The organism is Paenibacillus shirakamiensis (assembly GCF_017874255.1).
GTDB classification, from domain to species: domain Bacteria; phylum Bacillota; class Bacilli; order Paenibacillales; family Paenibacillaceae; genus Fontibacillus; species Fontibacillus shirakamiensis.
On sequence record NZ_JAGGLD010000012.1, the window covers coordinates 1 to 52,203 of the forward strand.

Sequence of the window (52,203 nt, forward strand, 5' to 3'; positions counted from 1 at the left end):
TCTTCTCCAAAGGAGAAGGCGTTTTAATCAGGTGTTTGAGTTGCTCATTTTGAAACTGACGAGAATTGCTTCTCTTAAAATGAATGTCGATCCGATCGAAATCGTCTCTCGTTCATATGTTTTACTCACTCGTTGTTCAGTTTTCAAAGATCAATTTCATCTTGATTTGTCGTTTGCTTGTCTCAGCAGCGACCCTTATAATATATCACAACTCGTATTTAGCAGTCAAGCATTTTTTTCAACTCATATTTCATTATGTTGTCCAAATGACTTGTCCCGCTTGAGAAGCGACTTATAATGTAACACACATTTTAAATCGCCGTCAACTGTTATATTAAACTTAATTTGATTCCCAATAATAAAGCAACCCCAGGAAGACCCAACAACACTACAGTGCTCATAGTGACGGGGTTTAACGGTATATAGGTATCTGTAAAAACACCTGAGTAATTAACTAAGTATAAACCCAATCCAGCTATTACAATATGCAACCCTAATCGGGTGATCCAAGCCAAGCCAAGTCTTCGACTAATCCATATATACAGCAGCAAACATGTAGCTATTATTAATACACCAAGTAGTAAGTATCTCATCCTATCCCTCCTTAACTAATTAAATGTTATTAAAAATTGGGATGCTGTTGTTTTTTTGATTCCTGCTGATCCATCAATCCCCATAGGTATCCATGTCTCTTCGCCTCTTTGAGGTGGATCTGATATCTTCTCTCAGCAGCTTCTAGAGTGTAAATAGCAAAATCTATCTCATCCATGCCTCTAGCTTCTTGGAATGCATGCGTAGCCCTCTCCCATTCCGCTCTCGCATCCTCGACTTCTTCGCTTAATTTGTGTCTTCTACTCATGTTCTCCTCTGCAATCTGCTTTCGATGACCTCGCTCAGTCCAACTTCCCCATTTAAGATTCATTGTCCCTTGTCCCCTCTCGCGAAAAAGAGTCTTCCATGTCTATGGCGACTCCTAGATTAAAAATACTATATAGATCATTCATATCGAGATAGGGACAATCTTAGAACTAAAAAAAGAGAAGGCCTAGAGGGCCTTCTCTTAGAAAATGCTTCAGATAAACAGATGCATAATATAGATATTGTAATTTTAGTTAATTTCACGTCGTCCTTCTAAAGCTTTGGAAAGCGTGACTTCATCTGCATACTCCAAATCCCCACCGACTGGCAATCCATGCGCAATACGTGTGACGCGGATACCAAAAGGTTTGATTAGACGAGAGATGTACATCGCTGTCGCCTCTCCCTCTATGTTGGGATTAGTAGCTAAAATTAATTCTTTAACCCTTTCATCCCCTAAGCGATTCAAAAGCTCCTTTAGACGAATCTCTTCGGGACCAATGCCCTCCATGGGTGAAATTGCACCTTGAAGAACGTGATAATATCCGTCGAACTCTTTGGTTCTTTCCATAGCTACAAGATCTCTCGACTCTTGCACTACACAAATGGTGGATGGGTCACGTGACTTGTCCTGACAGATGCGACATGGATCTGTATCAGTAATATTACAACAGATGGAACAATAGTGAAGATTACGCTTTACGCTGACAAGTGCCTTAGCAAAATCCACCACATCATCGTCCTTCATACGCAACACATGGAATGCTAACCTAGCAGCAGTCTTCGGACCGATCCCGGGCAGATGGGTAAAGGCATCAATCAGCTTGGCAATCGGTTCAGGATAATACAAAGTAAGCGTGCTCCTTCAATATCAGTTTAGAACAAGCCCGGGATTTTCATACCGCCCGTGAATTTGCCCATATCTTTGTTCGCCAGTTCTTCCGCTTGAGTTAATGCATCATTAACAGCAGCAATGACAAGGTCTTGCAACATTTCAACATCATCAGGATCAACAGCTTCGGGTTTGATTACAACGGAAAGAACTTTTTTGTGGCCATTCACCTTAACGCTAACTACACCACCGCCTGAAGTCCCCTCGATTTCTTTGTCTGCTAGCTCCTCTTGAGCTTTAAGCATTTGTTCCTGCATTTTTTTCACTTGTTTCATCATACTGTTCATATTGTTCATGTCTGACATCTCCTTAAAGGTAATTGTTGTTTTTGTAGGAATCGGTCAATCTTTTATAACTACTAAGTCATCTCCAAATAATTGAAGCGCCTCATCAACCCATGGTTCCTTGCTATTCTCTTCAGGGCTACTGTCTAAATCAAGGGGTATGGGCTCTGAAATTCCCGCACCTTCTACAGCATCGTTCCAATCCTTCTGCATCATACTAACTAGTCTATGAGGGCTACCTAGCTGCTGCTCTAAGATTCGTTCAATGACCTGCTTATTAGCTGGTTTCTCCGTAGTTTCTCGGTGGATATCATTCTTAAATGCCACTAAAATAGCATCTTGATACACCGAAACAGGTTCTCCATTCATAAACCAAGCATGGACTGTGACCTTTTCTTCCTTAACCCGCTGAAGAACTTGGTTCCACTTGTTCTGTACCACTGTAAATTCGGGCGAGTTCCTCTGACTAATATAGCTTTCAATTTGACTTGGTACTTTAGCCAGAAAAGAGATTCTAGGAGTCGGCGCTCGATTTGCTTGAGATTTCATAGCTCCTGCAGGTACATTGTTCCCACCTGTAGACAACCCCTGGCTTACAGCTTGATCTAATTTTTTCTCTAGGGCAGCTAACTGACGTTTAAGCTGATCTACTTCCGAACTAGAAACGGACGTCTTATCTAATGCAGTGGATGACGTCGCCTGAATAGAAATAATCTCTTGCTGCTCAGCACCACTGCATAATTTAAGTAAAGCCACTTCAAACAACATTTGAGGCTGAGCTGCGTATTTCATCTCAGTCTGATAATGATTCAACGTGTCGATAATACCGAAGAGCTGGCGCTTTGTAAAGGTTTTTGCTACCTCTCCGAAATCTGTAGGATCCAAGATTCGTTCAGTCATTCCCTCTGCATTAGGAACCATTGTAATCATCAATAGATCCCTAAAATAATACAAAAGGTTTTCCATACATTTATCCGCGCTTTTCCCTTCCTGCATTAGACGCTCAATTATTTGAAGGGTAATTCCTATGTCCCCTTGGGAAATCGCTTTAGCAAGTTCAGCAAACTGAGCAGAAGCCATTCCCCCAGTCATAGACAGAACATGTTCAAGCGTGACTTTCCCATCTGTAAAAGAAGAAGTCTGATCCAGAATACTTACGGCATCACGCATTCCACCATCGGACAGGCGAGCAATATATTGAACGGCGTCTGTATCCGCCTCTATGCCTTCTTGCTTACAGATCCACATTAGTCGCTCACTTTGTTCTTCGAGAGATACCCTTCGGAAGTCAAACCGTTGGCAGCGGGATATTACAGTCGCCGGCAATCGGTGTGGTTCCGTAGTAGCTAATATGAACATGACATGGGGGGGTGGTTCTTCCAGGGTCTTCAATAGAGCATTGAAAGCCTCCGTAGTCAACATGTGTACTTCATCTATAATATAAACCTTGTGCCGGACCTCAGTTGGGGCATACTTTACTTTTTCACGCAGGTCTCGAATTTCTTCAACCCCACGATTGGAAGCCGCATCAATCTCGAGCACATCCATGACGGCTCCAGCTGTAATCCTCCTGCAGGACTCACACTCATTACAAGGTTCAATTGCGGGCCCCTTTTCACAATTCACAGCCTTAGCCAGAATCTTAGCAGCACTGGTCTTCCCCGTCCCTCTAGGTCCGTTAAATAAATAGGCATGAGATAGCTTATTCTCTCGGATCGCATTCTGAAGGGTACGAATAATATGCTGCTGACCCACCATATCTTGAAATGACTGCGGCCGCCAGGCACGATACAAAGCAATGTGTTCCATTTGCGGCACCTTCCTTTTACATTCCCAGTATTAACTTTGTAAACATACTTTGATTATACTATACTCCTCGGACGAGCAAAACTTCTACTTATCTGGGCATACAAAAAAACATCTTCACCTGAGAGGCAAACATGTTGGTTTGTTCTAATCATTATACCGCGCACCTGATATTGATCATTGCGATCCAAGCGGCTCCCTTGCAGAACAACTCGGGTTAGGCCACCCTCCGGCACAAGAGTGGGACTGCTTATGGCTGCTTCCTTCCGGACCTGACCAGGTTCACAGTTACTCATTGCGGAGGACCCAGCCGTCAACATTGACTGCAAGGACCAAACCTCACATCGACAAGACCTCTATCAGGAATTCAACCTCGCTACAGCGGATTGCGAGTTACAGGGCACCGCTACCTCCCCGTCTAGCGCAGCGAACATAAGTATATCTCAAGGTTGTACAAAATGCAAACCAACGGAAGCCTGCATCCGATTACCATTCCTAATTTTGTAATTTACTAGAATTGTCTGTTATAATTTAGTAGATTTATAGAAATAGAAAGGTGGATAACTGTCTAATGTCTTTTAAATCCAAGGCAACAAGAGTACTGCTCGCCTCTATGTTAAGCATTGCTACATTGAGTAGCGCATCCTTAACCCCAGACCATGTAAATGCTGCAAATGAACAAGTAAAGATCATGTTAGACGGCTATAATCTACCATTTCCCACGGAGCCAACTATTATTAAAGGAACTACACTAGTCCCCTTTCGGGCGATTTCAGAAGCACTGGGTATCCAAGTTAACTGGGAATCTAAGACTAAACAAATTGTTGCCGTGAAGAATCTAGAACAAGGCTCCTCAAAAGTAGTTCTTACACTCGGGAGCAAAACGGCTTCTGTTAATGGCCAATCTGCACCACTTGCCATTGCTCCGCAGACTCTCCATGGAACTACCATGATTCCATTAAGTTTTTTCAGTCAACAATTCGGAGCTAAAGTAAATTGGGACGGTGCAACCCATACGGTATCGATTACCTCACCTCAGAAAAAAATATATGTATCTGCATTCTATGCCATAGACTCTTATAAAGAAGTCTCTTTACTTCCTAAATTAAATAGTGTTGCCTTTGGCTGGAGCCGAATTGATAATCAAAGTAATTACACCACAACAGGAACGGATTATAGATGGCCAAAACCAGATGGCGACGTAACTCCTGAAAGCTTAGTTACCCGTGCTTCTTCTACTGGAACCGCACCTTATCTGATGGTCTTCTCTGGAGATACTAAACTTGAATTAACCAAGATTCTAGAGAATAAGACCCTTCGTCAGTCGGTAATTGCACAGGTCGTAGATACTGCCACTAGTAAGCAATTCAAAGGAATTAACCTTGATCTTGAGGGTCTAGGATTAACAGGTGATGCAAAAAAAGTACAAGCGGACTATAATATTGTAGTTAAAGAATTTGCAGATGCAGCTCATGCACAGGGACTCTTACTTTCCGTAGAATTGCCACCACTCAACGGGGCTTATCACGGTTACGATTACAAGCGCATTGGTCAACTAGCTGACGAGGTCGTCGTTATGGCCTATGCATACATCAAAGAGACACTACCCCAACCCGATGCTAAAGTAGATCAAGCTATTCAACTAGCTCTAAAGGCTATTCCTAAGGAAAAAGTAGTTTTAGGCATCAATTTATTTAGCGAAAATGCAAACACGTTACTTACGAAAATCGGCTTAGCCAAGCGCTATGATCTAAAAGGCGTTGCTTTCTGGCGATTAGGATTAGGCAGTCAAAATATATGGTCTGCTGTTCAGGAATCCATTGTATTTACTCCATAATGAATTCAAAAAAAATGAATTCAAAAAATCCCCTTGTGTCTATTGTAGACAGAAGGGGATTTTGCTTAGCAGACTCATAATTCATTTTTATGCTCTTATATTAGTAAAAAAACGAAAAATTCCCCCGACAATGTCGAGGGAAGGTGTATAAGACGCTAAGCTGCTACGCAGCATGTCGTATTAGATACCGTATTTCTTCTTAAATTTATCAACGCGACCGCCGGCATCCAAGAATTTCTGTTTGCCAGTATAGAACGGATGACAAGCGGAACAAATTTCTACGCGAAGATCTTCTTTCAAAGAACCCGTTTCGAACGTATTACCGCAAGCGCAAGTAACGTTAGTTATGTGATATTTCGGTTGAATAGCTTGGTTCATATCATTCACCTCTTCTCTGCCCTGAGACTCATGCGGACCCAGAGTTATATGACGCACTATTAGATTATAGCATAGCAATATGCGAATTGCAAATTCTACTATAGGTTGTGAACAGAGCGTTTTTGCCGTTGCAGTTGTGCCGGTGGAACATGAGAATACGATCCCATGACTACATCTGGTAACTCTTCTTGGAAAATTTCAATGGCTTGTTTCATCCCAAGAATGTCGCCTTGCGCCTTCGGAATGAGATTTAGATAACTCTCTGGGTCAATGTTCAAATTACGCCACTGAATCAAACGAAGCTTCGTTCGACGAGCAAATTCAATCATGGCTTCAATCTCTTCTTCTCGATCTGTAACACCCGGGAATATGAGATAGTTAATGGAAGTATAGACTCCTTGTTCCGAGGCATATCGCAATGATTTTTCTACGTTCGCTAAAGTGTAGCCTCTTGGCTTGTAGTAAGCATTATAATGATCATCTAATGCACTAATTGTACTAACTCGCATGAGATCCAGTCCTGCATCTACAATTCCACGAATATGATCAGAGAGTCCAGCATTCGTATTTATGTTGATAAAACCCATATCCGTAGTCTGGCGAACTTCTCGCATAGCCTCAATAATAATTTTAGCTTGCGTAGATGGCTCTCCTTCACAACCTTGTCCAAAACTTATAATGGATTCCGGCGTCTTCAAATGCTCAAGCATGACCTGGACCAATTCATCCACTCGCGGCCTAAAATTCATACGCGTCTGTGGCGATACGAACCCACTATCATCCGGTTGCTCCGAAATACATCCAAAGCATCCCGCATTACATGAATAGGAAACGGGAACAGCCCCTTCCCACCGATTCAAAAATGTATTGGATGCGGTCAGACATTCATAACCTAATGCACAATTAGATAAATGTTCGTATAGTCGATTGTCTGGATATTGTTCTCTATATTTTTTAACTTGGCCCTTAAGCTCAAATGGATCACAATTTAATGGATTCCATTTCTCTGGGTCATCGGTCAATTTAGCCGTTACATAGAAGTTGCCTTTGTTCCAGACTACAGCCGAATAGCCAAACAGAGGTAATTTATAATCTTTATCGGTCTTCATATATCCCGGTAAGCATAGACGCGTAAACCCTTGAGGCAGCAAAGCCCCCACAGCTTGAACATTTCCGGGTAGTGGCTTCATCTCTCCCGTGTGAGGGTCCATTCCTATGGGACGAGTACTAGGTAAACCAACAAGTGTGGCTCCATCTGGAAGAGGAATTAATTCATCTTCCAGAATCTCCACTATCATATCTCCGCTACGGGCTAATCCTTGTAATGTAGGATGATCAAACACATTTCCTTTTTCATCAGCGTATACCAAATACATAGTATTCTCCTCATACTCTAAATGGCCATACAACTTATGCGGCCTGAATTCAGAGCCTTTCTATTAAGTGTTCAAAGTGGACGAGGTTTGGCGTGCAGGCCTTCTTGTTGTATTACTTCCTGGGGAAGGTGTAGGCGTGTTCCCTGCGACATCAAAAGAAGCCAGGAATTCCGCATTCGTTTTTGAATCACGTAGTTTTTTGAGGAAGCCTTCCACAAAATCGTAGCTATCATTCATATTTTTACGAATTGACCAGATGGTATCCAACTCTTCTTTACTTAAAAGCACTTCCTCACGGCGTGTTCCCGAACGGCGTATATCTATCGCTGGGAAAATACGGCGCTCTGCTAATTTGCGATCTAGATGAAGCTCCATATTCCCTGTTCCCTTAAATTCTTCATAAATAATATCGTCCATTCTGGAACCTGTATCCACTAGGGCCGTAGCCAAAATTGTCAAACTTCCGCCCTCTTCAACATTCCGTGCCGAGCCAAAGAAACGTTTGGGACGATGGAAAGCTGCTGGATCAATACCCCCACTTAGCGTTCGTCCTGAGGGAGGAACTACCAAGTTGTAAGCTCGCGCCAAACGGGTAATGCTATCCATTAGAATTACAACGTCTTTTTTATGTTCCACCAATCGAAGGGCGCGCTGTAGAACAAGTTCTGCTACTTTGATGTGATTCTCTGGAAGTTCATCGAATGTGGAAGCGACCACTTCTCCTTTCACAGAGCGCTGCATATCTGTCACTTCTTCCGGTCGTTCATCAATTAAGAGAACAAACAGCGAAATTTCCGGATTGTTCGTAGAGATACTATTGGCGATTTCTTTTAAAAGTAATGTTTTACCTGCCTTGGGTGGTGCTACGATAAGCCCCCGTTGTCCTAAACCCACTGGTGCTAATAAATCCATAATTCGTGCGGATAGACTCGTTGAAGACGTCTCCAAAGGGAGTTTGGTCTGAGGATATAAGGGTGTAAGTGCAGGGAAATGCAGACGTTCTGCAGCAAGTCCCGGATTCTCACCATTTACTGCATTCACTTGAAGGAGACCAAAGTAACGCTCATTCTCCTTTGGAGTACGGCATTTACCTGATACCAAATCACCCGTTCTAAGATCGAACTTTCGAATCTGGGAAGCTGAAATATAAATATCTTCAGTACTCGGTAAATAGTTAATAGGACGCAGGAATCCATACCCTTCAGGTAAAATTTCCAATACGCCTTCCATAAACATCAGACCACTTTGCTCCGCTTGAGCACGCAAAATAGCAAAAATGAGTTCTTTTTTCTTAAGCTGCCCATAATAAGGAATCTGATACTGTTTGGCCAGCTTGTACAGATCAGTAAGCTTTTTATCTTCCAGATCAGCGATTTGAAGATCCATATCATTAACCACCTATTCAATTTATATAATGCAGTTCGTTCGGAAAGTGTACAGGAATGAAAAAGTTTGAGAGAGATAAAGGAGGTGGATTACAAACCTATCCTGGGGTAAACCTATGAAAAGAAGGGAGTCTATGGATTACCTTATAATATATAACGGCAAAAAACTGCAATCTATATAGTTATACCCGCCTGATGGGTAGATATGCGGAAAACACCAAATTAATCGAGGTTTTGTAGATTTGCAAAAGCATAGAGAACGCCAAGGGTCTAGAAAAGGCCCCTTGGCTCTATAGCATTACTATGCTGGTATCAGAAAACTATTCGTTCTGTCTCCAGACATCTGCACCCAAGTCTCGAAGGTTCGTAACCAAATGATCATACCCTCGATCTATAAGTTCTACGCCAGACACCTCAGTAATACCTTCCTCTACGGTAAGACCGGCAATAACCAGTGCCGCACCCGCACGAAGATCTGTAGCTGTTACTTTTGCAGCGTTCAATTTGCCGCCTTCAATAATAGCAGATCTACCTTCTACACGAATTTTCGCACCCATTCTAACCAGCTCTGGAACATGCTTAAATCGACTTCCATATACGAAATCACTTAGCACACTCACGCCCTCTGTCTGTGTAAGCAAACTGGTCATCGGTGACTGCATGTCCGTAGGGAATCCGGGGTAAATTAAAGCTTTCACATCGGCATGTCCATATCTGGAGGCTCCAATGACCCGAATCGACTCGTCTAATTCCTCTACGCCGACACCCATCTCAATAAGCTTGGCAGTAAGAGCTTCTAAATGCTTAGGAATTACATTATCTATTAATACATTCCCTCGTGTTGCGGCGGCAGCAATCATATAGGTTCCTGCTTGAATTCGATCCGGAATAATGGAGTGGCGGCAACCGTGCATTTCCCTCACACCTTCGATACGAATCGTCTCTGTACCTGCACCTTTAATACTAGCTCCCATTGAATTGAGCAGCGTAGCTACATCAACAATTTCGGGTTCCTTGGCTGCATTCTCAATTACGGTAGAACCTTTAGCTCTAGCCGCAGCTAACATAATATTAATTGTTGCCCCAACACTGCAGACATCCATATATATTTTCGCGCCTTTAAGCTCTTTCGCATGGAGATGTATTGCACCATGTTCATTTGTAACGGTAGCTCCAAGAGCTTCGAAACCTTTGATATGTTGATCAATAGGGCGAGGCTCAAAATTACAGCCTCCTGGTAAACCGATAATAGCTTCACCAAAACGTCCTAGAAGCGCCCCCATCATATAATAGGATGCACGTAATTTCTTCACGGGTCCGTTAGGCATAGGGATGGATTTTATCTGACTAGGGTCAATTCGAATCTGATTGCCGGACCAAGTTACATGTGCGCCTAGGTCTTCAAGAATTTCTGTATATACAGCAACGTCGCTAAGTTCCGGTAAGTTGTCCAATACCACTTCTGTCTCCGCCAATATTGCTGCGGGTAAAAGGGCAATTGCACTATTCTTGGCTCCACTGATTTGGACGGTTCCTTGAAGCGGTCGTCCACCAGTGATCATCAATTTTTCCATAAAGGGAAAGTTCCTCCTGCAGTCCATGGTATGCTGACAATTCTTTTCCATGATAACACTTATAGAACATAAAAGCATCTTTAGTCCAATGAGCACACGTCAAAAAAGGAGAAATCTCGCCGTAGCGAAATCTCTCCCTCAGAGAATTTATATGAGATTCTATTAAGCTTGGTTGTTAGATCCAAACTCACGAATCTTACCAATTACGGTTTGTTTGATCGCTTCACGGCCTGGTACGATGAATGTACGTGGATCGTAAGCATCTGCTTTTGCAGCAAGAACTTCACGAACGGCTTTAGTGAACTCGATTTGATTCTCTGTATTCACGTTAATTTTGGAAGTACCCAAGGATACCGCTTTTTTGATATCGTGAGTAGGGATTCCAGTACCACCATGAAGTACCAATGGAATGTTCGTTGCATTACGAATTTCTTCCATTTCAGCAAAACCAAGTTTTGGTTCGCCTTTGTAAGGTCCATGAACAGATCCAAGTGCAGGTGCCAAGGTATCGATTCCTGTCTCGTTAACGATGCGTACACAGTCGTCAAGCTTAGCATACATAACATCAGCTACAACATCATCTTCTTGTCCGCCTACTAGTCCTACTTCAGCTTCAACGGAAACGCCTTTAGCATGTGCATATTCAACAACTTTTTTAGTAGTCTCGATGTTCGCATCAATAGGTCCGTGGGAAGCATCGATCATTACGGATGTAAATCCGGCATCAATTGCTTCTTTACACTTCTCAAAACTTGAACCATGGTCCAAATGGATGGCTACAGGAACGGTAATTTTCATATCATGAATCAGGCCTTCTACAATTTTAACTACAGTGTAGAAACCGCTCATATGACGAGCTGCACCTTCAGAAACACCAAGAATTACTGGGGATTTCTCTTCTTCAGCAGCAGCAAGAATAGCTTGAGTCCACTCAAGGTTGTTAATGTTGTACTGACCTACAGCATATTTACCTTTAAGTGCTTTGTTCAACATGTCTGTCATAGATACTAATGGCATGGTTTCATCCTCCTGGATATATGGTTATTTGTATATCTCGTACCGACTCTCACACCTGCTTATTATACCACAATAAGCACAAAATACTAACATGGTTTGCTATGCAAATTGTCGAAAAAAAAAGAACTTCGTTGTCGAAGTTCTTAAATCACAGCGCCTTTGAGCTGCATGTTCACAGCTAAACGCATTTCATCAATATCAAAAGGTTTGGTGAAGTGCATTAAAGCTCCAAGTTCTGTCGCTTCTTTGATCATATCGAGTTCACCATAAGCAGTCATCATAATGACCTTAATAGATGGGTTCAGCGTCTTGATGTGCTTGAGAATTTCAAGGCCATCCATCCCCGGATTCTTCATATCTAGAAGAACTAGATCCGGCGATTCAGTCCTAACAATGTCCAAAGCGAGTTTGCCGTTAGCAGCTTGATAAGTCTGGTAACCCTCCGTGCTGAATACTTCCATAAGCAGGATTCGGATACCGTTCTGATCATCAACGATCAGCAGCTTCTTCTCATCCACGCACATAACCCTCCTAAATCCTAAAATCTAAGCCGTCAAAACTTTCCATAATGTGGAAACGAGCGAGCCTGATTTGTACTAATTCGCTTCGCACATTCAAATTCCTTCTCCGCCTTAGAAAAAGAGTGTATATCTTTGACGACTTATAGGAGGTTGCTTAGGACTTACTTGCAATCGAAGCTTTTACGAACTCACGGAACAAAGGCTGTGGACGATTCGGACGCGAAGTAAATTCGGGATGGAATTGTACCGCTAGGAACCAAGGATGATCAGGATATTCCACGATCTCTACCAGTCTGCCATCCGGAGATGTACCCGTGATACGTAGTCCCGCTTTTTCAATGGTCTCACGGTAAGCATTGTTGAACTCATACCGGTGACGATGTCTCTCATAGACTAGCTCGTCCTGATAGCACTGTTCTGCAAGGGAACCCGGGGTTAATTTACATGGATATAGACCTAACCGCATCGTGCCACCCAAATCTTCGATATCCTTTTGTTCTGGAAGTAAATCAATTACAGGATAAGGCGTGGAAGGATTAATCTCCGAACTGTTCGCATCCTTAAGTCCAGCTAAAGAACGAGCTTGTTCGATAACAGCCACTTGCATGCCAAGACAAATCCCGAAGAATGGAATTTTGTTCTCCCGAGCATAACGAATGGTAGATACTTTACCTTCAATGCCGCGGTCACCAAATCCACCAGGAACCAAGATTCCGCCTACTCCGCTTAAGTGTTCTTCCACATTCTCATCGGTGATTTCTTCTGCATGAACCCAACGAATTTTCACATCTGCATTCGCATCGAATCCTGCATGGGATAGAGATTCAACTACGCTGAGGTAAGCATCGTGTAGAGCTACATATTTACCCACGATAGCAATTTCCACTGTTTTCTCTAACTTGCTAACCCGACTAACTAGGTTCTCCCATTCAGTCATATCTGGTGCCGGTGTAGTTAATTTCAAATGATTCACTACAATCTCATCCAGACCTTCTTCACGCAAGTTCAAAGGAACTTGATACAAGGTAGATGCGTCGCGACATTCTACAACTGCATTAGCATCGATATCGCAGAACAAAGCGATTTTGGCTTTCATTTCACTAGACAATTCATATTCGGTACGACATACGATGACGTTCGGTTGAATCCCAATACTACGAAGTTCTTTGACGCTATGTTGAGTAGGTTTGGTTTTGACCTCTCCTGCTGCTTTGATATATGGAATTAAGGTTACATGAATATACATAACATTGTCCCGGCCAATGTCGCTCTTAATCTGACGAATTGCTTCAAGGAAAGGCAAGCTCTCAATATCGCCTACGGTGCCCCCGATTTCAGTAATGACTACATCTGAATTCGTCTCACGACCCGCACGGTAGACACGTTCTTTGATCTCATTAGTGATATGAGGAATGACTTGAACCGTTCCACCCAGATATTCCCCACGACGTTCTTTACTAATAACTGAAGAATAAATTTTCCCTGTCGTTACATTGTTGCTCTTGGACAAGTTAATATCGATGAACCGTTCGTAATGTCCAAGATCCAGATCCGTCTCCGCACCATCATCGGTTACAAATACTTCGCCGTGCTGATACGGACTCATAGTTCCCGGATCTACGTTAATATAAGGGTCGAATTTCTGTATTGTTACTTTCAATCCCCTGTTCTTCAAAAGTCTTCCAAGGGAAGCTGCTGTAATCCCTTTGCCAAGGGAAGAAACGACCCCACCTGTTACGAAAATATATTTTGTCACCGTTCACAAACCCCCTATACATATTCCGAAAAAAGTCCGGTAAACCTCCACATGTTCGAAGCAAAAATGTGGTCTAATCTACGCTATAGCGTAACCCAATCTGCTGTAATTCATAGCCAAAAAGGACATAAAAAAACAAAAAAAGTGACACCCGAAGAAGACGGGGCACTTTTTAGAATAAGCATATTTATAGGTCTGAATCATAAGCCCATGAGATAGTGTACCCGTTACCCCGTCGCCTGTCAAGTCGAATCCGGCGGGTTACTTATCCCTTATCTCAAGTGCAGAAGGCAAGGAGAACAAGGACTATTTGTCCTCATCCTCATCTGCTGTTTCATCTTCTTCTGCATCTACATCTTCATCATCGTCCAGCTCTTCATCATCGATAATTTCTTCGCCTTCGGTCTCTGCGTCGTCATCATCTTCATCTGGGAATAATTCATCCTCAGCATCGTCATCGGTAGCGGTGTAATCGTCGTCGTCATCCGTTACATAAGTCTCTTCTTCTTCTACGAAGTCATCATCCAAATCGTCATCATCATCATTAATGATACGTGAACGCTTCGCGTTACTTACTGGATCTTCAGAACGTTCGATCGGATACCAACGTTTGAGACCCCATAGGTTCGTACCCACGCACGCAAAACGTCCGTCAATATTAATCTCGGTATACAGCTGAGCAATGGAGTCATTCACTTCTTTGTCAGACATTTTACGAACTTTCGCTACCTCTTTCATAAGATCGCGATAGTAATATGGCGTATTGGCCACTTTTAAAATCATAAAGGCTAGGTCGACCATCGGAATTTCATGGACCTTCTCCGGATCGAGCTTTAAATTGAGCGGTGTACTCACTAACGTAACACGTCCTCTCACGCAATGTTCAAATCATTATTTAGGGAAGCTTTTTACCTGTAAGCCAAAAGAAAGAAAAATCACTCTTTCATCCATTCTGTGCTTTATCACACATAAGTAAAACCTATTTAAACGATAAATGCAAGTTTTAATGGTGAGAATCTCCTATCTTCTAAAAAGAAAAAAGCAGAGAGCATGGCCCCCCGCCTTTCTTGACTGTATCCTTCCCCCAAAATCCGATACACGGACCTCTGGAGATCGTAAGCTGAAAGCTGCTTGAGAGCCTTCACCACATCCTATGTCCTTTTGCTCTAAATGACACGCTGAATCTAACGTTTCTATAAATAAAACGAGCCCTGGCCTATTTCCCAGCCTATGGGGCATGTTCCCCATTCCGCCGCAAAGGGCCTCTCATACAATACTTCAACAACACGCTTTGTCAGGAGGGGCTGCTCGTAATGGATTACGCCGGATTCCTCAACTATCTACACGATCAGGGAACACAGCCTGCCCGAGGTCAACGAAGCTTGATCCGCTTCATCCGTCCGGAAGCCTACCAGGCATGTCTAAGAGAGCTAAATAAGTGGAAGTCTCTGTCTGAACCTTTGCAGCAAATCCGCACGTCTACATTGCTGCATGCTTTTATCTGTCCATTTACCATTAAACAGGTTCCCGATCGTTATGGTAAGGGGATTATCATTGAAAAGGATGTACGTATCCATATGCACGCAGTGGCTGCAACGGGAAAAGAAAACACCCCCTCCATTCCTTGGGGTGTCCGGCACATTCATGCTCCTGAGGTCTGGTCGGTGTCTACGGGACACCAAATTCGTATTGGAGTCATTGATACGGGGGCAGACTTTAGCCATCCAGATCTTCGCCATTCTATGGGAAGAGGTATCAATCTATTGAACCGGAATTTGATGCCCCATGACGATAATGGGCATGGTACGCATATTGCAGGAACTATCGCGGCCGCAGGCGGCAGTGATGGGATTATCGGGGTTGCCCCTCGGGCTGCTATTCTTCCTGTCAAGGCTTTCGATCATAACGGCTCTGCCTATGTCTCCGACATTATATTGGGCATCGATTGGTGTGTACGTAATCAAGTAGACATTATTAACATGAGCTTCGGTATGCGATCCAAAAGCAAATCCTTACTAAATGTTGTGAACAAAGCGCTTCAAGCAGGGATTGTGATTGTGGCCTCGGCTGGAAATGATACTAAAAGCAGAAGTGTCGATTATCCCGCTAGATACACGCAGACCATCTCGGTGGGGGCCACTGACCGTAATCGGCGCATTGCATCCTTCAGTAATCGCGGGGCGCATGTAGATATTTATGCGCCCGGTGAGAAGATTTATTCCGCTTGGCTTGGCGGAAAGCATAAAGAGATGAATGGGACGTCCATGGCTACGTCCCATGTCAGCGGCGCCATCGCGCTGCTGCTGGCTCACCGACCCGGCATATCGCCGGCCGAGATCAAGCAGCTGCTGCGCCGCTCCGCCCGGCCCTTAGCTGGGGCCGGGAAGAGCCTTTCCCGCGGGGGCACGGCACCCGCGGAAGTGCATGCGCTGCGGCTGCTGCGGCGGGGGAGCAAGTAGCTCCCCGCCTGCGGTACGCAGCGCACAAAAAGGGCCGCCCCACCGGGAATTCCGGGTGGGGCGGCCCTTTTGCGCGCGCGCCATGCGGCGCGCGGGGGGACCGCGTGCTACATGCGGTCCGGCGCTTCGACGCCGATGAGCGCGAGCACGCGCGCAATCACGCTGCGTGTAGCGCCGAGCAGCACGAGGCGCGCTGCGGTCTGCTGCGCGTCTTCTGTGATGACACGCTCAGCTCTGTAATAGCTATGGAACATGGAAGCCAGCTCATACACGTAACGAACGAGGCGGTGGGGAGCATAATGTCCAGCGGCCGTCTCGATTTCTTGAGGAAGCTCCCCAATTTTGCGAAGCAATTCATATTCATGCGGTGCATTGAGCTGAGTGAGATCCGCATCTGCTGGAAGCGGAATAGTGATACCCTGCTCTTCTGCTTGTCGGAAAATGCTACAAATCCGCGCATGAGCATACTGCACATAAAAGACAGGATTCTCATTAGAAGTCGAGATGGCAAGGTCCATGTCAAAGTCTAGATGCGAATCCATACTACGCATACTGAAGAAGTAACGGATCGCATCCACGCCAACTTCATCCATGAGATCTACCATGGTTACAGCTTTACCCGTCCGTTTGGACATTTTTACTTTCTCGCCATCCTGGAACAAGCTAACCATCTGAGCAATGAGAACCGTCAGCTTGTCCGGATCATTGCCAAGTCCCGCCATGGCAGCGCGAAGGCGCGGAATATAACCATGGTGATCTGCACCAAAGATATTGATTATCCGGTCATATCCCCGGTTGAACTTATCACGGTGATACGAAATATCCGGCGTTAAATACGTATAGGTTCCATCATTTTTCACGAGTACCCGGTCTTTATCATCACCATAGTCTGTGGTCCGTAACCAAGTAGCCCCATCGAGTTCATAGGTTTGGCCCTTATCGGTAAGTTCTTTTAAAGAAGCTTCAACCTGACCATTGGTATACAAAGAAGTCTCGCTGAACCAGTTGTCAAAATGAACACGGAACCGACCCAAATCACGTTTGATTTTTTCCAACTCTTTATCCAGACCATACTTACTTAAGAATCCTGCACGCTCGCCAGGTGCCATATGAAGTAAAGCTTCACCTTGCTCAGCTACAAGCTCTCTAGCGAATCCTTTGATATCTTCTCCATGGTAACCATCTTCCGGCATCTCCACTTGTTGGCCTAACTCTTGTAAATACCGAGCTTCGATAGACTTCGACAAATTCACAACCTGGTTACCAGCATCATTAATGTAATATTCTCGGGTAACTTCATAACCCGCATAATCTAGCAAAGACGCTAGCGCATCCCCAACGGCCGCTCCTCTAGCATGACCCAAATGCAGACTTCCTGTCGGATTGGCGGATACGAACTCAAGAAGAACTCGTTGGCCTTGTCCACTGGAAGTTCTGCCGTAATCCTCACCCTGTGCATACACTTGCTCCAGAACAGGATAGAGATACTTCTTATTCAATGTGAAATTAATGAAACCAGGGCCGGCAATTTCCGCCTTCTTAATTGAAGCCGTGGAATAGTCCATATGTTCCAAAATAGCTTCCGCAATTTGGCGTGGGTTTCTTTTAGCGATCTTCGTCAGCTGCATCGCTGCATTCGTTGCTAAGTCGCCATGTGTCTTCTCCTTAGGGACCTCCAAGGTCAAGACAGGCAGATCCTCACGGGCCACAAGCCCGGAAGCTACGATGGCATCCGCGATCGCTTCACTAACTTTTTGATTAATTTGTTCTAATGGATTGTGTGTCATAATTCTGTACTTCCTCCTGTATATGCAGACTAATGTCGAAGTGTTGAGTTAAATCATCAAAAACATATAAGTCATAAGACCACCGCACGCTACCTGAGTATCCATTCATGTCCACATCCAAACTTTGCGTGTCTGTAGACAAGTTAAAAGACGTATAGGGTGCTCTGTAGTATCCAGGCAATTTCTTGCCCTGCTGAAAAGTTTGGGAAGACTCAATGCCCCCATGACGTATGATCTTCAGCTCCTCTTTACGGAGCGTAAGTCTATTACGAATGACTCCCTGTTGACCTGGAGCAGAATCCTGTTCTTCATATAATACATGTATCGAAGGACCCATCTCGAATATGCGGCCTACAAATTCCTGAACCGTCTCCGTCTCTTCTCCGCTCTGACGACTGGTCAAGGTGATGAGAGCCTGTCTTGCATCGGGCATGCTACATTCTCCAATCTACTTTATCTATTGTACTACTATATCCAGTTCCCTTGCCGAGTTCAATGCCTATATGGGTTCTTTGTATGTGGTGTAACAAATAGGGGGTAAAATAAAAAACCCCATCACAGGCATTTTGCCCGTGAATGAGGGGATTTCAAACCTTTTCTTCCAGATTAAAGCTGAGGAAGAGCAAACTTTTTATTCCAAGAAACGCCACCATCATGGGTTATATATACGGCGGAATCAGAGGCGCTAGTTACAGCTAGCCAACCTGTTTTGCTGCTAGGGAAGGAGATGCTTGCATCGAATCCATTCAATACTGCTGGAACATTGGACCATGTTCGACCGCCATCATAAGAACGCCCAACCCCTGCCTTTCCTGCGGCTGGTGATCCACCGGCCAAATAAGCTGTTTGATTACCGATTAATTGCATATTGCCGGGATGCCCACCTGGGCTTGCAGGGCCTTTATTGACTAGGGCTGATCCCACTCCTGGTGCCGGGCCTCCTCCTGCTGTACTCTGTGCTATTACTCTATTCCATCGCTTGCCAAGATCTTGACTCGCATACAAGCTATATGAAACCTGAGACATGCCTGCATCTCCATACGTTAAAGCCCATACCTGAGACCCCGAACTATAGAGCTGACCTCCATAAGCTACTTTGGAAAGAATCGATAGGGCTGTGCTCCAGCTATGCCCACCATCCATAGTCTTGTATATCTTGTATCCTGTATTGGGTAGAACCGTTAAAGCCCATCCCTTTTGAAGAGCTTTATCTGTAAATAAAGATGCTCTAGTGTTCGCTGGTGTAGGAATTTTCGCCCATGTATTGCCACCATCTCTGGTCTTGAAGACACCGTTTGAAGTGTATCCTACAAGCGTTTTCTCATCTAGTACACTTATATTTGTAAATGTTTTACCTGCACTGTATACAGGATTCCAATGGGAACCGCCATCTTTGGTGGCAATGAGTTGCTCCGCTTTTCCTTCTGCACTCTGTGCCAATGCATAGCCATGCACATTGTTCGGAAATAGAATTTGGTCAAATTGCCATTGTCCTGTATAGATTTCCTGCCACGTACATCCAGCGTTCGAAGTACCAATTAAGAATCCATTACCGGCAGCCCGGCCTGTGTTTTCATTAAGAAAGGAGATATCTGTGATATGCAGAGGACTTTTAGTATTGTTCATTTTCTTTAACAGACCATGGTCTCCTGTTCCACAAGTGGGTGCTGCGGTAACTGTAGAATTTTGCAAAGCGGAAAATCCACTGAATACCATCATTAAAACAACGAATACAAAAGCGGATTTTGTCCATCGTGAACGTTTAGGGTTCAAGTTCTACACCTCCTGAGTTAATGTATATAGCATTATTGATATATAATTACCCGAATCCAGCTCACCTCAACACTTATGGCGAATGTAAAAGAAAACACCCGCACTGCCTGAGGCAGCAACGAGTGCTCTTGGAGTTGTACAGATTATTTAACCAAATCTTCGACAAATTTAGGCAATACAAAAGCTGCTTTGTGAAGACGTGGTGTGTAGTATTTGGTCTCAATTTCTGCAATTTGAGACTCGTCCACTTCAAGTGGATCGTGTGTCTTGCTTCCGAGTGTAAATGTCCAAAGTCCACTTGGGTACGTAGGAATGTTCGCTCCATATACACGAACGATCGGGAAGATTTCTTTCACATCTTTGTTCACTTTTTGAATCAAATCTGCTTTGAACCAAGGATTATCTGTCTGAGCCACGAAAATACCATCTTCTTTGAGCGCTTCGTAGATGCCTTGATAGAATCCACGCTCGAACAATGGTGCTGCAGGGCCTACAGGTTCTGTAGAGTCCACCATGATTACATCGTATTTATTTTTATTTTCAATAATATGCATATATCCATCATTCACAAGAACTTCAACCCGCGGGTTGTCCAACTCGCCAGCAATCTCTGGCAAATACTTCTTGGAATACTCTATAACTTTACCATCGATTTCTACAAGGACGGCTTTCTCTACAGCTGGGTGCTTAAGGACTTCGCGAATAACGCCACCGTCGCCTCCGCCTACTACAAGGACATGCTTAGGATTTGGGTGAGTGAAAAGTGCAGGATGTGCTACCATTTCGTGATATACAAATTCATCCTTAATGGTGGTCATCACCATACCGTCCAATACCAACATCCGACCAAATTCCACAGTGTCGATCATGGCTAAGTCTTGAAAATCAGTCTTTTCCGTTACCAACGTCTCGCGAATTTTTGCAGTAATTCCAAACTCGGGTGTCTGTTTCTCCGTATACCATAATTCCATTGTATAACCCTTCTTTCCAATTAAAATAGCGTTTAGCCGCCATATTCAGCCCCTCAGCGGGGTCATCAGTTACACTGTACGCGTCACTTCCTATATTGTACCAAACAACATGTATAATAACACATGAGGACCGCGTAAGGCGACATCTAGACCCTTTAATACAAAGGCTTTACACGTCCTCTGCATCAGGTAATTATTTTGTAATAGATTACGGTAGCATCCAGCTGTCCTTTCTCAGACCTTGCATAGTTCGGGATACTGCCCGCTGCTATGTAATTTAGAGATTGATATAAAAAATTGGAAGGATCACCCGCTCTTGTGTCCAACACTAGTAAAGTCCGGTTGCAAGCTCTGGCGTTCTCTTCAGCTAATAGCATGAGTGTTCGAGCAATGCCTTCACGCCGACCTGATGGATGTACCATGAGTTTAGCAATTTCAGCCCGGTGCCTTCCATTAGGTTTCATGACGAGATGAAGCTGAATGGTACCGAGGATGTGATCATCCTTGATGGCAACCCACAGCCTAACTTCAGGGGTCAAGACGCCCTCCCAGTATGTGCGAGCTTCATCTATACCTAGTGGCGGGAGAAAACCTAAAGATGCGTCTTGATCTACTACCTCAATTAACAATGAGGACAACTGTACTGTAACTTCTGGCGTCAACTTCGATAATTCCGCAAAAGTAATAGATGAATGCATAGCTGGATTCCCCCCCCAAGTGTAAAACGAATAGAGACCACTATTGATTACAGGTAAACATTATCAAAATTCATACCCTATATACAGGCCAAGAAGTATGCAACAACTAGAATGACCAGCAAGCTTTTTGAAATGTAGTCAACTCAACACTCTTCGTGTGAACAATCTCCATCATTTACCCGCACCGCTTCAATTCATTTAGAGCCGCTCTGCTACAATTGTGAATGTCTTGGGAATGCCTTTGTCGAATTGCTCTGAAGATTGGTTAGGTAACTCTTCTAGCTGCTTCATGAATAGACCTGTCTTGGCAATGGAAGTTACGATCTCCCCAAGATTCCATTTGCGTAAATATACTTTGTACGTACTGCTCTCTAATCCGCCTGACTCCAGATATTTATAGTAAGCCACTTCTTTTTCTTCTAATTCTGTACTGAAATAATCGCCACTAACTTTATGCTTTCTAATGTTGGCTGTCGTGCCTTTAGATGTAATTAATTTGGTAGAGACTGGGTGAAAATCTTGCAAAATCAAACGTCCTCCAGGCTTAAGCAGCCGCGATACCACTTCGAATAAAGGATGAAGATCCTCAAAATAATGCAGAATTCCATTTTCCATCATTACATAATCATATACGGGTCTAAGTTCGTCAGCGGGAAGATCTAGCACATCCGACACGATGTAATGAAGAGGAACCCCAGCTGCTTCTGCAAGAGCTAAAGCGTAACGTTCATTATCTTGTGAAAAGTCAGCTACAGCCACTTCAGCTCCAAGCAAAGCAAGGGCGACCGCCTTATTCCCATTAGAGCCCATTAGATTCATAATTCGTTTACCATCCAGACTACTATTCATATGTTTGTATAAGCTGCCTAACCTTTTGGCGGGGTCTGCTATTAGCTTCTGAGCCGCAACCTCAGGTGTCCCAAATCTCTTTACCCATGCCTCATATGTACCCGTATTCCAGACTTCTTTATGGAGTGTAACATTGTTGTTGTCTTGGTTGTCCATCCTCATATGCTCCTATCTTTGGTTACATTAGATGCCCTTATTATACGCTGAAAAAGTAACGTAAGCATCGAAGCTTTAATACGGGGTGCTAAAAGTTCCGAAAATCCATCTTCTCCTCTTCCCGCTTGCCCTAGTTCCCTTAGTTCTTACGTTCACCTTTGGAATAGCTCTGTCCTTTGAGCAAAGCTTGGTTCAACCAACTTAATAATAAAGTCCGACTAAATACATACTCTGTATCCAATCGATTATCCATTCGAATAAACGGAAACTTATTTTCTTTAAATAGACGGAACGGACTTATTTCTGCCCTTACCAGGTCTCTCATCTGTTGCTGGAATTTGTGACTTTATTCCTTGGGATATAATCAAACAGCCTAATTGCACTTTTTCCTAAAAAGTAACACTATATAACAAAAAAACTCCTATCCCAAAGGGTAGAAGTTCTTACGTTGTTATCCCGACTTATATTCTTCGTTGTCCCGAGTTATATTCTTCGTAATTCATGCCTTTTTTTCTTCCTAAAAAAATATAACAGCAGTACAGTTGCCCCGCCCATAATTACTAAAGTCCAAGGGATGTGCCCGCTAACCTTCGCAGCAGCTCCATTCGAATGGTCAAAAGTAGCCTTGAAAAATGTATGATCATCCGCTTTAATCGCGATTTCCTTGTTTTTGCTCGTGCCTTTAATGGAATAATAGGCAGTCCCCTTGGGATAGGAATTTGAGAAATTCCCACTATAATTGCCCTCTTCTGGAGAATGAAGCGTAACTTTGCCAATCTGATGATCCAGTAACTGTTCTTCTACCAGTTCTTCCGTCACTGTATATACTCCATCTGAGTAGGTCACGAAAGGATCAGTCCAACTTGCCGCAACACGTACTGATGGAATGATAAGGAACACCGCGAAAAGTAAGGTAACGATTTTGCCCATGCTTGCCTCCCTTAAAAGATACTTCCCTCCATCTGAATACTTAAATCGTAAGGAAGCTTGAATATATTATACACCAAGTTTCTCACTAACAGACCGGATTTGTTAGATCGTTCATGATAATTAGGCACTAGCTGTCATTTCCTTGGTTCATGCATGAATTAACCCAACCAAACTTTCCCATACTGATTCTATACATGCACCTACAACAAGGAGGCTGCTTATCATGCGCCGACACGCGAATGAGGAACACAAATCCCGGCGTGGTCTACGACTGCTCCTGAAGCTAACGCTAGGTTCCTTTCTGCTAGGGATATTAATCATAGGCATAGGACTACTCTATCTTGCAAGAACGCCCCTGCCCACTGCCGATTCTGATCGCAATTCCAAACTTTTGGATGCACATGGTGATGTTCTAGCTACGTTCTCATCGAATGCTAAGAACCGGACAGGTGTGAAATTAGAGCAGATTTCCCCATATCTTATCCAAGCCACTCTAGCCGTGGAAGATCGAAATTTTTATCATCATATCGGGTTTGATCTTCGAGGAATGGCTAGAGCTGCCCTGGTTAATGTGGAGCGATTAGATAAAGCACAAGGAGCTAGTACCCTTACGCAGCAACTTGCTCGAAATTTATACTTGAACCATGAGCGCACTTGGACGCGCAAGCTTAAAGAAGCAATGTATTCCGCACAACTAGAAATGAAATATAGCAAAAATGAAATTTTGCAGATGTATCTGAACGAAATCTACTATGGGCATGGTGCTTATGGTATTGAGGCAGCTGCCCAGATGTATTTTGGCAAATCCGCAAAATCGTTAACGCTTGGAGAAAGTGCGCTTTTAGCTGGTGTTCCTAAAGGCCCAACGTACTACTCCCCTTATAATTCTATGAAAAATGCTAAAGATCGTCAGAAGACCGTATTAGGTACGATGGTGGATACCCAAAATATTACACGCCAAGAAGCGAATGCGGCCTATGCTCAATTGCTAGATATCAAACCGTTATCTCAGCGAACAGCTGTAGATGAAGCTCCTTATTTCCGGGACTATATTCGTACAGTTGTTGTGAATCAGCTGGGGATCGATGAGAATCTATTGGACCACGGCGGACTTACCATCTACTCCACGCTCGATCGCCAGGCTCAACAAGCTGCAGAAAATGCTGTAACCGCTAATGCTGCTTCAAGCCCAGACTTGGAGGCGGCTCTAATCTCTATAGATCCGCGAACAGGCTATGTCAAAGCTTATGTAGGGGGAACCAGTTACACAAACAATCAATACAATCATGTTATGGCTCGTACGCGCCAACCGGGTTCCTCGTTCAAACCCATTATGTATTTGTCCGCTCTCTCATCGCTCAAAATGACGGAAGCTAGTGTGTTCAAAAGTGAGCCTACTATGTTCCATTATGATAATAACCGAAAAACTTATAGTCCTAGAAATTACGGGGAAAAATACCTCGGCGAAATCGACATGCGCCATGCCATAGCCGCTTCCGACAATATCTATGCCGTGAACACCTTGATGACTGTTGGTGCTGAGAACATCATCCAGATGGCGCGGAATATGGGTATAGACAGTCCGATGGAACCTGTTCCTTCCCTTGCCCTAGGAACCTCACCTGTGAGCCCCTTTGAGATGGCTTCAGCCTTTGCAGTAATAAGCAATCAAGGGAAGAGCGTAAAGCCTGTATCCATTCTCAAAATCACAGATGCCTCCGGGGATACTCTGTATCAGAATCCACCTCTCCCATCTACCCCACAGCAGATTGTGAGTCCAGCGGCTGCATATGTTATGACCCATTTGATGGAGAGTGTATTTGAGACAGGGGGTACAGGTAACCGAGTTTCTTCCGTCATGAAACGGCCTGTGGCAGGAAAGACCGGGACTACGAATACAGATGCTTGGCTGGTCGGATTTACGCCAGAGTTGTCTACGGCAGTATGGATTGGTTATGACAAAGGGAAGGCATTAGCGACCGCAGAATCTCGTAAGGCTGCCCCTATTTTTGCAGCCTTCACGGAAAAAGCGTTGGAGCAAGTTCCGCCTAAAATTTTTCCTATTCCAGACGGGGTGGTAAGTGTCTACGTAGATCCAGATTCAGGGAAGCTAGCTACCGCGGATTGTCCTATCAAACAACTCGAGGTGTTTATCAAGGGGACAGAACCCAAAGAATTATGCACCCTCCATACGCATGGAAAACCTGAGCCTATACCTGGAGAGCCTCCTGTAAATCCGAATCATGGATGGTGGAGCGACCTCAAGCGTTGGTGGATGAACAAACAATAATCACATTCCAGAGACTCTTCCTTTAATAGTACAGGAGGAGCCTTTTTCTTTGGGTACAGCTGGCGATTATAACGTTTCAACAATGGTTATATATGTATTTACAATCATTATATCCGTTCGGAGGTATTCTCTATGGATTCACATTCAAATGAATTACCCACATCCCTGTTCTCTCTTTCCGCCTTGGAGCTTGCCCCTCGTCTATTAGGACATACCTTAGTGCGACACACGGAAGCAGGTACTATACGATGCCGTATTGTAGAAACAGAGAGTTATGGGGGAATTGAAGACAAAGGAAGCCACGCTTTTGGTGGGCGCCACACTAGTCGGACCTCGATCATGTATGAACCCGGTGGTGTAGCTTACATCTACCTCATCTACGGGATGTATCATTGTTTGAATGTTGTAGCGGGAGCCCAAGACGATCCGCAAGCTGTACTCATTCGTGCCGTTGAGCCTCTTGATGAGATAGATCGAGTAATCATGAGTACATATCGAGATATTCCTACGGGGAAAAAAGCTCTGTTAAGCAATGGACCAGGTAAGTTATGCCGTGCACTACGTATTGATAGGTCCCTTAATGGCTATGATTTACGTAATACTCAAGGCCCCCTTTGGTTAGAGATTGGCGATGCTGAACAGAATTTCATTATTTCTGCGGCCCCACGTATTAATATTGCCTATGCCGAAGAATACGCGGACCTCCCTTGGCGATTTTATATCGAGGGAAATTCTTTTGTATCGGTAAAAGACAAACAACCAACCGCATTTGGAACGTTCATAGATATAGCATCTCAATATTAAAAATGATCATTATTGCAGTCTTAATATCTAATGAAACGAAATTCGTAAGGGTCAGGTCTTATAGACTAATTCACTAGTTTATATAAGATAAATTTATCCCTGTAACATTCAAATACATCTTTGAATATATAGATCACATAGCGTATACTAAACTCAAACATTATAAAGAACGTTTGAATGACTAGTGGAAAGGATGATTACTTGATGATTACCAAAACCGTAACACCCAACGATACTTGTGAAGTATTTTTTGAACATGAAGACATCACATCTAAACTTAAAGGCATTGTACAAGAAGAAGAGATTATGGGCATGGCTCAAATTTTTAAAGCATTATCCGATCCCATGCGTGTAAAGATTGCTTTTTTACTGGACCAAGGGAAGGAACTTTGCGTATGCGACATCGCCTCCTTGCTTGAATGTTCGGTAGCTACTGCATCCCATCATCTACGCCAGCTTAAGACTACGAACATTGCCAAATCACGCAAAGAAGGCAAGAACGTCTTTTACTCGTTAAAAGACCATCATATTCAGACGCTCATTGCGATGACGCTGGAGCACCAAAGGGAGAAAAACGATTATGAATAAGCCTAAAGACGCTTCTACCCCGCAATCTAAACTATCGACACAAGAACAAGGGAGTACTTCCTCTAGTCCAATAGAGTACCCCGTTCAAGGATTATCCTGTTCCAACTGTGCCCGAGAATTACAAGATGAAATCCGTAAACTGGATCATGGCCAAGATGCCTCGCTACATTATAACAGCGGCCGTCTAATCGTTCGTCCCGAAGTCGATATGGATAAGGTGCGCAAAATATTGAAAAGTGATGGCGCTTCGTTGCCTACTCTAGCCTCCTCCGCTTCCAGCAAGGCTTCCACTACAAAAGGAACGCACAACGACACCCACTCCCATACTCATACCGAAGGAGGAAAGGATCACGCTAACCACGATCATGGCGAAGAAGGTCATACGCACGAACACGGGGATGAAGACAATAAGCGCATTTTATGGTTATTAGGAACAGCTGCCGTTCTTTATTTAAGTACGTTCCTCTTAGGCGACCTCCTATCCCCTACAGTGCGAATCATTTTCTACATCGTCGCTATTGTCCTTAGTGGATATTCGACATTCTGGCGTGGACTTAAGAACTTGGTTCGTCTTAAATTCAACATGGATACACTGATGACCGTTGCTCTTGCTGGCGCCGTAGTCATCGGAGAATGGAAAGAAGCCACTCTAGTTGCTATTTTGTTTGGATTAAATGAATTGCTTGAAGGGTACGGCATGAGCCGGGCTCGTAAATCCATGGAATCCCTGCTTACTGCTGCTCCTAAACAAGCCGTCGTTATAAGGGGAGATCGTACCGAGACGATTGCTATTGAACAACTTCAAATCGGGGATATCGTGCAAGTTCGAGCAGGTGAGAAAATACCATCTGATGGAACGATCTCCGAAGGTCAAAGTGCAGTAAATGAAGCGGCCATCACTGGGGAATCCGTTCCAGTTGGTAAGAAACCTGGGGATACCGTATTTGGTGGTAGTGTCAATGCAGACGGTCTACTTAAAGTGAAGATAGAGAAGGAATATAAAGATTCCTCCTTATCAAAGATCATGCACCTCGTTCAAGAGGCACAAGATACGAAGACACCTACGGAACTGTTCATTGATAAGTTCGCAAGATATTATACTCCTGCCATTATGATCATTGCTGCCCTAGTGGTCCTTATTCCTCCCCTATTCTTTGGTGCTCCTTGGATGAAATGGGTCTACGAAGGTCTAGCTATTCTCATTGTCGGTTGCCCATGCGCCCTTGTCCTTTCCTCCCCGATAGCCTTGGTTAGTGGGATGACACGAGCTGCACGGAGCGGGATTCTCGTCAAAGGTGGCATTCACTTGGAGCAATTGGCCAAGATTAATGCCATCGCTTTTGATAAGACAGGAACGTTAACCGAAGGTCGCCCGGCTGTTATGGAAGAAGTGATCTATAATGAAGATAAATTTTATGCCATTACGGGTGCCATCGAGCAATCCTCCCTTCACCCTCTAGCCCAAGCCATCGTTCGACGTGCTAAGGAAAAAGGAATTCAAGATTTTGTAGAACCTAAAGATCTCAACACTATAGCAGGCCAAGGGATACAGGCTGAAGTAGGAGGCACGACTTACTGGGTGGGTAGTGAAGAAATTCTGAATCAGTTGACCGATGCTGAATCCGAACACTCCCGCATTCAAGAAGATCTGAAGCGACTAAAGGAAGCCGGCCTCACCCTTGTCCTTACTGCGGATCGTGATCACGTGCTTGGTATTGCAGGTCTTGCGGATAAAATCCGTCCTGAAAGTCCTGATGTCATTGCAAGGCTCCATGCTGCAGGCATTCAACACACGGTTATGCTAACGGGAGATCATGAAGGTACTGCGAAGGCTGTAGCCGCCAAGACTGGTGTTACCGATTGGTACGCAGGTCTGCTCCCTGAACAAAAAGTCGATCGAATTAAGGAACTGTCAAGTAAATGGAATACCGCAATGGTCGGAGATGGAATTAACGATGCTCCAGCACTAGCTACAGCCCAGCTTGGTATTGCCATGGGTAAAGGAACAGACAGTGCTGTTGAAACCGCAGATATTGTACTCATGCAAGATCATTTAGGTAAACTACCTACGGTTATCAAAATCGCTCGTCAAGCCAACCGCATTATCAAGTGGAACATCGGTATCAGCCTAGGGCTCAAAATTATTGCACTGTTACTCACCCTTCCTGGGTTGCTCACCCTGTGGATTGCGGTGATGTCTGATATGGGAGCTACAATTGTAGTGACCTTACTCGGCCTTACAATTCTACTAGGTAAGGATAAATAAAAAAACAAAAGGTGCTTTTCCTTGTTTTATGGGAGAGTACCTTTTGTTTTTTTTATTTAAACTATATTACAATAGAATAAAAATAGGATATTATTTCCTTTAGAGGTGATATTAAAAGATGAATCATGACCAACTAACCCATCTTGCTTTAAGTTATCCCGGCACGCAGTTAAAGTATCCTTTTGATCCCGATCTCCCTGTCTTCTATGTAGGAAGCAAAATGTTCGCTTTGTTGGGTCATCAGGAAGGATTCCCTAGTGTTAACTTAAAGACCACTCCTGAAGAAGCTTGGATGTTACGAGAAGCTTATCCAGGTACAGTGCTCCCTGGTTACCATATGAACAAACAACATTGGAACACCATCCTACTAAACGGCAAGGTTCCCTCTGACATCTTAGTTGGTATGCTTGAAGATTCATATAGACTCGTCTTTGCCAATCTTCGCAAATCAGAACGTGAAACGATTCGCCCCTCTATTCCTGTAGCAGCCCAAGCGCAAGAGGAGTGGCATGACTAAAATAAAAAAGGCGGCCTTCTCTTGGTTGAGAAGGCCGCCTTTACTATTAAGATTCGAGTGCTGACTTCATTTCATCAGAAGAGCGATTCCACCATTCTTCATTATGAGAGACTAACAATGTACGCAGCGCCTGCTTGTCAACTGGTCCTAGCTCACTCAACATAACGCGCCTTTTGATTGCATAATCCAATTTGTTTACATGATCCGCAAGGATCTTCCATCCCCGCTTGGCTTCTGTATCAATCCACATCTCACAGGCTGTAGCTCCGCCATATAGCTGACCTTCAGGCGTTCGATCAACAGCAACCCATACAAGCCACACTTGTCTTCCATTGGGTACGTCTTCTTTGTTGGCCGAAAATTTAATACCTCGCTCCACTTTGCTCTTCGCATGCATTGCTCCAACGTCAATCTTCGCTTCTCCCCCATCAATGATGATTGGAGATACACTATTCAGATCAATACTCCCTGCGCCAAATCCTTTGTGCTTGGAACTCTTCTCACTACTACTAATGATATTTAAGGCAATGGGCTTCTTGCCAGTCGGTTTTGCGTTATCCATAATTACCTCCGCTTTAAAGCCGCCATATTTAGGGGCTCAGATATCTTATATTTAATTTTAACTAATAATCTCTCAGATGCAAACATATACATGCTGTAGATGCTTGTCAACGGGAGGTATCCACAGTAATGAGTCGATTTCGCAATTCAATAGTTCTCACCCTGATATTAACTGTATCTCTAGTGGGAGGAGCACTCTGGCTTACTCCACAACATGAACCTGTAGCTGTATCTTCTCTTGCCGAAGAAGGGGGCAAGCTCCCGCTTGTCCAAAGCCCGGCTCCCTCCGAAGGTCTACGTAGTACAAGTTCAGAACAACTCAGTGAGCGTGTATCAGAATATCATATTGATGTGAATCTTAACGAGCAGGATCAGACACTTTCAGGTAGCGAGAGCGTAACTTGGAACAATCCAGGTAGAAAAGCAGTGAATGAATTATATTTTCACCTCTACCCGAATGCTTTTGAATCCAAGAACAGCACATTTCTCTTAGAATCAGGTGGCAAACTCCGAGAAGACAGCATGCCCAAAGACGGATGGGGTTCTATGGACCTGACCGAAATTCGGACAACCGAGGGGACCTCTCTCCTGCACCGATTGGAGTATGTGCAACCTGACGATGGGAACATTAAAGACCGCACTCTGGTAAAAGTTCGTCTACCTCGCGCCGTAAGCGCCGGTGAAAGTATCACCCTGCGCATCAACTTCAAAGTAAAACTACCCAAAATATTCGCACGTATGGGCACCGCTGGTTCGTTTGTCATGGCGGGCCAGTGGTTCCCCAAACTTAGTGTATATGAGCCTGTAGGCACGCGTGGGCGCACCACAGAAGGCTGGAATCTTCATCAATACCATGGGAATTCGGAGTTCTACTCAGATTTTGGAATTTTCAGTGTCCGCATTAACGTTCCTAGCTCTTATATCATCGCTGCTACAGGATTTCCAATCAAGACGCCCGTTACCCGTGACGATCGGAAGACCTATCAATTTTATGCAGATGATGTTCATGACTTTGCTTGGGCAGGCTCCCCAAACTTCGTCTATGCGGAAGAACCCTTTTCATCCCCTGGCGTTCCAGGCGTACGCATCAAGCTATATTTAGATCCTTTACATAAGGATCTGAAAGACCGGTATTTCTTCGCCGCCAAATCCGCACTGTCCGCTTATAGCAAAGCTTATGGAAGCTATCCCTACTCCACGCTTTCCATTGTCGTACCGCCTTCAGCGGGCAATGGTGCAGGAGGAATGGAATATCCGACACTCGTCACCGCGTTTGGAGCTACAAATAACTCCCCCGGGTATGAGCTTGAGCGTACCGTAGTCCACGAGATCGGCCACCAATATTTCTACGGGATGGTTGCCAGCAATGAATTTGAGGAACCTTGGCTGGATGAAGCTTTTACTTCCTATGCCGAGGACAAGGTGATGGAGCAAGCCTACGGAGTTATCCCGAATCTTCCTATTCAATCAAGTTTCATAACAAATCCCATGCCACTGAATAAAGAAGCTTGGAAATACGGAAATCAAAATACTTATGCCCAAAATGTCTATACTCGCGGGAAACTCGTTCTACTCGGAATCGAGAAGCAAGTCGGAGTCTTTACGATGAAAAAGATTCTAGCCCGTTACGCTGAAAGGTATCGCTTCAGACATCCGACTACTACAGATTTTCAGCAAGTAGTGGAGCAAGTTACTCATAAGCCTTGGAAAGACTATTTCGATCAGTATGTATATGACGGTCGCATGGCCAACTATTCCGTCGATCAGATCAGTGTTATACCTAATATCAGATCAGGGGGATACGATTCTACGGTTAAGATCAGCCGTCTAGGTGGAACCCTCCCGCGTGTTCCTATCGTTTTTGCTTTCAAGGATGGACATGTAATTCGAAAAGAATGGAACGGTGAAGAGAGTCAGGTTGTATATAAACTTACCTATAAACAACCTTTAGCTTGGGCCATGATTGATCCAGCCTACAGCCTCGTTCTAGAGAACAAACATATTAACAACTACCTAAAAGCCAAAGTCGAGGAAAAGACAGGCACCCGGTGGAATCTGAGCATCTCCAAAGTGCTGGAATCAGCCCTTGGATTGCTATCATGGTGAGGTGAAAGGGATGAATTCTATACGTAAGGGGTGGGAAAGCACCCGACATCAAATTCCCGTGGTTATTATTCTATTTCTGTATCAATTGCTATGGGGAGTATTCCTTTACCGTCTCGTTCAGTCCGCCGTCATTCCCTTGCTTCAACGTTATCCCGATCCAGCTCCCAGCCAACTTAGTAAAATGTTATTCTTAGTCGAAGGACAAATCGAACTTAAGAACAGCCCGGATGTCCATACTTATTTATGGTTACTAGGAGGAATGTTTGCCCTTCGTCTCTTTCTGACTCCTTTTATAGATGCAGGGATTCTGTACGGACTTCAGCCGAATCAGAAGGATGGAGCAGGGCTTGTATTTTTTCAGGGAATTCGCTATTTTGGGAAGCCTGTATTTCTTTTCTACATCTTGGAACTTATCTTGATCCTATTCCCTGCCTACTGGCTTGTGCCCAAGATCTTAGAACTTATAATTAACGGAATGCAGACCGGTACAGATCCTCTTATCTACGCAGGATTTTATATAGTGGCATGGATTATATATGGATATTTTGTTCATCAGCTTCTTTTATATATAAAATTTGGCTATATTTATCGGTCGAGCATATCTTTATCCTTCTATATTGTCTGTAGACATATCTTAAAAGTTATAGGTATCTCTCTTTTTTTAGGCTTCATTACCCTTATCCTTTTTGGAATATTCACTAGCATATCTTGGATTTGGACAGGTATGGTCGCTCTTATTCTGCAACAAACCTATCCCTTTCTACGAACTCTTCTCAGTATTTGGCACACCGCTTCTCAATACCAACTATGGAATGAAGAGAAATAAATACTATAACAGTCTCTAAAAAACCCATACCTAAAGGCCTTTCGATAGACGAAGGCCTTTTTTTTCGTTATATAACAAGTTAAATCTTGTAAATTAACCATTGCCAAAAGTTCCCTACCTTGCTACAATGGACACAGATTTTAGAGTAACAACTTTGTAATTATTTTTAATAACTAAGCAGGAAATTCGACAGCCATGTCGTATATGTATATAGGTGCAAAAAAATGATTATAAGCCGAATCCCTGACACCTAGGGAACGGGGGAACCAGTTATGGGTGAATTGATCTTGCAACAGAGGGATCATAGGGTACCTTTCAACCCGAATCCTTAAGCTAACCTCGCAGGCATCGGAAGGGGTCTATCGCTTTTGAAGAAGAAATTAACAGCAGTAGCAGTTACTATGTCCATTTTATTCACATTAGGAGCAGGAAGCGCATTCGCTGATTCCAAACTCGACAAAGTAGTGGACCGCGTAATTGGAACAGATTATAAGTCAGGTGGAACTTCCACCAATGGATTTGATTGTTCTGGTTTTACTCAGTATGTATTTGCTAAATTAGGAATAGACCTTCCTCACCAATCCGGATCCCAATTCAGAATGGGTTCATCCGTATCAAAAGGTGATTTGAAAGCCGGGGATTTAGTATTTTTCAATACCTTAGGTAGTGGCGTGTCTCATGTTGGAGTCTTCGTTGGAGATGGCAAGTTCGCACATGCTTCTTCTTCAAAAGGAGTAACCATTAGCAAACTCAGTGATAGCTATTATACGAACCGTTATGTTGGAGCTAAACGTATTTTGAGCAATGAAGCCTTTCAATCGGTCGCTGATTCAAGTGACGATGTAGAGTAACTTATTAATTCATTCCCTTATATTGCTTGACCCGTAGAGATTCTTGCCGGAATCCTTGCTGCGGGTCTTTCTTTTTGTGTAAATCTTCTTATTATTTATTACCCTATTCGATTGGTTCTAAACGTAATTATATGTTGTTCTGACAAAAATAGTGAAAAACAACCTTGCCAAAGCTTGGTCGCTTTGATACAATGATCAAGAATTTAGTAACAAGTTTGTAATCATTGTCGTTATTTGTCGGAGCGTATCAAAAACTGTCAAGGATTCCCGCAGAAACCATGCAGTATTTTAGAAACGCTGGGTCCTGAAATCTAATTCTATGAAGATTCTGATGAACGAATAGGATAATTTAGAATTTCAGTACGGGTGCAACAAACCAAAAAAACAAGCCGAATTCCCACGCACCTGGGAAACGGGGGAACCAGTTATGGGTGAATTGATCTTCGATATACGGAAGGATCATAGGGAACCTTCAACCGAATCCTTAAGCTAACCTCGCAGGCCTTGGAAGGAGTTACACAACTTGAGAAAGAAACTTGCAGCAGCCGCAACGAGCTTGGCAATCTTATTCACGATGGGAACAGGGAGCGCTTTTGCTGATTCCACCCTCACGCATGCCGTGAAAAGTGTATATGGAACGCCATATAAAACCGGAGGCACAACTTCCCGCGGTTTTGATTGTTCTGGATTTACGTCTTTTGTGTTTAAGAAAATGGGTGTAAGTCTTGCCCGTCAGTCAAAAGCACAATTCAAACAAGGTTCACCCGTTATGGCTAGAGGTCAATTGAAGGCCGGAGATTTGGTATTCTTCAATACTTTAGGTAATGGTGTATCCCATGTAGGGGTTTACGTCGGAAACGGCCAATTTGCACACGCCTCTTCTTCTAAGGGCATTCACATTGACCGTCTTAGTAACACCTATTTTAACAAACGCTATGTTGGAGCCAAACGTATTTTGAGCAAAGCCGGATACAAAAAATATGCAGTGAATCTATAAATCCATTCCCTTAAATGGATTACTCTCTCTTGTCTTAATTAAGCCGTACGATTCTTGCCGGAATCGATACGGTCTTTTTTATATCTATATCTAGTAGAACGTAAAATTCATTCAAAAGGTTTCACTAATTTGTATGATACTAATTCCATATATTTCTTATAATTATGTTTACCCGCTTTATGGACGATGAAACAGTCATAATCATATTTTTTTAATTTATTTATTTTTTGAATGAAGCTATAATATCTCGGAATGTAGAATAGAAATATAATAGAATTAGGGGGGCAGTACACGTGACTTCACCATCAACCTCAGAGTTCATTGTTGAACCTATGACTGCATTACAAGCTAAAGAAATATGCGGTTGGATCTACGAACCACCTTATGATATATATGGATGGCTCCCTTGGGAAGAGATGCAAGCTTTGGATATAGAATTTGGTGACCCCGATATTCGGATGAAGCAATATATATCCATTTTGTCCACTGAAGGAGAATTGTGTGGATTCAGTCAGATTTTCCCGTTACAAGGAGTCCTGCGTCTCGGTCTTGGCATGAAGCCTGATTGGTGCGGGCGAGGCATGGGTAAAAATTTTGTACAGACGGTTACCCAAGAAGCACGAAGACGTAATCCTCATGCAGAAATTGATTTAGAAGTATCTACCTGGAACGAGAGAGCAATTCGCGTCTATGAGAAAGCCGGCTTCCAAATCACGGATAGTTATGAACTTCGTACAGCAGAGGGACTGAAGTCATTTTATTGTATGGTCTATCAACCATAATTCCATTTAAAAGAAATTGAAAGCGATTAATTTGGTCTAAAATGTCAATAAAATGTTTCTTTTTTTTGTCACAAATGCTATGATCATGCGGTATGTTCCGCTATAATAATACTAGTTAGCTTACATAGGAGGAACGATTGAAATGCAAAAATGGATCATGAGCGGTTTATTGTTTATTGCTTGTGCCTTTGCTATCGTGCTCATTTTCACCTTACCCGGTAAAGAAGAGGTTGCACAGGATGCAAAGCCAACCATGCCTAAGGTAACATTGAATGCCTCGGCTGCGGAAGCTACGATGAAGGCCAACTGTATTTCATGTCACGGAGATCAGCTAGAAGGTAAAATTGGTCCTAATCTACAAAAAATTGGTGGCCAGTTAACAGATGAGCAAATTTTCACAACTATCACTAAGGGGAATGGTAACATGCCTTCCTTCAAAGACAAGTTAAAACCTGAAGAGATCGCTAACGTGGCGATGTTCCTTGCTGCAAAGAAATAATTTATAATTTTATGTAAAATAAAAGCACGTCCCTATTCCTTTTACAGGATATGGACGTGCTTTTATTTTACATATATCCAGATTCGATAGAAGTGAACTTTAACCTAGCATCATCACATCAAAGTAATGAAGTCTGAGGCCGTCACCCTACTGCTTTAGTATGAATCCTTCATCCTCGGGCTTTATCAAAAGCTTCGTTGTATTGCGCCGCTTCCTTGATATCTATACCCGTAATTCCACCGACCTCCCAAGAAGTCAGCCGAAGCGTTACGGTACGATGATCAATAGTAATGAAAGGATGATGGTTAAATGCCTCAGAGATTGCTGCAACCTCATCGACAAAGGCAATTCCTTTCATGAAGCTAGAGAACGTGAATTTACGAATAATCCAGCGCTCCTCTTCCATCTCCCACCCTTCCAACTGTTCTAAGTGTACTTCCACTTCTTGTGGCGTAAATGGCATGTTTTTCGTTCCTCCTGTTCTCAACAACACCATTGAAATGGTCTATGTACATGAATAAAGCCATCTGGCATCTTATTTATGTTGCCCTGTCCCTTACTCATTGAACCATGAATAAGGGGTTCTCAGGCTATATTAACATGCCAAATAGCCGAAATCCACATTTGCCCCTTTACCCTATTACACAAGTAGGACTGAACTAATCTCAGACTCTCCAATTAACACATGGATTCGGTGCTGATTACTGTCATGTTGAACAATCCCGCTTCCAACTGTGATTTGAGGCTCTGTTCCTAGCCCGTAGAATAAGTCCTCTGCTAAGGCTTCTAATACCTCGTGGCGATCCTCATCATTCAGGCGTTCCCAATCCTCCGTCTCCATTTCGAAGAATACATAACTATCTGGAATCAGTCCTACAGCTGATGTAAGTTCAGCCAAAATCTGATCATATTCCCTTGCATGTTTAACTCCCATAGTTGTCTCCGCCTTCCTTCGTCTTCATCTTAGAACCAATGTTTACATTATAACTGAAAATACTACTTAAAAAAAAAGGGTTTTATGTCGATAACAAGGATATCACGTTTCTTGCAGAATATGCGTGTATGGTTCCTTATTCTGAATGAAGCAACTAGACGTCTCATAGGAAGGATACCGAAGAGGCGGTACCAATGAATTGAATCTATCTCATGGACGAGGTGTATGCATGGAAATTTCAACACTGATAGGTCTAATTCTTGGCCTTGGCGCTGTATTAGTCGGTATGTTATTAAAAGGCGCGCCCCTTATCAATTTGGTCAATAACCCCGCCGCTTATATTATTATCTTTGTGGGTACAGCAGCATCCATCTTTATTGCATTCCCCATTTCAGAACTAAAGAAGTTTCCCAAGTTATTGAAACTTCTGTTCGTCAAACCACAAATGATAACCAAGCCAGAACTCATTACTTTATTTATGGAATGGGCTTCCATTACACGTAGAGAAGGACTGTTAGCTCTTGAGAGCCGTGTTGAAGAGATCGATGATAACTTTCTTCGCGGGGGTATGCGTATGATTATTGATGGAAATGATCAAGAATTTGTTCGGGATGTTCTCGCAGAAGATATTGCAGCTACAGAAGAACGTCATCGTGCAGGTGCCCTTATCTTTTCTCAAGCTGGAATGTATGCTCCAACCCTCGGGGTACTCGGGGCTGTTATCGGTCTAATTGCTGCCCTTGCGGATATGACCAACATGGAGAAGCTAGGTCATGCGATTGCAGCTGCATTTGTAGCTACTCTCCTCGGTATCTTTACAGGATACGTATTATGGCATCCCATCGCTACCAAGCTAAAACGCTTATCTAAACGTGAGATTGAAATTCGCCTAATGATGGTCGAAGGTCTCCTCTCCATTCAATCCGGTGTCTCTACTATTGCCATTCAGCAAAAGCTGGCAGTCTTCTTAACTCCTACTGAGCGAGCAAGACTCCAGGAGAAGGAGGGTTCTGACGGTGAGCAAAAAGACTAGACATGAACCCCATGAGGAGCATGCAGATGAAAGTTGGCTGATTCCTTATGCAGACTTGCTAACTTTGCTACTTGCCCTGTTTATCGTACTCTATGGTATGAGTTCCACCGATGCGAAAAAGTTTGAAGATATGAGCAAGGCATTTAGCGTAGCATTAAATGGGGGCTCCGGTGTACTTGACCATTCATCTATTGATGGCAGTACTAAGAATACTCCTCAGGAAAATGAAATTGATCCAAGCTCGAGCAAAAATATTTCTAAATCTAGAAGCCAGCTTGTCCGTCAAGAGCAGATAGACTTAGAGAAGCTAAAACAACGCATGGATCAATATATCAAATCAAATGGTCTGTCCGCCCAACTGAACACCAAGCTGAATCAATCCCAACTAACAATTACGATCAGTGATCAGGCGCTATTTGCTTCAGGGCTCGCTGTCGTAAAGCCGGAGTCTCAGCAATTAGGCATAGCTATCTCCAAGATGCTAGAGAGTTTCCCAGACTACGATATTGTCGTATCGGGACACACGGATAATATACCTATTGATAACTATCAATTTTCTTCAAACTGGGATCTAAGTTCCAGTAGAGCCTTGAATTTCATGAAAATTTTGTTGTCTGATGGAAAGCTAGACCCAAGAAAATTTGTAAATACAGGTTTCGGAGAATATCATCCTATTGCTCCCAATGATACCGAGGCGGGCCGCGCTAAAAATCGGCGTGTTGAAGTGTCTGTCATCCGTAAATATCAAAACGAAACAGCCGCGCAGACCGTTTCTGTTGCCAAATAAGTCAAAAGGCGACCGTACAGTGAATTCACTGTTACGAGTCGCCTTTTTCATAGTCTGAACTACTGTAAAGTATAATTTAGCTCTGCTCCAAGCTTCTGCTTCTCATCTAAGGTCAATTCCCGCCATGTTCCTTTAGCTTGCTCACCTAGATGTATATTCATAATACGAATGCGTTGTAATTTTCTTACCTCGTAGCCTAGAGCACTGCACATTCTACGAATCTGACGGTTTTTCCCCTCTGTGAGAACAATACGAAAAACGCGATCGCCCACTCGTGTAACTTCACAGGGAAGCGTCATCTCTCCTAAGATCTTCACTCCTTCGCTCATCGCCTTAACAAAAGATGAAGTCAGCGTTCGATCTACAGTTACGATATACTCCTTCTCATGTCTGCCTTCAGCACGAAGAATACGATTGACAATGTCTCCATCATTCGTCATGAGAATAAGTCCCTCAGAGTCCTTATCTAATCTTCCAATGGGAAATATTCGCTTCGAGTGTCCCACAAAATCAACAATATTCCCTTTGATATGAGTTTCTGTTGTACTAGTAATACCTGCTGGCTTGTATAGAGCAAGATACACATGCTGCTCTTGGCTGTTCAGCGGTTGTCCGTTAACTACAACATGATCCCCCTCTTCAGCTTGGCTTCCAAGCACTGCAACTACACCATTAATTGTAACTTTCCCTGCATCCACTAGCTTATCGGCTTCTCTTCTGGAGCAGAAGCCTGATTCGCTGATAAACTTATTTATCCGCATATGATTACACCTCTTCTATACGCCTACTATTTACAATTGATCTCTTTTTTACTTACGTACCGCTACCATGGGCAACATTAAGGTGATCGTGGTTCCTTGATTCAATTCACTTTCTATATCAAGCGTACCCTTATGACTTTCAATAATCCGCTGGCTCACCATCAAACCAAGGCCCGTACCCGTTTCTTTACTAGTGAAGAAGGGCTCTCCTATCTTGGCTAGAATATCCTTAGGAATCCCACATCCTTCGTCGCGAATCTGAATAACCACGCTACGTTTATCACCGCGCCAAGTATGCAGATGCACTACTCCTCCTTCAGGCATAGCCTCCATTGCATTCTTGAACAGATTAATAAACACCTGCTTCAACTGGTTTTCCTCACAAAAAATAAGCAGCGTCTCCTGTGAAAAAGATGGATTAAACTCTATGCCCAATAGATGGGCCTGACTATCCAGAAGAGAGATGACATCCCCTAGTATATATCGAATGTCCTTCGTTTGAAAATGTACAGCTTGAGGCTTCGCTAAAATCAGGAATTCACTCACAATGAGATTAATTCGTTCAAGTTCTGACATCATAATATCTGTATGACGAAGATTAACTTGTAAGGACCTCTGTTGAAGCTGAAGGAAGCCTTTTAACGTCGTTAGAGGGTTACGAATTTCGTGTGCCACCCCGGCTGCCAACTGACCTACCGTTGTAAGCTTCTCAGAACGCCGCAGAAGCTCCTCCATTCGGTTACGCTCACTCATATCTCTAGAAATAATAACGAACGCAGTGATTTGCCCTTCTTCATCTACAATAGGAGACTGACTTACACTTACCCTTACCTCATGTCCATCTTTGTGCAGACGCATGGTCTCCGCAGAGATAATAGGGATTCCCTTGTGAAGTTGATAGAACCAGCTTTGCTCTTCCTGCTCATATGCTTTGGGAATATAGACGAGAGTCTTGCCGATGACTTCTTCACTACTCCACCCATAGAGATGCTCAAATGCCTTGTTTACGCGAATGACTCGTCCTGCAGGATCTGTCAAATGTATGGCATCTGCCGTCTGTCTTATTATAGACTCTAGATGTTCTTTAACAGAACGATTCTCATCGTTGATCTCTCGAAGGTCCCTTGTATATCTTACTAAGTTTCTTGCCATTGCATTAATTCTTGTAGCTAATAAGCCCAGTTCATCCTTACGTGTTACTTCAAGTGCTGTTCCAAAATCCCCATCTGCCATTCCATTTACTTTAATCAAAATATCTTGAATCGGGCGAATTAATAAACCTGCTAGTATATAACTTGCGAAGATCACAATTTCAAGTAAGACTAGTGAGATTGCAATTTGACTGACCATTTGCTTAGAAATTACCGAATAAATAGGATCATAGCTGGAGATAATCCGAATAATATAAGATCGATTCTCAGAATTCGAATGAATAGGTACAAATGTTTTAATAATACGCTCTCCATTCATCCTCTCTTCATATTGAGTTACGGTACTTCGATCTAGGGCTTCCTTCATTTGCTTCATATCCTCTTGGGGGTTCCTCAACTTATATGTCCCAAAAGCAATAGGCCGGTCATTTCTAGCTACAGATTTCTGACTCTCAAAGCTTCCGCCCCAACGGTTTGTAATGGTAAAAGGATCTGGATTGATTCCTGTAATCTCCATGATTCCTGCATTTGCTTCTCTAGACTTATCAATAATACTATCCGGATTAATAATTTTGAAATACTCATCTACTTCTTCGCCATTAATGTAGGGATCTATAATGTAGTTGCTTGTTCCATCGTAATAATAACCCCATTTTTCTATGTAACCTGGATTAGAAACGGCATATTCGAATGGGCCCGTCCAGAAATCTTTTAACGTATACCCTTGTTTTATATCAATCTCTTTATTGTCTAAAAGCTGATTTAAGGCTGCATACCATAAGTCCCATTTTTTTGTAGAAAGACCGATTTCCTTTGGATTCGAAGATTGAGCTATAATTATATCATCAGCTTTCTTTACAAAAAGGGCAATGCCACTAACCTCTACCTTCTTAGATATGGCTACTAACTGTGTAGATGTTACATTATTAATATCAGGACCAAGTTCATGTTGCGCTATTATAGAAGCAAGCCTTAACTTCTTGGCCATCTGCCGCTCTGCATATTCCGAACTTTCTCTACTTTGCTCCACTGCTAGAGAAATTTGCTTAGCCATTAGCATCATCTTATTTTCACTATCTTTACGCATATTTTCCTTCGTGGTAAAGTAGCTGAGAATAATATTGAGTGATAACAATACTACTGCCAAAAAAGATATAATAATGGATAGCTTGGTTTTTATCGACACCTTATTGCTCACTCCTAGCCGTCCAACTTCCGAAAATTGGAATCATATCTACTTTATAATACCTTTATCGACATCTTTTGCAAAGATTAAGAATGCACTAATCAGGGATAAATTGTTATACCTTTTAAATTTAAAAGAGCTGTGGATAACTAAAAAGTTATGCACAAAGTTATGCACACCCTGTTCACAACGAATATTTGTTCGCTGAATAACAAAATTATATAAAACAGAATGAGGCGATCGAGTAAGTATGTATAATGATGAATTCTGGATGAGACAAGCTATGGAAGAAGCTTATAAAGCAGAATGCATAGGCGAGGTCCCTATAGGGGCAGTTGTCGTATGGAATGAAGAGATTGTTGGCCGAGGACATAACCTTAGAGAGATTAATCATGATCCCACCGCTCATGCCGAGATCATTGCAATACGTCAGGCTAGCCTTAAACTTCAATCTTGGCGCCTTTTGGATTGTCGTCTCTACGTTACCCTTGAACCTTGTCCTATGTGTGCAGGAGCCATCGTACAGAGCCGAATTCCCCATGTAATCTATGGCACCACCGATCCTAAGGCAGGTTGCGCTGGAACGCTTATGAACTTGCTGCAAGAGTCGCGCTTTAACCATCAGACTAAAATAACGGCTGAAGTGCTGCAACCCGAATGCTCTGCGATGTTAACGCAATTTTTCCGCAAATTACGAAATAAGATCTAACAAAAAGAGCACTTGCTAATTACGCAAGTGCTCTTTTCAATTCTATTTACTGTAGACCTGAAGCAGCACCCATTTGTTGCTGAAGTTGCTCTAAAGTAATCGTATTGGTAGGAATACCAATATCAAATTTCTGCTTTTCGTTAATTTTAGTGTACGTAGTATTTCCCTCAACGTTAAGTTTCACATCTTGTTTTGTACTTGGATCACTAATCTCAACATTTGCATTTAAATTTTGGTAGGAAGGATAATCATTTTTATCAATAGCTGTATTCACAGTAAATTGATTAATTTTCAAGTTATTTTTCATTTCATTTATTGCTTTATTAAGCTCATCTTGATTTCCCGACATTATATCTTTTTTAGCTTTGTCGATATCCTCTTTGGAGAGTTGTAGCATATCTCGATACTCATCTTTGCTAATGATATCCAAGATCTTAGGAAGCGCTTTGTTCACAAATGTGGTTACAGCTTCCTTTACATTCTCGTTAGTAATATAAAATTGAACAATTTGCTTTTCGCTATAATCTTTAGGAAGGGCAATATCTTTTTTATCCAAATTCTTAAAATATTTAGCTGAGTCATACTCTGCAAAAACAGCATTAGATATTTCCGACCCTAACTTTTGAGTTTTCTCAGGATTGAACATATCCGCTTTAAGTTCCGTTCCACTTTCTTTAGCCAATTCCTTCAGGTCAAGAACCAAGAATTTATTAATAGATTCTTTTGGCAGTGGTAAGAATGGAACACTAGGAATCTTAACGTATATCTTCTCTGGTGTCATGACAAAAGGAATGGTAATTGTAGTAGCTACATCCCCTTTTAGCTTAATTTCCAATGTAGATTCCGTTTGCATAGGTGCTTTTTGATAGACGGAGTGGACATTAAATTCAGCATTTTTAAGCATTTGGACAACTTGCCCCACTTGTTCCTGACCTTGTCCCATGTTAGTAGTGAAATCTTTGATCATGAACTGATTGTCTACTACATAAGTATCCATCTTCATTGCGTTCGCGGCCGCAGCTTGAAGTGCCTCTTTGGGTTCTTTTTTACTAGTACAGCCTGAAAGTACTACAACTACAGTCAGCATTAGAACCAGTGTTAACCCCATAATACGTTTTCTCATCTGTTTCTCCCCTCGTGTTTCCCCTAAATTGTTACAGAACACACTAATTATGATAAACCATTTTAGGGCTTGTAGAAACCCCTGAATGAGAATACTTAAATTTAGTGGATATCTTTTTTCTTGAACCGACCGCCCTTGACATCATGTATGTTCCCTACAGCCAAGAATGCACGTTCATCAAATTGGTTCACAATGTCTTTGAGCTTAGCTTCTTCCAGTCGCGTAATGACACAGAATATGACCTTTTTAGGATCGCCTGAGAAGCCGCCTTCCCCCGCTAGATAAGTTACGCCCCGTCCAAGACGGCTGATGATGGCATCTCCAATTTCATCAATATTGTCACTGATAATCCAGACCGATTTGGATTCGTTCAGACCATCAATCACAATATCGATGACTTTGAAAGCAATATAGTAAGCAAGAATAGAAAATAAAGCTGCATCCCACCCGAAGACAAATCCAGCTCCACCAAGAATGAAAATATTCAAAATCATAATAATTTCTCCTACGGAGAATGGAGTTTTTCGAGAGATTAAGATCGCTATGATTTCCGTACCATCTAACGATCCGCCAAAACGAATAACAATACCCGTCCCGAGACCTAAAAGAATTCCTCCAAAGACGAAGGCTAGTAACGTTTCTTGGCTGAACGCCTGAACATGATGTAAAAGTGCTGTAGTAGTCGACATGACCGAAATACCAAGGAGTGTAGAGAACGCAAAGGTTTTACCAATTTGTTTGTATCCTACGACTAAAAAGGGGAGGTTAAGTAGAAATAAGAAAATACCTAGAGGTAAACCGGTGTAGTGCGAGACGATAACGGAGATTCCGGTTACACCTCCATCTGTAATGTCATTAGGCACTAAGAAAAGCTCAAGTGCTGCAGCATAACATATAGCTCCTAGAACTATAAACAAACAACGAAGGAGAATATTTCTTAACGGCTTCTTTTTGTGTTGCCGTGGCATCTGGGGAAAAGGGATAGGTGGCTGCATCTGATCTGTCATGTGGTTATCTGTCATCAAATCACAATCCTTTCATTTATGTTTTTTCCGATCTCTCCATTCCTAATATAGTGTTCATCGGGAATTCAGTATCCCTACCTCTATTATTACATTAATTCATAGACGTGTCTTGCCATTTGGGCAAAAAGTCGCAAAATAGACGAAAATTGCCCGAATTCGGGCAATTCTGAGATTAACCACCTTCACGATTATGATGATCCACGTGATTTTGATTCTTTACCTTTTTGGAACCCGATAAGGGTTCTTGATTCCCTGAATTCTCTGCCTTATGCCGTTGATTAGGCTTAGGATTCTGACCTGGTACTTCCATGCTCTTTGGTTTGCTCATCGATTATCATCCTCTCTTAAAAAATACATCTCATCTAACTTATAATGCCTATGTAATTTGCGATAAGAGCCCTTATTTTATACAGAATACATGCTTAAAATATAACAAAAAAAGCCTGCTCCTAAGAGCAGACTCATCAGTTGAATTATAAATGGCGGAGAGGGTGGGATTCGAACCCACGTGGAGTTGCCCCCTAACGGTTTTCAAGACCGCCCCGTTATGACCGCTTCGGTACCTCTCCAGATATAAGACTAATGTCTTCATGTGTTAAAAACAAAGACAAGTTAGATTATATCAAGCCTTGAGCGAATTAGCAACTATTTTTTTGAAGAAATAATTTCGATATTGCCCATATAAGGTCTCAGCACCTCAGGAATCACAATCGTACCATCTTCTTGTTGGTAATTCTCAATAATAGCCGCTACCGTCCGTCCTACAGCAAGTCCAGAACCATTCAAGGTATGTACGAATTCCGGTTTGGATTTAGCATCTGGTCTAAATCGAATATTTGCTCGACGGGCTTGGAAATCTTCAACGTTAGAACAAGAAGAAATCTCGCGATATGCACCGCTTTCTGGCAACCATACTTCGAGGTCATAGGTCTTCGCCGCAGTAAAGCCCATATCTCCTGTACAGAGGGCTAGTACGCGATATGGCAGGTTAAGTAACTGCAGTACGCGCTCAGCGTTCTGAGTCATGCTCTCAAGCTCTGCATAAGAGTCTTCCGGATGCACAAGTTTGATCATTTCAACTTTATTGAATTGATGCTGCCGAATTAGGCCTCGCGTATCTCTACCGGATGCACCAGCTTCCGAGCGGAAACAAGAACTATATGCCACATAACGTAGAGGAAGATCCTCAAGACTCAGTATTTCCCCACGATGATAGTTAGTTACAGGTACTTCTGCTGTAGGAATTAGATAATACTCTGTGTCACGAAGCTTAAATAGATCCTCTTCAAACTTAGGAAGTTGTCCTGTTCCATATAGACTATCCTTATTTACAATATAGGGAGGAAGCATCTCTTCATATCCATGTTCATTACTATGCAAATCCATCATGAAGCTGATTAGCGCACGTTCTAGTCTAGCTCCAAGCCCCTTATAAAAGGTGAACCTAGATCCTGTGACTTTAGCAGCAGCCTCAAAATCCAAAATGCCTAAATCAGAAGCAATCTCCCAGTGTGCCTTGGGTGTGAAATCAAATGACCGCGGTTCGTTCCAACGACGAATTTCCACATTGTCTTCTTCTGAAGCGCCTAGAGGCACAGAATCACTAGGAATATTAGGAATGGACATCGTCAGTTCGTCAATCTGTACCTCAAGAGCGCGGACTTCTTCATCTAGCACTTTGATTCGATCGCCGACCTCTCTCATCTCTACGATGAGTTGATCTGCATCTTCACGATTTTTCTTCCGCTTGGCTACTTCTGCAGATACAACATTACGACGATTCTTAAGGAGCTCACTTTCCTGAAGAAGTTCACGTCTTTTCTCGTCAAGTTGAGGAAAGCTAGAAATGAGGTCTAGGGATTTGCCTCTCTTTTTCAAGGCTTCTTCTACCCGGCCATATTCATTTCTTAATATTTTTACATCTAACATAACATGTCCCTCCTAGAACAAAACCTTAAACCCCAAGCCTCTTTTATAGGCTAAAATTGAACTACATCCGGCTCGGAATAAGATTCCAGACCAGATGTAGTCGATAATTATTTCTTTTTTTGTACCATATCTACAAAATATTGATGGAGTGAAAAATCATCCGTCAGCTCAGGATGATAGGAGCTAACAAGAATATGACCTTCTCTAGCTGTTACGATCTCATCCTTGTAAGTGGATAATACATCAACCGTCTGACCTACCTTTGTAATTAAAGGAGCCCGAATGAATACAGCTCTCACCGGTTGATCTAATCCTTTCACAGGTAGATCCGTCTCAAAGCTCTCTCGTTGCCGACCAAAGGCATTGCGGGATACCCAAATGTTCATAAGTCCCAGATGAGATTCTTCTCCACTTTCAATGTGCTTGGCGAGTACGATAAGTCCTGCACACGTACCGAACAATGCTTTTCCTTGAGCAGAAAATTCACGAATAGCATCGATAAAATCATATCTTCTCATGAGTTTGCCGATGGTCGTACTTTCTCCTCCAGGTATAATGAGTCCGTCTATTTCCTGCAACTGCTCTTTGTGCTTAATGGCTATTGCTGCAGCACCTGTCTTCTCAACACTTCGGATGTGCTCTGCCACCGCACCTTGCAGTGCTAACACGCCTATTTTCATGACCAGTCCTCATCTTTCTAATTCGTATCTTAATGCTTAAAAATTAGAATTACCAGCCGCGGTCGCTCATACGTTCTGCTGGACTAAGTTTAGAGATTTCGATTCCTTTCATCGGCGTACCGATGTTTTTGGATACTTCCGCAATCAATTTGTAGTCGGTGAAGTGAGTCGTCGCTTCTACAATAGCACGAGCGAATTTCTCAGGGAATTCGGATTTGAAAATACCAGAGCCTACGAACACGCCGTCAGCGCCTAGGTGCATCATCAATGCCGCATCGGCCGGAGTAGCTACACCACCAGCTGCAAAGTTAACTACAGGCAATTTTCCATTGACATGAATATCAAGGAGCAAATCATAAGCTACACCTAAATTTTTTGCTTCTGCATACAGCTCATCCTTGGACATGTTCTTAACTTTGCGAATCTGGCTGTTAATTAGACGCATATGTCTTACAGCTTCAACTATGTTACCTGTTCCTGGTTCTCCTTTTGTACGAAGCATAGATGCACCCTCGCCAATACGGCGTAATGCTTCACCCAGATCTTTTGCTCCGCAAACGAAAGGAACAGTGAATTCGCTTTTATCAATATGATAGACCTCATCGGCTGGTGTTAATACTTCACTCTCGTCCAAATAATCAACACCAAGAGATTCAAGAACCTTAGCTTCCACATAATGTCCAATTCGAGCCTTAGCCATAACTGGAATAGATACTACTTTCATCACTTCTTCTATAATTGTAGGATCCGCCATACGGGCTACGCCACCAGCTGCACGAATATCAGAAGGAACACGTTCTAGAGCCATAACCGCTGTAGCTCCAGCAGCCTCCGCAATTTTGGCTTGTTCCGCATTCATGACGTCCATAATGACGCCGCCTTTTTGCATTTCTGCCATACCTCTTTTTACACGAGATGTTCCTGTTTCCATGTCATTGCCTCCCAAAATATATCATTATTTGCTATTATACAGCAGAATTTCTATCATAATACTAGCTTGCTCTAACTTGTTATATTACAAGATAATCCATAAATATACAACCTATACGGTCGGAATTAGCTCATCTTCTATGGTGCTAGAATAAATTTTTGATAGCCGTGAACAAATCTGCGAAGAATTGACCAATGGCACGTAAAAAGAGCTTGAACCAGCCCGCTTTTTCCGCATCTTCTGTAGTGACGAGATTGACAGATTTAACAGTTGGCGTAGCACTGTTGTCGGATTTATACGTGTAAGTTACTGTACCTACAACTGTTCCTTTCTTCAAAGGTGCCACAAGTTTGTCTGCATCCACCCATTTCACATCAGGTTTAATTCCGCTTAAGTTAGCACCTTTTTTCACCATAAAGCCCACAGGTTGGTCAGTAACAACAGCTACTTCAGATTGTTTAGATTTTTTGATAGCTACATGTTCTGCACCCTTAACCGTAGTTTTGGGAGCAACAACTTGTTTCAGTTCATAATTATCAAAACCATAATCAAGCAGCTTTTTCGTCTCAACAAAACGTGACTTTTGTTGCTTGGCATCTGTACCCATCACCACACTGATTAAACGAACCCCATTACGTACGGCTGTACCTGTAAAACAGTTGCCCGCATTTTCCGTATGGCCTGTCTTTAATCCATCTAGACCTGGATATGCGTACTGTTTAAAGTTAATATTGGATTTATTCGCCTCAAGCATCCAGTCTAAATTCTGAAGTAGCGTTTTGTCACGCTCTCTGAATTTGTAGGATTGAATCGTAGTGAATTTCGTAAAATCCGGATGGTCCGTTACTATATATTTTGCAAGCGTCGCCGCATCTTGAGCAGACATTTTAGTCTCTCTTGGATCTGACGGACGATAATTCTCAGGCATATCACCTACATTTAGTCCAGTAGAATTTGCAAAATAGGCCGTTTTCATGCCCATCCGCTTTGCTTCATCATTCATCAGCTTCACAAAGTTTTGCTCTGTGCCTGCCACTTTCTCAGCTAGAGCCACCGTTGCATCATTAGCTGAAGCAATAGCCATAGCGGTATAGAGCTGCTCTACCGTATGCTCGTCCCCTTGAGCTAAAAATACTCTTGAGCCGATTTGCTTGGATGCATTTTCCAATGTGCTCACTTTATCCGTCCATTTAAGCTTACCTTGCTTTACTTGGTCTGCAACAATATATTCCGTCATCATCTTGGTCATACTTGCTGGAGGCATAGGGTCGTCCCCGTTAACGGAATATATAATTTGACCTGTCGTGGCTTCCATAAGTATCGCAGATCTAACCTGTAACCCTAAAGCATCCGTTGAAGTAGTAGACGTAATTGCAGCCTTTTTGGCAGGAGCTGCTAGAGCTACTCCTCCCATAGCAATTGGGCTGATAGACATACATAACATATTAATTAATAGAAGCGACGTCACACTTTTTCGTAGAATCCGCCGTTTCGAATTATGACTTACAAGAAATTTCAATGCCCTTTAAGCTCCTCTCATCTCTTTCAATTCTTGTTCTATTCTATCACAGGGGGTATCGCAAAAAAAGATAGACCGAACGATTTATGTCCGGCCTATCTTCAATTCCACAACAGTAATCTTTTAGAAAGAGTAGTTCGGTGCTTCTTTAGTAATTTGTACATCATGGGGATGGCTTTCCCGTAGTCCTGCACCTGTAATCCGAACGAATTCAGTATCATTGCGAAGTTCGTCCAAATTGGCTGTACCACAGTAACCCATACCAGAGCGTAATCCTCCAATAAGCTGATGAATTGTATCGGATAGCGGGCCTTTGTAAGCCACCCGTCCTTCAATACCTTCAGGCACAAGTTTTTTATCATCATCTTGGAAATAACGATCTTTACTACCTTGTTTCATGGCACCCAGCGATCCCATACCCCGATATACTTTGAATCTACGTCCTTGGTAAATCTCGGATTCACCCGGACTTTCTTCCGTTCCAGCGAACAAACTACCTAACATCACGGCATGAGCTCCAGCAGCAATAGCTTTTGGAATTTCTCCAGAGTACTTAATACCGCCGTCTGCGATAATAGGGATCCCGTATTCACGTGCCACAGTAGCACAGTCATAAATTGCTGTAACCTGTGGTACCCCTATACCCGACACGACACGCGTTGTACAGATAGAACCTGGACCAATACCTACCTTCACTACAGAAGCACCCGCTTCTATAAGGTCCCTTGTTCCATCCCCCGTAGCTACATTTCCTGCAATAATGGTGAGATCAGGATAGCGACGGCGCAACTCACGCACCGCATCTAAAATATTAATATGATGTCCGTGGGCTGAGTCCACAGTAATAGCATCCACACCTGCTTGCACAAGAGCTTCAGTACGCTCAAACGTGTCCTTTGAGATTCCAATGGCTGCACCTACCAGCAGTCTACCTTGTTGGTCTTTTGCTGCGTTCGGGAACTGAATGGCTTTCTCAATATCCTTAATCGTAATGAGCCCTTTGAGAACATTTTGCTCATCCACGAGGGGTAGTTTTTCAATTTTATGTTTTTGTAAGATTAACTCTGCTTCCTGAAGAGTTGTTCCTACCGGCGCAGTCACCAAATTCTCATGTGTCATGACTTCTTCAATCGCAATATTGTAATTATGAATAAACCTTAAATCTCGATTCGTTAGTATCCCAACTAATTTTTGATTGTCGTCTACAATCGGTACGCCGGAGATCCGATATTTTCCCATAACTTCTTCAGCGTCGGATACCAAATGCTTTTTAGTTAAAGAAAAAGGATTTGTAATGACACCACTCTCAGAACGTTTTACACGATCTACTTCTTCAGCCTGTCTCTCAATAGGCATATTCTTGTGAATAATGCCTATGCCACCTTCACGCGCAATAGCAATCGCTAAAGCAGCTTCAGTTACCGTATCCATTCCCGCACTGATTAAAGGAATATTAAGACGTACCTTGTCACTTAATCGTGTAGATACATTTACTTCCTTGGGTAAAACCTCTGATTTTCTAGGAATTAAAAGAACATCATCAAACGTTAAACCTTCTTTGGTAAATTTACTTTGCCACACCAGGGTTTTCCTCCTCAGTATTCTTGTCCCAGCAGCCCCTATCCATCTCTCTTGTTGGCCGAAGATCGTTCTTACGGGAATTATTTGTACCATCTTAGCAAAGGGGATATTGACTGTCAACATACAAACAATCTGCCTTTATACTAAATTCTTGCCATTTCTTTTTTTGTTTATAATTTTATCCCCTATATATTAATTGTGTAGTTACACAGGAAAGATCATTAGTATATGCATTTAGTTTATGTAACACACTAAGTTAAGCTTATTTAAAAGAAATTAAATAACCAAATTCTTAGTTATCATTTTCTTAGTTATCATTATATTCTAAAAAAAGAAGCACTGCCTAATGGCAGTGCTTCTAATAGTTGCTTGGCGGCGTCCTACTCTCCCAGGACCCTGCGGTCCAAGTACCATCGGCGCTGGAGGACTTAACGGTCGTGTTCGGGATGGGTACGTGTGG

50 protein-coding genes, 1 tRNA gene, 1 rRNA gene, 1 other RNA gene and 2 riboswitches are annotated in these 52,203 nt (G+C 42.9%); of the genes, 17 read left to right on the plus strand and 36 right to left on the minus strand.

Annotation, left to right across the window (positions count from 1 at the left end; all coding sequences use genetic code 11):
* Positions 1 to 298, plus strand: a 298-nt coding sequence (locus J2Z69_RS18775; protein ID WP_209866302.1) for a hypothetical protein, incomplete at its 5' end; no start/stop codon positions are given.
* A 31-nt stretch (positions 299 to 329) separates the two neighbouring features.
* Here the strand turns inward: J2Z69_RS18775 and J2Z69_RS18780 are convergent.
* From J2Z69_RS18780 to ffs, 6 genes are all read right to left on the minus strand, one after another.
* Positions 330 to 593, minus strand: a complete 264-nt coding sequence (locus J2Z69_RS18780) for a pro-sigmaK processing inhibitor BofA family protein (protein ID WP_209866305.1) — start codon at positions 591 to 593, stop codon at positions 330 to 332.
* A gap of 29 nt (positions 594 to 622) precedes the next feature.
* The gene (locus tag J2Z69_RS18785) at positions 623 to 859 is read right to left on the minus strand and encodes a DUF2508 family protein (RefSeq protein ID WP_209866450.1); all 237 of its coding nucleotides are present in this window, start codon (positions 857 to 859) and stop codon (positions 623 to 625) included.
* A 249-nt stretch (positions 860 to 1,108) separates the two neighbouring features.
* Complete coding sequence (gene recR / locus J2Z69_RS18790) at positions 1,109 to 1,708, minus strand: recombination mediator RecR (RefSeq protein ID WP_209866308.1); 600 nt, start codon at positions 1,706 to 1,708, stop codon at positions 1,109 to 1,111.
* 26 nt (positions 1,709 to 1,734) lie between these two features.
* Positions 1,735 to 2,046 carry a YbaB/EbfC family nucleoid-associated protein gene (locus J2Z69_RS18795; protein WP_245339458.1) on the minus strand — a complete coding sequence of 104 codons (312 nt, stop codon included), beginning with the start codon at positions 2,044 to 2,046 and terminating at the stop codon, positions 1,735 to 1,737.
* Between the two features lie 45 nt (positions 2,047 to 2,091).
* On the minus strand, positions 2,092 to 3,843 hold the full coding sequence (gene dnaX / locus J2Z69_RS18800) for a DNA polymerase III subunit gamma/tau (RefSeq protein ID WP_209866314.1): 1,752 nt from the start codon (positions 3,841 to 3,843) through the stop codon (positions 2,092 to 2,094).
* A 156-nt stretch (positions 3,844 to 3,999) separates the two neighbouring features.
* Positions 4,000 to 4,267: signal recognition particle sRNA large type (ffs, locus tag J2Z69_RS18805), an RNA gene on the minus strand.
* A gap of 144 nt (positions 4,268 to 4,411) precedes the next feature.
* On the opposite strand from ffs, the gene J2Z69_RS18810 reads away from it, so the two are divergent.
* Positions 4,412 to 5,677 (plus strand): stalk domain-containing protein, encoded by a 1,266-nt coding sequence (locus J2Z69_RS18810; protein WP_209866317.1) that lies wholly within the window; start codon positions 4,412 to 4,414, stop codon positions 5,675 to 5,677.
* Positions 5,678 to 5,857: 180 nt separating this feature from the next.
* Here J2Z69_RS18810 and rpmE read toward each other — a convergent pair whose 3' ends face one another.
* From rpmE to rpoE, 8 genes are all read right to left on the minus strand, one after another.
* Positions 5,858 to 6,055 carry a 50S ribosomal protein L31 gene (gene rpmE / locus J2Z69_RS18815; protein WP_209866320.1) on the minus strand — a complete coding sequence of 66 codons (198 nt, stop codon included), beginning with the start codon at positions 6,053 to 6,055 and terminating at the stop codon, positions 5,858 to 5,860.
* A gap of 98 nt (positions 6,056 to 6,153) precedes the next feature.
* Positions 6,154 to 7,431, minus strand: coding sequence for a radical SAM family protein (locus J2Z69_RS18820; protein WP_209866323.1), 1,278 nt, complete (start codon positions 7,429 to 7,431; stop codon positions 6,154 to 6,156).
* 63 nt (positions 7,432 to 7,494) lie between these two features.
* Positions 7,495 to 8,817, minus strand: a complete 1,323-nt coding sequence (gene rho / locus J2Z69_RS18825; RefSeq protein ID WP_209866325.1) for a transcription termination factor Rho — start codon at positions 8,815 to 8,817, stop codon at positions 7,495 to 7,497.
* Between the two features lie 319 nt (positions 8,818 to 9,136).
* On the minus strand, positions 9,137 to 10,390 hold the full coding sequence (locus J2Z69_RS18830) for a UDP-N-acetylglucosamine 1-carboxyvinyltransferase (RefSeq protein WP_209866328.1): 1,254 nt from the start codon (positions 10,388 to 10,390) through the stop codon (positions 9,137 to 9,139).
* A gap of 162 nt (positions 10,391 to 10,552) precedes the next feature.
* Positions 10,553 to 11,407: a class II fructose-1,6-bisphosphate aldolase gene (gene fba / locus J2Z69_RS18835; RefSeq protein ID WP_209866331.1), complete on the minus strand. Its 855-nt coding sequence runs from the start codon at positions 11,405 to 11,407 to the stop codon at positions 10,553 to 10,555.
* 143 nt (positions 11,408 to 11,550) lie between these two features.
* Positions 11,551 to 11,925: a response regulator gene (locus tag J2Z69_RS18840; protein WP_342591632.1), complete on the minus strand. Its 375-nt coding sequence runs from the start codon at positions 11,923 to 11,925 to the stop codon at positions 11,551 to 11,553.
* Positions 11,926 to 12,082: 157 nt separating this feature from the next.
* Positions 12,083 to 13,684, minus strand: a complete 1,602-nt coding sequence (locus J2Z69_RS18845; RefSeq protein ID WP_209866337.1) for a CTP synthase — start codon at positions 13,682 to 13,684, stop codon at positions 12,083 to 12,085.
* Between the two features lie 306 nt (positions 13,685 to 13,990).
* On the minus strand, positions 13,991 to 14,539 hold the full coding sequence (gene rpoE / locus J2Z69_RS18850; protein ID WP_209866452.1) for a DNA-directed RNA polymerase subunit delta: 549 nt from the start codon (positions 14,537 to 14,539) through the stop codon (positions 13,991 to 13,993).
* Positions 14,540 to 14,997: 458 nt separating this feature from the next.
* Here rpoE and J2Z69_RS18855 point away from each other — a divergent pair, with 458 nt between their 5' ends.
* Positions 14,998 to 16,143 carry a S8 family peptidase gene (locus J2Z69_RS18855; protein ID WP_209866340.1) on the plus strand — a complete coding sequence of 382 codons (1,146 nt, stop codon included), beginning with the start codon at positions 14,998 to 15,000 and terminating at the stop codon, positions 16,141 to 16,143.
* A 107-nt stretch (positions 16,144 to 16,250) separates the two neighbouring features.
* Here J2Z69_RS18855 and argS read toward each other — a convergent pair whose 3' ends face one another.
* The 7 genes from argS to J2Z69_RS18890 all read right to left on the minus strand — a co-directional run bounded on the left by argS (position 16,251) and on the right by J2Z69_RS18890 (position 23,307).
* Positions 16,251 to 17,930 (minus strand): arginine--tRNA ligase, encoded by a 1,680-nt coding sequence (gene argS, locus J2Z69_RS18860; RefSeq protein WP_209866343.1) that lies wholly within the window; start codon positions 17,928 to 17,930, stop codon positions 16,251 to 16,253.
* Positions 17,902 to 18,363 (minus strand): YwiB family protein, encoded by a 462-nt coding sequence (locus J2Z69_RS18865; protein WP_209866346.1) that lies wholly within the window; start codon positions 18,361 to 18,363, stop codon positions 17,902 to 17,904. Before J2Z69_RS18865 ends, argS begins: the two co-directional genes overlap by 29 nt.
* A 173-nt stretch (positions 18,364 to 18,536) precedes the next feature.
* Entirely contained in the window at positions 18,537 to 19,703 is a 1,167-nt protein-coding gene (locus tag J2Z69_RS18870) for a WD40/YVTN/BNR-like repeat-containing protein (protein ID WP_209866349.1), read from the minus strand.
* Between the two features lie 143 nt (positions 19,704 to 19,846).
* On the minus strand, positions 19,847 to 20,674 hold the full coding sequence (gene speE, locus J2Z69_RS18875; protein WP_209866352.1) for a polyamine aminopropyltransferase: 828 nt from the start codon (positions 20,672 to 20,674) through the stop codon (positions 19,847 to 19,849).
* 185 nt (positions 20,675 to 20,859) lie between these two features.
* On the minus strand, positions 20,860 to 21,372 hold the full coding sequence (locus J2Z69_RS18880; protein ID WP_209866355.1) for a GNAT family N-acetyltransferase: 513 nt from the start codon (positions 21,370 to 21,372) through the stop codon (positions 20,860 to 20,862).
* A gap of 198 nt (positions 21,373 to 21,570) precedes the next feature.
* A complete protein-coding gene (locus tag J2Z69_RS18885) occupies positions 21,571 to 22,377 on the minus strand; it encodes a class I SAM-dependent methyltransferase (protein WP_209866358.1) in 807 nt (268 codons plus the stop codon).
* A gap of 483 nt (positions 22,378 to 22,860) precedes the next feature.
* The gene (locus J2Z69_RS18890; protein ID WP_209866361.1) at positions 22,861 to 23,307 is read right to left on the minus strand and encodes a hypothetical protein; all 447 of its coding nucleotides are present in this window, start codon (positions 23,305 to 23,307) and stop codon (positions 22,861 to 22,863) included.
* Between the two features lie 223 nt (positions 23,308 to 23,530).
* Here J2Z69_RS18890 and J2Z69_RS18895 point away from each other — a divergent pair, with 223 nt between their 5' ends.
* The 5 genes from J2Z69_RS18895 to J2Z69_RS18915 all read left to right on the plus strand — a co-directional run bounded on the left by J2Z69_RS18895 (position 23,531) and on the right by J2Z69_RS18915 (position 29,772).
* Positions 23,531 to 25,597 carry a transglycosylase domain-containing protein gene (locus J2Z69_RS18895; protein WP_209866364.1) on the plus strand — a complete coding sequence of 689 codons (2,067 nt, stop codon included), beginning with the start codon at positions 23,531 to 23,533 and terminating at the stop codon, positions 25,595 to 25,597.
* Between the two features lie 132 nt (positions 25,598 to 25,729).
* Entirely contained in the window at positions 25,730 to 26,401 is a 672-nt protein-coding gene (locus tag J2Z69_RS18900) for a DNA-3-methyladenine glycosylase (protein WP_209866367.1), read from the plus strand.
* A gap of 177 nt (positions 26,402 to 26,578) precedes the next feature.
* Complete coding sequence (locus J2Z69_RS18905; protein WP_245339459.1) at positions 26,579 to 26,989, plus strand: ArsR/SmtB family transcription factor; 411 nt, start codon at positions 26,579 to 26,581, stop codon at positions 26,987 to 26,989.
* Complete coding sequence (locus J2Z69_RS18910) at positions 26,982 to 29,255, plus strand: heavy metal translocating P-type ATPase (protein ID WP_209866369.1); 2,274 nt, start codon at positions 26,982 to 26,984, stop codon at positions 29,253 to 29,255. The genes J2Z69_RS18905 and J2Z69_RS18910 overlap by 8 nt, the downstream gene beginning before the upstream one ends.
* Positions 29,256 to 29,373: 118 nt before the next feature.
* Entirely contained in the window at positions 29,374 to 29,772 is a 399-nt protein-coding gene (locus J2Z69_RS18915; RefSeq protein ID WP_209866372.1) for an MmcQ/YjbR family DNA-binding protein, read from the plus strand.
* Positions 29,773 to 29,818: 46 nt separating this feature from the next.
* Here J2Z69_RS18915 and J2Z69_RS18920 read toward each other — a convergent pair whose 3' ends face one another.
* Positions 29,819 to 30,334, minus strand: a complete 516-nt coding sequence (locus tag J2Z69_RS18920) for a YwhD family protein (protein WP_209866375.1) — start codon at positions 30,332 to 30,334, stop codon at positions 29,819 to 29,821.
* Positions 30,335 to 30,462: 128 nt separating this feature from the next.
* Between J2Z69_RS18920 and J2Z69_RS18925 the strand changes: the two genes are divergently transcribed.
* The 6 genes from J2Z69_RS18925 to J2Z69_RS18950 all read left to right on the plus strand — a co-directional run bounded on the left by J2Z69_RS18925 (position 30,463) and on the right by J2Z69_RS18950 (position 36,394).
* Positions 30,463 to 32,439, plus strand: a complete 1,977-nt coding sequence (locus J2Z69_RS18925) for a M1 family metallopeptidase (RefSeq protein WP_209866379.1) — start codon at positions 30,463 to 30,465, stop codon at positions 32,437 to 32,439.
* A 10-nt stretch (positions 32,440 to 32,449) separates the two neighbouring features.
* Positions 32,450 to 33,265: a hypothetical protein gene (locus tag J2Z69_RS18930; protein ID WP_209866382.1), complete on the plus strand. Its 816-nt coding sequence runs from the start codon at positions 32,450 to 32,452 to the stop codon at positions 33,263 to 33,265.
* Between the two features lie 223 nt (positions 33,266 to 33,488).
* Positions 33,489 to 33,628, plus strand: a riboswitch (cyclic di-AMP (ydaO/yuaA leader).
* Positions 33,629 to 33,633: 5 nt separating this feature from the next.
* Positions 33,634 to 34,116, plus strand: a complete 483-nt coding sequence (locus tag J2Z69_RS18935; RefSeq protein ID WP_209866385.1) for a C40 family peptidase — start codon at positions 33,634 to 33,636, stop codon at positions 34,114 to 34,116.
* A gap of 377 nt (positions 34,117 to 34,493) precedes the next feature.
* A riboswitch (cyclic di-AMP (ydaO/yuaA leader) is annotated at positions 34,494 to 34,635 on the plus strand.
* A gap of 4 nt (positions 34,636 to 34,639) precedes the next feature.
* Positions 34,640 to 35,113 (plus strand): C40 family peptidase, encoded by a 474-nt coding sequence (locus J2Z69_RS18940; protein ID WP_209866387.1) that lies wholly within the window; start codon positions 34,640 to 34,642, stop codon positions 35,111 to 35,113.
* A gap of 332 nt (positions 35,114 to 35,445) precedes the next feature.
* Positions 35,446 to 35,895, plus strand: a complete 450-nt coding sequence (locus J2Z69_RS18945; RefSeq protein ID WP_209866457.1) for a GNAT family N-acetyltransferase — start codon at positions 35,446 to 35,448, stop codon at positions 35,893 to 35,895.
* Between the two features lie 142 nt (positions 35,896 to 36,037).
* On the plus strand, positions 36,038 to 36,394 hold the full coding sequence (locus tag J2Z69_RS18950) for a c-type cytochrome (protein WP_209866391.1): 357 nt from the start codon (positions 36,038 to 36,040) through the stop codon (positions 36,392 to 36,394).
* A gap of 169 nt (positions 36,395 to 36,563) precedes the next feature.
* Here the strand turns inward: J2Z69_RS18950 and J2Z69_RS18955 are convergent, their stop codons facing one another.
* Together J2Z69_RS18955 and J2Z69_RS18960 are read right to left on the minus strand one after the other, a co-directional pair.
* Complete coding sequence (locus J2Z69_RS18955; RefSeq protein ID WP_209866393.1) at positions 36,564 to 36,857, minus strand: 4a-hydroxytetrahydrobiopterin dehydratase; 294 nt, start codon at positions 36,855 to 36,857, stop codon at positions 36,564 to 36,566.
* 177 nt (positions 36,858 to 37,034) lie between these two features.
* Positions 37,035 to 37,328: a hypothetical protein gene (locus J2Z69_RS18960; RefSeq protein WP_209866396.1), complete on the minus strand. Its 294-nt coding sequence runs from the start codon at positions 37,326 to 37,328 to the stop codon at positions 37,035 to 37,037.
* Positions 37,329 to 37,557: 229 nt separating this feature from the next.
* On the opposite strand from J2Z69_RS18960, the gene motA reads away from it, so the two are divergent.
* Together motA and motB are read left to right on the plus strand one after the other, a co-directional pair.
* Positions 37,558 to 38,361 carry a flagellar motor stator protein MotA gene (motA, locus tag J2Z69_RS18965; RefSeq protein ID WP_209866398.1) on the plus strand — a complete coding sequence of 268 codons (804 nt, stop codon included), beginning with the start codon at positions 37,558 to 37,560 and terminating at the stop codon, positions 38,359 to 38,361.
* The gene (gene motB, locus J2Z69_RS18970; protein ID WP_209866401.1) at positions 38,345 to 39,148 is read left to right on the plus strand and encodes a flagellar motor protein MotB; all 804 of its coding nucleotides are present in this window, start codon (positions 38,345 to 38,347) and stop codon (positions 39,146 to 39,148) included. The genes motA and motB overlap by 17 nt, the downstream gene beginning before the upstream one ends.
* Positions 39,149 to 39,207: 59 nt before the next feature.
* Here motB and J2Z69_RS18975 read toward each other — a convergent pair whose 3' ends face one another.
* Both J2Z69_RS18975 and J2Z69_RS18980 read right to left on the minus strand, forming a co-directional pair.
* Positions 39,208 to 39,909 (minus strand): pseudouridine synthase, encoded by a 702-nt coding sequence (locus J2Z69_RS18975; RefSeq protein ID WP_209866404.1) that lies wholly within the window; start codon positions 39,907 to 39,909, stop codon positions 39,208 to 39,210.
* A 48-nt stretch (positions 39,910 to 39,957) separates the two neighbouring features.
* Positions 39,958 to 42,246: an ATP-binding protein gene (locus J2Z69_RS18980; protein WP_209866407.1), complete on the minus strand. Its 2,289-nt coding sequence runs from the start codon at positions 42,244 to 42,246 to the stop codon at positions 39,958 to 39,960.
* 250 nt (positions 42,247 to 42,496) lie between these two features.
* Between J2Z69_RS18980 and tadA the strand changes: the two genes are divergently transcribed.
* Positions 42,497 to 42,955: a tRNA adenosine(34) deaminase TadA gene (gene tadA / locus J2Z69_RS18985; protein ID WP_209866409.1), complete on the plus strand. Its 459-nt coding sequence runs from the start codon at positions 42,497 to 42,499 to the stop codon at positions 42,953 to 42,955.
* A 46-nt stretch (positions 42,956 to 43,001) separates the two neighbouring features.
* Here the strand turns inward: tadA and J2Z69_RS18990 are convergent, their stop codons facing one another.
* From J2Z69_RS18990 to rrf, 10 genes are all read right to left on the minus strand, one after another.
* Positions 43,002 to 44,078: a DUF6612 family protein gene (locus tag J2Z69_RS18990; RefSeq protein WP_209866412.1), complete on the minus strand. Its 1,077-nt coding sequence runs from the start codon at positions 44,076 to 44,078 to the stop codon at positions 43,002 to 43,004.
* 101 nt (positions 44,079 to 44,179) lie between these two features.
* Positions 44,180 to 45,046, minus strand: coding sequence for a YitT family protein (locus tag J2Z69_RS18995; protein ID WP_245339465.1), 867 nt, complete (start codon positions 45,044 to 45,046; stop codon positions 44,180 to 44,182).
* Positions 45,047 to 45,275: 229 nt separating this feature from the next.
* Positions 45,276 to 45,431 carry a small acid-soluble spore protein P gene (locus J2Z69_RS19000; RefSeq protein WP_209866415.1) on the minus strand — a complete coding sequence of 52 codons (156 nt, stop codon included), beginning with the start codon at positions 45,429 to 45,431 and terminating at the stop codon, positions 45,276 to 45,278.
* Positions 45,432 to 45,583: 152 nt separating this feature from the next.
* Positions 45,584 to 45,672 (minus strand) — tRNA-Ser (locus J2Z69_RS19005).
* Positions 45,673 to 45,748: 76 nt separating this feature from the next.
* Positions 45,749 to 47,032 (minus strand): serine--tRNA ligase, encoded by a 1,284-nt coding sequence (gene serS / locus J2Z69_RS19010; protein ID WP_209866418.1) that lies wholly within the window; start codon positions 47,030 to 47,032, stop codon positions 45,749 to 45,751.
* 107 nt (positions 47,033 to 47,139) lie between these two features.
* Entirely contained in the window at positions 47,140 to 47,712 is a 573-nt protein-coding gene (pdxT, locus tag J2Z69_RS19015; RefSeq protein ID WP_209866444.1) for a pyridoxal 5'-phosphate synthase glutaminase subunit PdxT, read from the minus strand.
* Between the two features lie 49 nt (positions 47,713 to 47,761).
* Positions 47,762 to 48,643 carry a pyridoxal 5'-phosphate synthase lyase subunit PdxS gene (gene pdxS / locus J2Z69_RS19020; RefSeq protein ID WP_209866446.1) on the minus strand — a complete coding sequence of 294 codons (882 nt, stop codon included), beginning with the start codon at positions 48,641 to 48,643 and terminating at the stop codon, positions 47,762 to 47,764.
* Positions 48,644 to 48,788: 145 nt separating this feature from the next.
* Entirely contained in the window at positions 48,789 to 50,087 is a 1,299-nt protein-coding gene (locus tag J2Z69_RS19025; protein ID WP_209866462.1) for a D-alanyl-D-alanine carboxypeptidase family protein, read from the minus strand.
* A 198-nt stretch (positions 50,088 to 50,285) separates the two neighbouring features.
* Positions 50,286 to 51,743 carry an IMP dehydrogenase gene (gene guaB / locus J2Z69_RS19030; protein ID WP_209866448.1) on the minus strand — a complete coding sequence of 486 codons (1,458 nt, stop codon included), beginning with the start codon at positions 51,741 to 51,743 and terminating at the stop codon, positions 50,286 to 50,288.
* A gap of 367 nt (positions 51,744 to 52,110) precedes the next feature.
* A 5S ribosomal RNA gene (rrf, locus tag J2Z69_RS19035) occupies positions 52,111 to 52,203 on the minus strand; the annotation flags it as partial.

Bases quoted from the DNA above. Each gene is read 5' to 3' on its own strand.
- pdxS (WP_209866446.1), bottom strand. From the start codon at position 48,643: ATGGAAACAGGAACATCTCGTGTAAAAAGAGGTATGGCAGAAATGCAA.
- J2Z69_RS18880 (WP_209866355.1), bottom strand. From the start codon at position 21,372: ATGCATTCATCTATTACTTTTGCGGAATTATCGAAGTTGACGCCAGAA.
- fba (WP_209866331.1), bottom strand. From the start codon at position 11,407: ATGCCATTAGTATCTATGACAGACATGTTGAACAAAGCACTTAAAGGT.
- J2Z69_RS18780 (WP_209866305.1), bottom strand. From the start codon at position 593: ATGAGATACTTACTACTTGGTGTATTAATAATAGCTACATGTTTGCTG.
- serS (WP_209866418.1), bottom strand. From the start codon at position 47,032: ATGTTAGATGTAAAAATATTAAGAAATGAATATGGCCGGGTAGAAGAA.
- J2Z69_RS18890 (WP_209866361.1), bottom strand. From the start codon at position 23,307: ATGGGCAAAATCGTTACCTTACTTTTCGCGGTGTTCCTTATCATTCCA.
- J2Z69_RS18900 (WP_209866367.1), top strand. From the start codon at position 25,730: ATGGATTCACATTCAAATGAATTACCCACATCCCTGTTCTCTCTTTCC.
- J2Z69_RS18785 (WP_209866450.1), bottom strand. From the start codon at position 859: ATGAGTAGAAGACACAAATTAAGCGAAGAAGTCGAGGATGCGAGAGCG.
- J2Z69_RS18960 (WP_209866396.1), bottom strand. From the start codon at position 37,328: ATGGGAGTTAAACATGCAAGGGAATATGATCAGATTTTGGCTGAACTT.
- J2Z69_RS18830 (WP_209866328.1), bottom strand. From the start codon at position 10,390: ATGGAAAAATTGATGATCACTGGTGGACGACCGCTTCAAGGAACCGTC.
- J2Z69_RS18950 (WP_209866391.1), top strand. From the start codon at position 36,038: ATGCAAAAATGGATCATGAGCGGTTTATTGTTTATTGCTTGTGCCTTT.
- J2Z69_RS18820 (WP_209866323.1), bottom strand. From the start codon at position 7,431: ATGTATTTGGTATACGCTGATGAAAAAGGAAATGTGTTTGATCATCCT.
- pdxT (WP_209866444.1), bottom strand. From the start codon at position 47,712: ATGAAAATAGGCGTGTTAGCACTGCAAGGTGCGGTGGCAGAGCACATC.
- motA (WP_209866398.1), top strand. From the start codon at position 37,558: ATGGAAATTTCAACACTGATAGGTCTAATTCTTGGCCTTGGCGCTGTA.
- J2Z69_RS18930 (WP_209866382.1), top strand. From the start codon at position 32,450: ATGAATTCTATACGTAAGGGGTGGGAAAGCACCCGACATCAAATTCCC.
- J2Z69_RS18990 (WP_209866412.1), bottom strand. From the start codon at position 44,078: ATGAGAAAACGTATTATGGGGTTAACACTGGTTCTAATGCTGACTGTA.
- J2Z69_RS18810 (WP_209866317.1), top strand. From the start codon at position 4,412: ATGTCTTTTAAATCCAAGGCAACAAGAGTACTGCTCGCCTCTATGTTA.
- J2Z69_RS18795 (WP_245339458.1), bottom strand. From the start codon at position 2,046: ATGAACAATATGAACAGTATGATGAAACAAGTGAAAAAAATGCAGGAA.
- J2Z69_RS19000 (WP_209866415.1), bottom strand. From the start codon at position 45,431: ATGAGCAAACCAAAGAGCATGGAAGTACCAGGTCAGAATCCTAAGCCT.
- J2Z69_RS18895 (WP_209866364.1), top strand. From the start codon at position 23,531: ATGCGCCGACACGCGAATGAGGAACACAAATCCCGGCGTGGTCTACGA.
- J2Z69_RS18925 (WP_209866379.1), top strand. From the start codon at position 30,463: ATGAGTCGATTTCGCAATTCAATAGTTCTCACCCTGATATTAACTGTA.
- J2Z69_RS18920 (WP_209866375.1), bottom strand. From the start codon at position 30,334: ATGGATAACGCAAAACCGACTGGCAAGAAGCCCATTGCCTTAAATATC.
- tadA (WP_209866409.1), top strand. From the start codon at position 42,497: ATGTATAATGATGAATTCTGGATGAGACAAGCTATGGAAGAAGCTTAT.
- J2Z69_RS18995 (WP_245339465.1), bottom strand. From the start codon at position 45,046: ATGCCACGGCAACACAAAAAGAAGCCGTTAAGAAATATTCTCCTTCGT.
- rpmE (WP_209866320.1), bottom strand. From the start codon at position 6,055: ATGAACCAAGCTATTCAACCGAAATATCACATAACTAACGTTACTTGC.
- J2Z69_RS18855 (WP_209866340.1), top strand. From the start codon at position 14,998: ATGGATTACGCCGGATTCCTCAACTATCTACACGATCAGGGAACACAG.
- J2Z69_RS18955 (WP_209866393.1), bottom strand. From the start codon at position 36,857: ATGCCATTTACGCCACAAGAAGTGGAAGTACACTTAGAACAGTTGGAA.
- J2Z69_RS18945 (WP_209866457.1), top strand. From the start codon at position 35,446: ATGACTGCATTACAAGCTAAAGAAATATGCGGTTGGATCTACGAACCA.
- J2Z69_RS18865 (WP_209866346.1), bottom strand. From the start codon at position 18,363: ATGCCCGATGCAAGACAGGCTCTCATCACCTTGACCAGTCGTCAGAGC.
- J2Z69_RS18885 (WP_209866358.1), bottom strand. From the start codon at position 22,377: ATGGACAACCAAGACAACAACAATGTTACACTCCATAAAGAAGTCTGG.
- J2Z69_RS19025 (WP_209866462.1), bottom strand. From the start codon at position 50,087: ATGTTATGTATGTCTATCAGCCCAATTGCTATGGGAGGAGTAGCTCTA.
- J2Z69_RS18915 (WP_209866372.1), top strand. From the start codon at position 29,374: ATGAATCATGACCAACTAACCCATCTTGCTTTAAGTTATCCCGGCACG.
- rho (WP_209866325.1), bottom strand. From the start codon at position 8,817: ATGGATCTTCAAATCGCTGATCTGGAAGATAAAAAGCTTACTGATCTG.
- speE (WP_209866352.1), bottom strand. From the start codon at position 20,674: ATGGAATTATGGTATACGGAGAAACAGACACCCGAGTTTGGAATTACT.
- J2Z69_RS18910 (WP_209866369.1), top strand. From the start codon at position 26,982: ATGAATAAGCCTAAAGACGCTTCTACCCCGCAATCTAAACTATCGACA.
- argS (WP_209866343.1), bottom strand. From the start codon at position 17,930: ATGACACACAATCCATTAGAACAAATTAATCAAAAAGTTAGTGAAGCG.
- J2Z69_RS18975 (WP_209866404.1), bottom strand. From the start codon at position 39,909: ATGCGGATAAATAAGTTTATCAGCGAATCAGGCTTCTGCTCCAGAAGA.
- dnaX (WP_209866314.1), bottom strand. From the start codon at position 3,843: ATGGAACACATTGCTTTGTATCGTGCCTGGCGGCCGCAGTCATTTCAA.
- J2Z69_RS18905 (WP_245339459.1), top strand. From the start codon at position 26,579: ATGACTAGTGGAAAGGATGATTACTTGATGATTACCAAAACCGTAACA.